Annotated in this window: 35 protein-coding genes, 1 pseudogene and 1 riboswitch; of the genes and pseudogenes, 13 read left to right on the top strand and 23 right to left on the bottom strand. The window is 47.4% G+C overall.

All coding sequences use genetic code 11. From position 1 onward, the window contains the following. The first annotated feature begins 1 nt into the window (after position 1). Genes RDP42_RS03530 through RDP42_RS03520 form a run of 3 tightly spaced genes read left to right on the top strand, consistent with a single transcriptional unit; the run spans position 2 to position 3,968 of the window. Positions 2-1,306 carry a TolC family protein gene (locus RDP42_RS03530; RefSeq protein WP_308762554.1) on the top strand — a complete coding sequence of 435 codons (1,305 nt, stop codon included), beginning with the start codon at positions 2-4 and terminating at the stop codon, positions 1,304-1,306. Between the two features lie 48 nt (positions 1,307-1,354). Then, entirely contained in the window at positions 1,355-2,392 is a 1,038-nt protein-coding gene (locus RDP42_RS03525) for an HlyD family secretion protein (RefSeq protein WP_308762553.1), read from the top strand. 1 nt (position 2,393) lies between these two features. Beyond that, a complete protein-coding gene (locus RDP42_RS03520) occupies positions 2,394-3,968 on the top strand; it encodes a hypothetical protein (RefSeq protein WP_308762552.1) in 1,575 nt (524 codons plus the stop codon). A 124-nt stretch (positions 3,969-4,092) separates the two neighbouring features. Here RDP42_RS03520 and RDP42_RS03515 read toward each other — a convergent pair whose 3' ends face one another. From RDP42_RS03515 to RDP42_RS03505, 3 genes are all read right to left on the bottom strand, one after another. Beyond that, on the bottom strand, positions 4,093-5,667 hold the full coding sequence (locus RDP42_RS03515) for a transglutaminase domain-containing protein (RefSeq protein ID WP_308762551.1): 1,575 nt from the start codon (positions 5,665-5,667) through the stop codon (positions 4,093-4,095). A gap of 82 nt (positions 5,668-5,749) precedes the next feature. Beyond that, positions 5,750-8,095, bottom strand: a complete 2,346-nt coding sequence (locus RDP42_RS03510) for a glycoside hydrolase family 3 C-terminal domain-containing protein (protein ID WP_308762550.1) — start codon at positions 8,093-8,095, stop codon at positions 5,750-5,752. 91 nt (positions 8,096-8,186) lie between these two features. After that, positions 8,187-9,011, bottom strand: a complete 825-nt coding sequence (locus RDP42_RS03505; protein ID WP_308762549.1) for a hypothetical protein — start codon at positions 9,009-9,011, stop codon at positions 8,187-8,189. 457 nt (positions 9,012-9,468) lie between these two features. Between RDP42_RS03505 and RDP42_RS03500 the strand changes: the two genes are divergently transcribed. From RDP42_RS03500 to nrdG, 3 genes are all read left to right on the top strand, one after another. Continuing rightward, positions 9,469-10,899, top strand: coding sequence for an HD domain-containing protein (locus RDP42_RS03500; RefSeq protein WP_308762548.1), 1,431 nt, complete (start codon positions 9,469-9,471; stop codon positions 10,897-10,899). Positions 10,900-11,156: 257 nt separating this feature from the next. Continuing rightward, a riboswitch (cobalamin riboswitch) is annotated at positions 11,157-11,345 on the top strand. 25 nt (positions 11,346-11,370) lie between these two features. Further along, a complete protein-coding gene (locus RDP42_RS03495; protein WP_308762547.1) occupies positions 11,371-13,755 on the top strand; it encodes an anaerobic ribonucleoside triphosphate reductase in 2,385 nt (794 codons plus the stop codon). A 15-nt stretch (positions 13,756-13,770) separates the two neighbouring features. Beyond that, positions 13,771-14,232 (top strand): anaerobic ribonucleoside-triphosphate reductase activating protein, encoded by a 462-nt coding sequence (nrdG, locus tag RDP42_RS03490; protein WP_308762546.1) that lies wholly within the window; start codon positions 13,771-13,773, stop codon positions 14,230-14,232. A gap of 838 nt (positions 14,233-15,070) precedes the next feature. Here the strand turns inward: nrdG and RDP42_RS03485 are convergent. From RDP42_RS03485 to tsaB, 8 genes are all read right to left on the bottom strand, one after another. Next, positions 15,071-17,467, bottom strand: coding sequence for a DPP IV N-terminal domain-containing protein (locus RDP42_RS03485; protein ID WP_308762545.1), 2,397 nt, complete (start codon positions 17,465-17,467; stop codon positions 15,071-15,073). 97 nt (positions 17,468-17,564) lie between these two features. Further along, entirely contained in the window at positions 17,565-18,905 is a 1,341-nt protein-coding gene (gene rseP, locus RDP42_RS03480; protein ID WP_308762544.1) for an RIP metalloprotease RseP, read from the bottom strand. Between the two features lie 40 nt (positions 18,906-18,945). Beyond that, positions 18,946-20,103 carry a 1-deoxy-D-xylulose-5-phosphate reductoisomerase gene (locus RDP42_RS03475; protein WP_308762543.1) on the bottom strand — a complete coding sequence of 386 codons (1,158 nt, stop codon included), beginning with the start codon at positions 20,101-20,103 and terminating at the stop codon, positions 18,946-18,948. Positions 20,104-20,107: 4 nt separating this feature from the next. Continuing rightward, positions 20,108-20,962, bottom strand: a complete 855-nt coding sequence (locus RDP42_RS03470) for a M23 family metallopeptidase (protein WP_308762542.1) — start codon at positions 20,960-20,962, stop codon at positions 20,108-20,110. 16 nt (positions 20,963-20,978) lie between these two features. Beyond that, a complete protein-coding gene (gene rimM / locus RDP42_RS03465; RefSeq protein WP_204478736.1) occupies positions 20,979-21,491 on the bottom strand; it encodes a ribosome maturation factor RimM in 513 nt (170 codons plus the stop codon). Between the two features lie 3 nt (positions 21,492-21,494). After that, positions 21,495-22,802, bottom strand: a complete 1,308-nt coding sequence (gene murA / locus RDP42_RS03460; protein WP_308762541.1) for a UDP-N-acetylglucosamine 1-carboxyvinyltransferase — start codon at positions 22,800-22,802, stop codon at positions 21,495-21,497. A 16-nt stretch (positions 22,803-22,818) separates the two neighbouring features. Then, positions 22,819-23,418 (bottom strand): DUF4290 domain-containing protein, encoded by a 600-nt coding sequence (locus tag RDP42_RS03455; protein WP_308762540.1) that lies wholly within the window; start codon positions 23,416-23,418, stop codon positions 22,819-22,821. Positions 23,419-23,484: 66 nt separating this feature from the next. Beyond that, positions 23,485-24,174 (bottom strand): tRNA (adenosine(37)-N6)-threonylcarbamoyltransferase complex dimerization subunit type 1 TsaB, encoded by a 690-nt coding sequence (gene tsaB, locus RDP42_RS03450; RefSeq protein WP_204475776.1) that lies wholly within the window; start codon positions 24,172-24,174, stop codon positions 23,485-23,487. Between the two features lie 449 nt (positions 24,175-24,623). Between tsaB and RDP42_RS03445 the strand changes: the two genes are divergently transcribed. The 4 genes from RDP42_RS03445 to nadD are packed head-to-tail and all read left to right on the top strand — an operon-like array spanning position 24,624 to position 26,842. After that, positions 24,624-25,499, top strand: coding sequence for a YicC/YloC family endoribonuclease (locus RDP42_RS03445; RefSeq protein WP_308762539.1), 876 nt, complete (start codon positions 24,624-24,626; stop codon positions 25,497-25,499). 6 nt (positions 25,500-25,505) lie between these two features. Further along, on the top strand, positions 25,506-26,072 hold the full coding sequence (gene gmk / locus RDP42_RS03440) for a guanylate kinase (RefSeq protein ID WP_308762538.1): 567 nt from the start codon (positions 25,506-25,508) through the stop codon (positions 26,070-26,072). Positions 26,073-26,084: 12 nt separating this feature from the next. After that, entirely contained in the window at positions 26,085-26,270 is a 186-nt protein-coding gene (locus RDP42_RS03435; RefSeq protein WP_204475773.1) for a hypothetical protein, read from the top strand. After that, a complete protein-coding gene (gene nadD / locus RDP42_RS03430) occupies positions 26,249-26,842 on the top strand; it encodes a nicotinate (nicotinamide) nucleotide adenylyltransferase (RefSeq protein ID WP_308762537.1) in 594 nt (197 codons plus the stop codon). Before RDP42_RS03435 ends, nadD begins: the two co-directional genes overlap by 22 nt. Here the strand turns inward: nadD and RDP42_RS03425 are convergent, their stop codons facing one another. Continuing rightward, positions 26,843-27,682 (bottom strand): metallophosphoesterase, encoded by an 840-nt coding sequence (locus tag RDP42_RS03425; RefSeq protein ID WP_374046907.1) that lies wholly within the window; start codon positions 27,680-27,682, stop codon positions 26,843-26,845. Positions 27,683-27,769: 87 nt separating this feature from the next. On the opposite strand from RDP42_RS03425, the gene menA reads away from it, so the two are divergent. After that, positions 27,770-28,660, top strand: coding sequence for a 1,4-dihydroxy-2-naphthoate octaprenyltransferase (gene menA, locus RDP42_RS03420; RefSeq protein WP_308762536.1), 891 nt, complete (start codon positions 27,770-27,772; stop codon positions 28,658-28,660). Between the two features lie 3 nt (positions 28,661-28,663). Beyond that, positions 28,664-29,146 carry an N-acetyltransferase family protein gene (locus tag RDP42_RS03415; protein WP_308762535.1) on the top strand — a complete coding sequence of 161 codons (483 nt, stop codon included), beginning with the start codon at positions 28,664-28,666 and terminating at the stop codon, positions 29,144-29,146. Between the two features lie 80 nt (positions 29,147-29,226). Here RDP42_RS03415 and xyl3A read toward each other — a convergent pair whose 3' ends face one another. The 11 genes and pseudogenes from xyl3A to RDP42_RS03360 form a co-directional block, all read right to left on the bottom strand. Next, a complete protein-coding gene (gene xyl3A, locus RDP42_RS03410; RefSeq protein ID WP_308762534.1) occupies positions 29,227-31,809 on the bottom strand; it encodes a xylan 1,4-beta-xylosidase in 2,583 nt (860 codons plus the stop codon). A 4-nt stretch (positions 31,810-31,813) separates the two neighbouring features. Then, on the bottom strand, positions 31,814-34,135 hold the full coding sequence (locus tag RDP42_RS03405) for a beta-glucosidase (protein ID WP_374046908.1): 2,322 nt from the start codon (positions 34,133-34,135) through the stop codon (positions 31,814-31,816). Between the two features lie 92 nt (positions 34,136-34,227). Beyond that, positions 34,228-36,426: a glycoside hydrolase family 3 C-terminal domain-containing protein gene (locus RDP42_RS03400; RefSeq protein ID WP_308762577.1), complete on the bottom strand. Its 2,199-nt coding sequence runs from the start codon at positions 36,424-36,426 to the stop codon at positions 34,228-34,230. Positions 36,427-36,483: 57 nt separating this feature from the next. Next, a pseudogene (locus RDP42_RS03395) lies at positions 36,484-37,347 on the bottom strand (glycoside hydrolase family 5 protein); the annotation flags it as partial. Positions 37,348-37,508: 161 nt separating this feature from the next. Continuing rightward, positions 37,509-39,194 (bottom strand): cellulase family glycosylhydrolase, encoded by a 1,686-nt coding sequence (locus RDP42_RS03390; RefSeq protein WP_308762532.1) that lies wholly within the window; start codon positions 39,192-39,194, stop codon positions 37,509-37,511. 8 nt (positions 39,195-39,202) lie between these two features. Continuing rightward, positions 39,203-40,222, bottom strand: a complete 1,020-nt coding sequence (locus tag RDP42_RS03385; RefSeq protein WP_308762531.1) for an IPT/TIG domain-containing protein — start codon at positions 40,220-40,222, stop codon at positions 39,203-39,205. Positions 40,223-40,240: 18 nt separating this feature from the next. Next, positions 40,241-41,929, bottom strand: a complete 1,689-nt coding sequence (locus RDP42_RS03380; protein WP_308762530.1) for a RagB/SusD family nutrient uptake outer membrane protein — start codon at positions 41,927-41,929, stop codon at positions 40,241-40,243. A gap of 18 nt (positions 41,930-41,947) precedes the next feature. Next, positions 41,948-44,770, bottom strand: coding sequence for a SusC/RagA family TonB-linked outer membrane protein (locus RDP42_RS03375; RefSeq protein WP_308762529.1), 2,823 nt, complete (start codon positions 44,768-44,770; stop codon positions 41,948-41,950). Positions 44,771-44,805: 35 nt separating this feature from the next. Next, positions 44,806-46,737, bottom strand: a complete 1,932-nt coding sequence (locus RDP42_RS03370; RefSeq protein WP_308762528.1) for a RagB/SusD family nutrient uptake outer membrane protein — start codon at positions 46,735-46,737, stop codon at positions 44,806-44,808. Positions 46,738-46,743: 6 nt separating this feature from the next. Beyond that, positions 46,744-49,878, bottom strand: a complete 3,135-nt coding sequence (locus RDP42_RS03365) for a TonB-dependent receptor (RefSeq protein WP_308762527.1) — start codon at positions 49,876-49,878, stop codon at positions 46,744-46,746. A gap of 968 nt (positions 49,879-50,846) precedes the next feature. Next, on the bottom strand, positions 50,847-54,806 hold the full coding sequence (locus tag RDP42_RS03360; protein WP_308762526.1) for a response regulator: 3,960 nt from the start codon (positions 54,804-54,806) through the stop codon (positions 50,847-50,849). Positions 54,807-55,181: 375 nt separating this feature from the next. On the opposite strand from RDP42_RS03360, the gene RDP42_RS03355 reads away from it, so the two are divergent. Continuing rightward, the gene (locus RDP42_RS03355; RefSeq protein WP_308762525.1) at positions 55,182-57,506 is read left to right on the top strand and encodes a family 20 glycosylhydrolase; all 2,325 of its coding nucleotides are present in this window, start codon (positions 55,182-55,184) and stop codon (positions 57,504-57,506) included. Positions 57,507-57,671 lie beyond the last annotated feature (165 nt).

The raw sequence follows: 57,671 nt of genomic DNA, 5'->3' as shown, positions 1-57,671 counted from the left end.
TATGATTCACAAACTTTTTATGACAGGATTATTGGGCTGCATCGGCTTTTTGTCGGCATCGGCCCAACCGCGCGTGCTGGGAGTAGAAGAACTCTTCCGCCTGGCCGACGCGCACAGCAAAAGCCTGAAAGTACATAACCTGGCCGTCGACGAAGCAGTACAAGCCATCAAAGTGGCCAAGAACGACCGCTTGCCTTCCATTGAAGCCGGACTCTCGTTCAGCTACATCGGCGACGGATGGATGAGCGACCGAGACTTTTCCAACGGCATGAAGGCCGACATGCCGCATTTTGGCAACAATTTTGCGTTCAAGGCCACACAAGCGGTCTACACAGGTGGGGCGGTTTCTACAGGCATCGAGATGAGCGAACTGCAAAAAGAGATGGCCGAAACGGAACTCGATAACGACCGGCAGAATGTGCGCTTCATGCTGGTGGGACATTACCTCGACCTGTTCCAGTTGCACAACCAGCGGAAGGTGTATGAGAAGAACATTGAACAGACCCGGCTGCTGATTGAGGAAATCCGGTCGGCTTTCGAACAGGGAGCGGCATTACAGAGTGACATCACCCGCTATGAACTCCAATTGAAAAACCTGGAACTGGGACTGACCAACGTGAACAACCGGATTCGGATTCTCAACCGACAGATGGTCACCACCATCGGACTGGATATTCAAACGGAAATTCTGCCGGACACCACCTTGCTTTCAGCCGGTATCGACAAACGAAGTGAACTGCACTGGCAGGACGCACGCTCCCAGGCTCCGGTAATGCGGATGGCCGATTTGGGAGTCCGCATGAGTGAGAAACAACAGGAAATGGCGCGGGCCGGCCGACGTCCGACCATCGGACTGATTGCAGCCAATAACTTCGACGGCCCGATTCTGATTGAAGTGCCACCCATCAACAAGAACTTCAACTACTGGTATGTGGGAGTGAATGTCACCTACAAGTTTGATGCGCTGTTCAAGAACAACAAAAAGGTGAAACAGGCCAAACTGGCTACCCTGAAGGCACAGGAAAACAGACGGCTGGCCGACGAACAGTTGTCGAACGGTATCAATGCGGCCTACATCAATCTGGAAGAGGCTTACACCCGACTGGATACCAAAGAAAAGAACGTACAGCTGGCCCACGAGAACTACGAAATCATCCACAGCCGCTACCTCAACGGCCTGTCGTTGGTGACCGACATGCTGGACGCCAGCAACATCCAGCTGAGCAGCGAACTGGAACTGGCCAATGCACAGATAGGTATCCTCTACCAGTATTTCATGCTGAAGAAAACCATCGGCACTTTGTAACTCAATTCCTCTATATAAAGAACATTCACTTTCAAACGCTTATACATCATGGCTAATATAAAAAGAAACAAACAGATTTCGAATATCATTCTTACCGTCATCATCCTCGCAGGAATTGTATGGGTATGCAGTCATTTCGTCCACTTGGGCAACGTGGAATATACCGACAACGCACAGGTGAAACAACACATCACCCCCATCAACACCCGCGTGCCGGGATTCATCAAGAAAATCTATTTTGAAGAATATCAGAAAGTCCGCAAGGGAGACACCCTGCTGGTAATTGAGGACTCGGAATACCTGCTGCGTCTGGCACAGGCCGAAGCCAACTACCAGAATGCATTGATAGGGAAAGATGCCATGCACACCACCATCAGTACCACACAAAGCAACATCTTAGTGACTGATGCCGGCATCCAGGAAGCAGCCGTCCGCCTGAAAAATGCGGAAGCCGACTACAAACGGTACACAGAGATGATCAAGAAAAATGCCGTCACCGTCCAGCAGTACGACCGGGTGAAAACGGAATACGAAGCGGCCAAGGCACGTTACGAGCAGATGACCCGACAGAAACAGTCCACCTCCTTGGTGAAACATGAGCAGACCCAGCGTCTGGAACAGAATGATGCGGCCATCAAAGTAGCGGCTGCCGAACTGAACCTAGCCAAGCTGAACTTGTCGTACACCGTCATCGTAGCCACGGCCGACGGAATGACCGGCCGTAAGAACATCCACGAAGGACAGCTGGTACAACCGGGACAGACCATGGTGACCCTGATTGACGAGACAGAAAAGTGGGTCATTGCCAACTACAAGGAAACGCAGACCTCCGTCATGCAGAACGGACAGAAAGTCGACATTCAGGTAGATGCCGTACCGGGCGTGAAATTCACGGGCGTGGTTTCTTCCATCTCGGATGCCACCGGTTCTTCCCTGTCCCTGATGCCGCAGGACAATTCCGCCGGCAACTTCGTCAAGGTGGAACAGCGCATCCCCGTACGCATTGAATTTACAGCCGACAACAAGCCAGAAGACCTGGCGCGCCTCCGTGCCGGAATGAATGTAGAATGTAAAGTGAGATACTGATATGGCCGGACCGAATATGCCTACCCGTGTCATGATGTTCCGCGACTTCGTGCCGGACAAGATACGGGTGTTCCTTTGTCTCTTCTTCGCCGTGGCCTTCCAGTTCAGCGGCGGCATCTACTTGTCGTCCGTGTCGCAGATGGTCGGCTCACTGGCTCTGATGCAAGAGGATGTGATGATGGCCGGCTATGCCTCTTTTGTGGGCATGACGATTATCTTCCCCATCCTGTTTCGTCTGAAATTCCGGTTCACCACCCGCAGCATCCTGCTGTTCGTGTGTCCGGCCCTGATTGTGTGCAACCTGATTACGATGCGTACCGACAGCCTCCCGGTGCTGGTCATTGTCTGCTTCTTTGCGGGCATGCTGCGTATGTGGGGTACCTTCGAAGCTCTGTCGAACGTGCAGCTGAGCCTGACACCGACCCGTAACTTCGCCGTGTTCTTCCCCGTGGTGTATATGATTGTACTGGGAAGCATCCAACTTTCGGGCCTGCTCACCGTCTACCTGGGCTACTGGAGCAACTGGCATTCCATGCACTGGTTCATCATGGGACTGCTGTTCGTGCTGTGGGGACTCACGGCGACCCTTACCTGCCACTTCCGGTTCATGAAGCCGCTGCCCCTGTTCGGCATCGACTGGTTAGGAGGCGCCTTGTGGTCCATCTTCCTGCTGTCTGTCATCTTCGTGTTCGAATATGGCAAGTTCTACGACTGGTTCGATTCCATACAGATTCTCCTCGGTACCCTGATTGCCATCCTCTCGCTGGCCCTCAGCATCCACCGGATGATTGTCCGTCGGCATCCGTACATCGCCCTGGAAGCCTTCAAGTACCGTAACCTCACGTCCCTGCTCTTCCTGTTCCTGATGCTCTGCTTCTTCTTGGCGGCCCCGACCGTCCTGCAAAACATTTTCACACACGGCATCCTGCAATACGACGTGTTGAACGACGTCTCGCTGAACTGGTGGAACTTTGGGGGTACGGTATTAGGATGCATCTTTGCCTACCAGTGGCACGTCCGCCTGCACGGAGGATACAAGGTACCTGTTTTCCTGGGATTTGCCCTGATTGTGGGTTACCAGTGCTTTATGTACTTCCTCATCGACCCGAACATGAACATCGAATGGCTCTACGGCCCCACCCTGCTACGCGGAGCCGGTTACATCATCCTGTACATCTCGCTCACGGTGTATGTCACCGGTATTGTCCCCTTCCAGCATTTCTTCCAGGTGCTGTCCATTTTGGGCTTCATCCGCACCGGATTCGGTTCCGTACTGGGAGGCGCCATCTACTGCCGGGTCTGGCAGTACATCCTCCCGGAAAACTTCCAGACCCTCTCCATCGAACTGGACGAGGTGAACACGGCTCTCAATATGCAAACCTTCCACAGCATCTACGGGGAAGCCATGAAACAGGCCACGCTGGTCAGCCTGAAAGAAATGTACGGCTGGGTCTGCATTGTCGGGGTCTTATTCCTGGCCCTCATACTCTTCGAAAAGTTCTTAAATCAGAATGTAGTGGGACGTTTGCCCCGCATCCGACGCATCAAGCACCTCATGAAACGTGAAAATGCTTAATTATCAATGACGATGTGAAGGATAAAAAAAGAGACTGCATTTCCGGCTACTGGAAGCAGTCTCTTTTTCCACAGTCCTCCCTTCAAAATCTCCACTCACTGGAGAACCGCAGTATCAAGTTTTCTCAAAGTCTCACCGAACAAGGCACGCCGTAGGCTTTTCGTTTCTCCCGCATTTCCTTGGCCAACCCATCGGCCTGCGCACCATCCATCGGTTTTTCGAGCAGCTCGTCCGCTTTCTTCACCAATGCCTCCAGTTCCTTGGCCTGGGGTTGCGACAATTCAAAATAATCGTCGTTGCCATGGCAATACAGCAGCCTCAAGCGGGCCAGCATGGTTTCTGCCTTCAAAGCGATAACTCCTTTGCACACCGGAACCGGCGCACTGTCGTCACGCGACAATTTCAGTTTAGGGTTTACCGCGTCGATGTACGAAATCTTTCTCTCCTGCCGGAAATTGTTTCCGTCATAGTCCATCGAACAGATAAAATAGTTATCATTGAAATAGTCAATAAAATAAATCCGGTCGCGGGTATATTGCATCCGGTCCACATCTTCGATAACCGAGGGTATTTGCAACTGCCGGATGACCCGTGCCTGCTGCCCGCAGAAATCGCTCTTCCGGATTTGCTTTTTTCCGTCACAAGACGCCTGGTAATACCAATATCCGTCGACATAGCGGGCCTCGGTCTTAATGACTTCTCCCTTGGCATTGTACCGGCGGACCACGCATTTCTCCGAATCGAACTTGTTTCCAGAAGGTGCATAAATGCGTTCCGGTAAATTCAGATGTGGCTTTGGATGGGCAAAGGCAGTATAAAACAAATTGTCCGAACAAAGAAAATATTTGTTGATGCTTCCCATCCCGAACATCTTATAGGTACTGGCGTCATCAAAAGTCGCGTCGGCATGATACCAGTTCCCGTCCAGATAAATGCGGTTCCACGCATGCCCGGAAGTACCGGCTATGGCTCCCGTCACATAATCAGTCGGAATGCCCAGTCCGTTCATCAGCAACGCATACGACAGACTGTAGCCTTGGCAGACTGCCTTGTGGGTCAGGAAGACGCCCAAAGCCGAAAAGGAAGCATAGGCCAGATTGGGAAAATCCTCGTTTCGTTCTCCATATACCACCTCTTGACAGACTTTCTGATACAGGGTATAGGCAATCTCCGCCGGAGTCATCCGATGGTCCAACAAGGCATAGAAACTTTCCATACTTTCTTCCAGACGCGGATAAATGTCGGGCAGAGCGGTCGGCAAAACGGCATATTGCGGCAGAAAAGCCGCCAGGTATTCGGGATGCTCCAAATCTACCCGGTAACCGATATTCCCACCCACTTTCAGGTGAAACAACAGGGGATGACTGCGCAAGAACGCACGATACACACTGTCCGCCTTGTCGGTAGGAATATGAAACTCCCTGACAGCGATTTCTTTCTCACCCCGCAAGACCCCGTTGGTCAATGCGCGGAATACATCGCTCTCTTTCCCGGGGTCTTCTGCTGTTTCCTCCTGTTCATTGGAGGTGTCTTCCTCTTTTTCCGTTTCCGTATCGGATTCTTTTTTCTCCGGTGTTTCATCGACCGATTCTACAGGGGATTTTTCAGGCGGTGTCTCCACTTTTTCCTTCCGGCAACCGAAAAGAAACAGGCCACATACCACCCACAGCCCCAAGGTCATGGGAAATAATTGCTTCATAAAAATAGCCGTATAGATTGTGTGATTTTTTTCACCTTCGATAACAATCTATACGGCTAAAATGTTTTGGAAACCTAAAAGTTTACCACTCTGCCACCGGCAACATCAGCGGCTGTACGGTTTCCGTGACTTTTTCGGAAAGCTGAATCGGCAGACTCACTTTTACATCCCGACTGTTCTGAGCCACATGTACTTGGTATTGTCCTCCTTCTACTTGCCAACGGCTGTCTTTTTCATTGAAAGAAGCCAGCGCATCCACCGGAATCTGGAACTGAAGTTCCTGGGCTTCACCCGGCTGGAGCAACGGAGTCTTCTGGAAGGCTTTCAGTTCTTTCTTCGGTTTGGCCATATCCTTTCCGGGAGCCGACACATAAATCTGCACGACTTCTTTTCCGGCCACCTTACCCGTGTTCTTGACCTTCAGCGAAACCTTTACCTGATTACCTTCGACCTGTGCCGATGCATCCGCATAATCGAAGGTGGTGTAAGACAAACCAAATCCAAACGGATAAGCCACCGGTACATTTTTCGTATCATAATAACGGTATCCCACAAAGATACCTTCCTCGTACGTGGTCACATCGAAATTCTTTCTATCACCGGAAGTACGGACATCCACAAAGTTTTGAAGCGCCTTGTTCATATCTTCTTCCGAAATGGCATCAAGGTCCGGGAAATTGTCTTTGGAAGGCACATCGGCATACTGCATCGGGAAGGTCATCGGCAGACGGCCCGACGGATTGACCTTGCCTGAAAGAATATCGGCTACGGTATTCCCGCCTTCCTGTCCGCCCATCCAAGCCAACAGGATGGCATCAGGAATTTCGCGCCAGCTGGCGGTCTCAATCACGCCACAGACATTCAAAATCACAATCACTTTCTTGTGCTGGGCATGGAATGCTTCGCACACCTGCTGAATCAGTTCCTTCTCTTCTGCCACCAGGTTAAAATTGGAGCGAATGCTGCGGTCCAAAAATTCACCTGAAGTCTTGCCGATGGTCACAATGGCCACCTGATTTTGTGAAGCGGCCTGCTCTAACTGTTTCTTGTCCATCTGCATTTCTGTGGGGCGCGGACGGTGTCCCCAGAATCCCTTCGACTTATCCAGCAGCTTTTTCTGTTCGGCCAGATAGGTTTCATACAAACCGGTCAAGGTCTTATCCAGTTTAAAGCCGCCTGCCTTCAACCCTTCGGACAAAGACACGGTGTACCGACTGTTCACATCTCCACTACCGGTACCTCCTGCAATGAAGTCGTACGACGTGCAACCGAAAAGAGCAATGCGTTTGGCCGCCTTCTTGTCCAACGGAAGCGTCATACCTTTGTTCTCCAACAGAATCATACCTTCGGAAGCCGAAGCCCGTGTAATCTGGGCATGATGTGGCAAATCAGGGTCGTTCGTAGCCTGGTATCCCTGAAAGCGCGGCGTACGGAGAATGTATTCCAAAATATGACGGACGTTCCGATTGATGATGTCCTGCGACAACACCCCGCTTCTTACGGCCTTGATGAGGTCTTCACACTGGCTTTTCTTTCCCGGCATCAGCAAGTCATTGCCGGCTTCCATCTGCCAGGTGGTGTGCTGTCCGCCAAACCAGTCGGTCATCACCATCCCGTCGAAGCCCCATTCGTGCCGCAAAATATCAGTCAGCAAGTCGGCACGCTCCGAAGCATACGTACCGTTGATTTTATTATAAGAACTCATGATGGTCCACGGTTTCGCCTTCTTCACCGCGATTTCGAACGGCTTGAGATAGATTTCCCGGAAGGTACGTGGAGACACCACCACATCGTTGCTGGTACGGTTTGTTTCCTGGTTGTTCAGGGCAAAATGCTTCAACGAAGTGCCGACTCCGTTCGACTGGACGCCTTCAATCATGGCCGCCGCCATCTCTCCCGCCAGCAAAGGGTCTTCCGAATAATACTCAAAGTTTCGTCCGTTCAGCGGATTCCGGTGGATATTAGTAGCCGGTCCCAGCAAGACATCCACGCCATACCGTTTCGCTTCTTCTCCCATGGCCTCTCCTACCTGCTGTACCAGTTCGGTGTTCCACGTAGAAGCCAGCAAGGTTTCCACCGGGAAATGGGTACAATAAAAAGTCTGGCTCGTATTGTCACGCGTCGGCGAGATACGTACCCCCGCAGGCCCGTCTGCTAACACCGTCGCCGGAATACCCAAGCGAGGAATCGCATTGGTCTCACCCGCAGCACCCGGTACCAACTCACCTTGACTCCCAATGGTAGCAGTCTGGTCACTGTTAAACTTTCCGGCACTGCCGACCAACAAACTTACTTTCTCTTCCAGGGTCATTGCCTGAATGACCTCGTCCAAGGAGGCTTTCCCCAATTGGGGAGCTTCTTGCGCCCCGACATTGGCCACCATCAGGGTGGCAAATGCCGCACATGCAAATACATTTTTGAGTTTCATAATACTAAATTTTCCACAAAAGTAAATGTGCAACAGGCATTGCTTCCTGTTGCACACAAAATCTATACGTAAAAAAGAATTCCCGAGAATTTTATTCTTCCGGATTCTCTTCCATCTTCCGCTTTACAAACTTGATTTTCAGATTGGCTTCCTTCTGTTCTTTCTTGATTTCTTCCATCGCAGAAAGCACACGGGCCAGTTCGCTCAGCTCGGCCACAGCCTTCACATCGTCCGGACGCATCACCGTCTTGTAGTTACGGTCGCCGATAAACTCCAGACGGATGTTCTTCTTGTCGCGGTTAGCCACCAAGAATGCGATGACGCCTCCGTCCTGCCCTAACTTGTAGTCGGCCTTTTCCACCGGACGACCGAGGTCAGTGGTCTCATAGCTGTCGACCGACTGCGGGGTTTCCGCAAACGTATCGTCCACACTCACCTTTACCGCCGTGTGATGGATGCTTCCCCCGGCACAATAAATAGAGGTCAGCGACATCTCGCCTTGCTCGCTCACCTGTGCACGCAGGAACGACCGCCCGATGTTCTTCTCGACCACCTGGGTAGGATAGAAATAATTGCCCACTTCCTGATAAGCAGTATCTTTCTCCAGTACAAACTTCCCTTTAATGGAATCCAAGGCCGCCTGTTTGACCGTCATCATACTGTCCAGATAGGTCAACGTCTTGGTCTGTTCGGCCAGATCAATCTGCTGCATCAGCTTGATGCCGGCTTTCCGCACCTCAAATGCCTTGGGATACAAGGTACGGATACTGTCAATCTGCAACTTGGCCAAACTATACTCACCGGCAGCATATGCCGTTTCCGCACGCTGGAACAACTCTCCGGCACGTTTCTCGTCACTCTGGCATCCACACAGGGCCAAAGCCATTGGAAAAATCAATAATCCAATCTTTTTCATACGTTTATACATGATTCTATAGCGACAAAAATACAACTATTTTCGGAACTCCTCCGCACATTCGTTCTTTTTTCCGTGCATTTTCCACACTTCTCTCGCTTTCCTTTATGCATTTCTCCATACGCTCCGCCATATTCCTCCAAACTCTTCAATATATTCTCTGTTCCACAGTATGGGATTTGTATCCCACAGTGTGAAATATATATCCCACACTGTGGTTTTTGTATTTCACAGTGTGAAACAGAGAATTTGCCGTTTGAATCTGCTTTTTACATAAGGGCATTTGAAAAAATGCCTCCTTCCTATCCGCTTTCTACCAGATTATTATCTGTTCAGCGTACTGAAACAAAGTCCACCACCTGTCCGAAAGGCAACCGCAGAATTTCAAATCAGTGGCAAGAAACGGACAAAGGGATTTTTTTGTACCTTTGCAGGCAAATTGAAAAAGAAACAACGAATGGAATTAAAAGAACACTTCACCGACCGAATTTTCAAACTGATCTCGGAAACAGCCGATGAGCTGGGACTGGAATGTTATGTGGTGGGAGGATACGTGAGAGACCTCTTCCTGCACCGGTCTTCCAAGGACATCGACGTAGTGGTAGTGGGAAGCGGAATTGAAATCGCACAGGCTTTCGGGAAGAAGCTGGGGCGAGGTGCTCATATATCTGTATTCAAGAACTTTGGTACGGCACAAGTTAAATTCAAGGACACGGAAGTGGAGTTCGTGGGGGCACGGAAAGAATCGTACAGCCACGACAGCCGCAAACCCGTGGTGGAAGACGGTACGCTGGAAGACGACCAGAATCGGAGGGACTTTACCATCAATGCCATGGCGGTCTGCCTGAACAAGGCGCGCTATGGAGAACTGGTGGACCCGTTCGGGGGACTGGATGACCTGAAGGAACGGACCATCCGCACGCCGCTCGACCCGGACATCACTTTCAGCGACGACCCGCTGCGCATGATGCGCTGCATCCGTTTTGCTACGCAGCTGAATTTCTACATCGACGACGAGACTTTTGCGGCATTGGAACGCAACAAGGACCGCATCAAGATTATCTCCCGCGAACGCATCGCCGACGAACTGAACAAGATTCTCTTGTCGCCGGTTCCGTCGAAAGGGTTTATCGACCTGGACCGCTGCGGCCTGCTGGAACTGATTTTCCCAGAGCTGGTAGCCCTGCAAGGGGTGGAAGTACGCAACGGACGCGGACACAAGGATAATTTCTACCATACCTTGGAAGTAGTGGACAACATCTCCAAAGTGACCAACGACCTGTGGCTGCGCTGGGCGACCTTGCTCCACGACATCGGCAAACCGAGAACGAAACGCTGGGAACCCAAGGCAGGATGGACTTTCCACAACCATAACTTCATCGGGGAAAAGATGATTCCGGAAATTTTCCGCAAGATGAAACTTCCGATGAACGAGAAGATGAAATACGTGCAGAAGCTCGTGGGACTGCATATGCGTCCCATCGTCATTGCCGACGAGGAAGTGACCGACTCGGCCGTACGCCGCCTGCTGTTTGAGGCCGGCGACGACATCGACGACCTGATGATGCTCTGCGAGGCCGACATCACCTCGAAGAACGAAGCCCGCAAGCAGCGCTTCCTGGACAATTTCAAGCTGGTGCGCCAGAAACTGAAGGACTTGGAAGAGAAAGACCGTATCCGGAACTTCCAGCCGCCGGTGGACGGAGCGGAAATCATGCACGTGTTCAACCTCCAGCCTTGCCGTGAAATCGGCAGCCTGAAAAGCTCCATCAAGGACGCCATCCTCGACGGGGTGATTCCGAACGAACACGATGCGGCCTTCGAGTTTATGCTGAAAAAAGCGGAACAGATGGGCCTGAAACCGGTCAACCTGCCCGAAAAGAAATAATCTGCCGTCTCTCACGATGCCTGTATGCATGCTGCTGCCAGGGGTCGTGAGGGGCTTTTTTCTCCTTTTATCCTCCTCCCTTTCTTAAACTAAGGAATAATCCGTAAGTTTCCAATACTAAAATAGCAGTATAAATTACAGTTTACCAAAATATAGCGCTACAATATATTGTAAGCTGCATTTCAAAGGAAGAAGTTTCCCAAATTTAGAAACTTGTCTAAATTTCCATTTTTTATTTTCCTCCCAAACGTCTATCTTTGTTCCACTTTTCCGAAGGTAACTTAACCGTTTCAAAAGGGAATGCCGTGCAAATCGGCGACAGTACCTGCTGCTGTGATTCTTGTAAAAGCCGTGACATGCGCTGCAAGCCACTGTGAGCCCGCTCATGGGAAGGCGTCTACGGCGAGAGATCAGTCAGAAGACCTGCCCGGGAAAGTCTAATTTTATGTCTCACTCTTTAATTTACAGAAAATGAATCTGACAGAAATCCGTATCATCAAGCGCGACGGAAAGCAGGAGAACTTTTCGGCCGCAAAAATCACCAATGCCATCGGCAAAGCATTCAAGGCAACCGGCATCGACTTCCAGGAGGAGGAAATAGAAGCCATCACCCGGCAGGTGGTGTCGCATTTCACCCAACAGACCATCGGGGTGGAAGATATTCAGGACCTCGTGGAAAACGAACTGATGAAAGTGCAGCCGGAAGTGGCCAAGAAATACATCATCTACCGCCAGTGGCGCAACACCGAACGGGAACGCAAGACGCACATCAAACACATCATGGACGGCATCGTGGCCATCGACAAGAACGATGTGAACCTGAGCAACGCCAACATGTCGAGCCATACACCGGCCGGACAGATGATGACGTTCGCTTCTGAAATCACCAAGGATTATACCTACAAATATTTGCTGCCCAAGCAGTATGCCGAGGCACATCAGTTGGGCGACATCCATATTCACGACTTGGATTATTATCCCACTAAAACGACGACTTGTATCCAGTACGACCTGGACGACTTGTTTGAACGGGGTTTCCATACCAAAAACGGCAGCATCCGTACGCCGCAGTCCATCCAAAGCTATGCTACCTTGGCCACCATCATCTTCCAGACCAACCAGAACGAACAGCATGGGGGACAGGCTATTCCGGCCTTCGACTTTTTCATGGCCAAAGGGGTACTGAAGAGTTTCCAGAAAATCCTGGCTACACACCTCAGCCTGTTGTTCGACCTCAAAGGAATAGAAACCGACGAAAAGGAAATTCTTCAGGGGATACGCACGCATTTCCAGAGCATCGAAGCCGGAGAAGAAACGCGTGCTACTTATCTCCACTTTTTAGCAAACCAAGGACTTATGCTGACACAGGAGGAACTGGCTTACGTGCTGCGCAAGACGCTGGTCCAGACCCGCAAAGACACGCACCAGGCCATGGAAGGCTTCATCCATAACCTGAACACCATGCATTCCCGCGGAGGGAACCAGGTGGTTTTCAGTTCCATCAATTACGGTACCGACACCTCGGCCGAGGGAAGAATGGTCATCCAGGAATTGCTGAAAGCTACCATCGAAGGCTTGGGCAATCACGGAGAAGTACCGGTGTTCCCCATCCAGATTTTCAAGGTCAAAAACGGGGTGACTTACTCGGATGCCGACTACCAGTTGGCCATGCAGGACTTTGAAGCGGCCCTGGAAGGGAAGGTGACTTTCGAATGTCCGAACTTCGACCTCTTCCTGCAAGCTTGCCGTACCACGGCCAAGGCGTTGTTCCCGAACTTCATGTTTCTGGACACCCCGTTCAACACGCACGAGAAATGGCGGGCCGACGACCCAAAACGCTACCGCTACGAGCTGGCGACCATGGGATGCCGTACCCGTGTGTTCGAGAACCTGCACGGAGAAAAAACCTCACTGGGACGAGGAAACCTCTCCTTTACGACCATGAATCTGCCGCGACTGGCCATCGAAGCACATCGCAAAGCGGAAGCTTTTGTGGACGAGACTCCGGAAAACCGCCTGGAAAAAGCAAAGGAGTTCTTCCTCCAATCGGTTCACTCCATGGCGGAATTCATTGCCGAACAATTATACACCCGCTACCAATACCAGCGTACGGCCCTCGCCCGGCAGTTCCCGTTCATGATGGGCAACAACGTATGGAAAGGCGGCGCACAGCGTCATCCGAATGAGGAGGTGGGCGACGTGCTGAACCAGGGTACCTTGGGCATCGGCTTCATCGGAGGGCACAACGCCATGGTGGCACTCTACGGACAAGGGCACGGACATAATCCGAAAGCCTGGGAAACGCTCTATGCGGCCGTAGAAGAAATGAACAAGGTGGCAGAGTCTTATAAACAGAAATACGGTTTGAACTATTCCGTACTGGCTACGCCGGCAGAAGGACTTTCCGGCCGTTTCACCCGGATGGACAAACGGAAATACGGTATCATCGAAGGAGTGAATGACCGCGACTACTACGTCAATTCGTTCCATGTGGACGTGAAAGAGCCGATTACGATTGTGGAGAAAATCAAGCGGGAAGCTCCTTTCCATGCCTTGACCAGAGGCGGACACATCACCTATGTGGAACTGGACGGAGAAGCGCAGAAGAACGTGAAGGCCATCGCCAAGATTGTCAAGGTAATGCACGATGAACAGATTGGCTACGGCTCCATCAATCATCCGGTAGACACCTGCCACGACTGCGGTTACAAGGGGGTTATCTACAGCCGCTGTCCGGTATGCAACGGGGAAAACATCCTGCGCATGCGCCGCATCACGGGTTACCTGACGGGCGACCTCAACAGCTGGAACTCGGCCAAACGGGCGGAAGAGCGTGACCGTGTAAAGCATGCATAACCCCTTTTACGAGTGATGTTACATTATTTATATACATATCCAGAAACCATTGTCGACGGGGAGGGCATCCGGTACTCCATCTACCTGGCCGGATGCAGCCACCGTTGCAAGGGCTGCCACAATCCGGAATCCTGGAACCCCCAAGCTGGGAAACCGCTCACGCCGGAAGTGCTGGAGCAGATGATTCAGGAAATCAATGCCAATCCGTTGCTCGACGGGGTGACTTTCTCAGGAGGCGATCCCTTCTACAACCCGAAAGAGTTTCTCCCGGTACTGAAAACCATCAGTCAGCGTACGGGTATGCACATTTGGTGTTACACGGGCTACACTTATGAACAGCTTCTTCAGGATCCGGAACGAAAAGAACTCCTTCCCTACATCCATGTGCTGGTGGACGGCCCTTTCATCGAGTCGCTCTATTCCCCTTTTTTAGATTTCTGTGGAAGCAGCAACCAACGGATTCTGAAACTCAAATAATGGATTACCTACGTTTTTGACAAATGCCGTACTTTTAGTTCATAAATTCGTAACTAAAAGTACGGCATTCATTCTGTCATTTTCCACCTATTTTAGGCCCGTTATCGTACACAAAATTCACCGTTTTCGCACACGGGGTTTCGTTTCCGCACACAAAGACCCAAATAGAACAACTCTTGATTTATATCATGAAAACAACTATTTAGTAAAAAAACAAGATACTACTTCTTGCAGTCAATGAAAAAAGATTTACCTTTGCAGTGTGGTTGTGAAACCAATAGGTAAAAAGAAAAAGAAATTACTAAGGTATTAGAGAAACGAAAGGTAAAAAGCAATTCATTTAAGGTATTAGCTAGACTATTAAGGTATTAGATTATTTATTAAGTATCAAGGTATTAGATTTTAAAGGTAAAAGTTTTCAGGAATTAGGTTTGAGAAGGTATTGGAATATCTTCTGGTAAAAAGAAAAGGTAGAAAGGATAACAGGACACAAAAATTAAGAAGATGAAAAGAACCCTTAAATGGGGGTTCTTTAGGAAGGCAGCGGAGGTTCTGATGAGCTCTCGCTTTTTTTGTATCTATACGTCAGCTATCGGAAGAATAAACATTCGCTTCCATCCCTCATAGCCACAACGCTTCGCCCTACACTCCCGATTTTCATGATTCAACGTAAAAACCTGAGGGATTCGTTGATTATGCATAAATTTCAGCAAGCCCGAACAAAAAGAAGGCCTTACTCTTTGCTCCATTCACACAAATAAGAAAGTATCCACAAAAAAACAGCGGAATGACTGCCAGAGCCCTCCCGCTGTATAAAGTTATCTCACATAATGAAGAATTATCGCTGGGGAATATCCACCAAATCCTCCTGCTTTCCTTTCAGGTATTTTGAGAAGAAATCCACCATACGCCAGTAGAAATATTCATCCATGTCGCCGAAACCGTGGCGCTGTCCCGGCAGAATCAACATCTCGAAACGCTTGTTGGCCCGAATCAGAGCATTGACTACGCGAATGGTGTTTCCCGGATGCACGTTGTTGTCAATGTCTCCGTGTACCAGCATCAGGTGTCCCTTCAACTGCTTCACGATTTGCGGATTGGTAGCAATCTTATACGCAAAAGTCGTATCTCCCTTCTCTGAGATTTCTTCCTTCACGCCGTGATGAGTCTCGCTCCACCAGCGGTTGTAGATACGGTTATCATGATTACCTGCACATGATACGGCAGCCTTGTAGAAATCCGGATATTGACAGATGGCCGCAGTCGACATGAATCCTCCTCCGGAATGTCCGTGGATACCTACCCGCGTAATATCAATGAAAGGATAACGCGCTGCCAGCTGCTCCACAGCTGCCTTATGGTCAGCCAGCGGATAATCACGCATGTTCCCGTAACCGTAGTTGTGATACCATTTGGAACGGCTAGGGTGACCACCACGCTGCCCCACGGTTATCACGATAAATCCGGCCTGAGCCAAGCGGTCGGTACGTACACTCATCCGACGGAACGGATAATCCACGGCTTCGACCTGCGGACCCGGATAGACATAGTCAATAATCGGATAAACCTTGGTAGAATCGAAATCAAACGGCTTGTACATCACGCCATACAAATCGGTCACTCCATCGGCTGCCTTTACCTTAAACGGTTCCGGGAACTGGTAACCGGCTGCTTTCAAAGAAGAGAAATCACTTTCCTGTATGGTCATCACCTTGTTGCCGTTACGATCCAGCAATTCCGCACAAGGAATGGTGTTGGCCCGTGAATAATTGTCTACGAAGAAACGGGCCTCATCGTCCATCTCTACGGCATGGAAGAATTCTCCGTGAGTCAGCTGTTTCAATCCGCTGCCGTTCACATTGACCTTATAGAAATGTTCGTAATACGGATTCTCGCCTTTCTCACGTCCGTTGGCTACAAAATAGACGGTGCGGGTAGCCTCATCCACTTTCACCACACGCTCTACGTGCCAAGGGCCTTCCGTGATACGGTTCTTCAGATTTCCCTTGTCATCGTATAAATAAAGGTGAGCCCAGCCGTCGCGCTCACTCCACTGGATAAACTCTTTTCCTCCGTTCAACACATGGATAGGACGGGTTTCCTGATAAGTATTCATCCGTTCCTTAACCACCGGCACAATGGAATCTTCTCCCAAAGTATAGGTACATACATCAATGCGGTGTAAGTCACGGCTACTGCGGGTCAGGAAGAAACGCTGGTTATCGCCCTGCCAAATACGCGGAACCAATTCCTTGTCACGCTGTTTCTGTTCCAGCGGTTTTCCCTCCAGGTCAATTGACTGGTTTTTCCAGGCTGCCGTACGGATTTCTTTCCGCGTACCTGCCTGCACATCGAACAAATACAAATGATATTCCGGCATACCGGTCTCTCCCGGCATCTCATACTTATAGGTCTCCAAAGTAGGACGCGGTTCCGCTATAGAATTGATCACCCACAACGGTTTCACATTCCGCTGATCTGCAATGATAGTCGCAAAATACTTGGAGTCGGGTGACCAGTATCCCCATGCGCCCCGACGCTTGCCATTACACAACGTGTCCGTATTCAGCGTACTGTAAGGAATGCCATACCCGAAATCCGGTGTTCCATCGGTTGTCAGACGCACCTCCACAATGGTACTGTCTTTCTCGTTCTTCCGAGCCTTCTGGTAATCGTCAATGCTCATGTAATACAAATCACAATCCTTGGCATAAATCACCCGCTGTCCGTCCGGCGAAACGGACGCCCAGTCCACTTCCTCCGGTTCTTTCTTCTTGTCCTTCAGGTATGTCAGCTTCTGAGTGGGATAGTCGTACGAGAAATAGAACGTAGAGTCAGCTTTTGACACCACCTTGAACGTAAAGGTACGTCCGTCTTCTCCCGCCTTCAAATCGGCAATAGGCAACTGATGTGCCTCAAACGGGTCCTGCACAATCTCCGTCAATTGCGAAGCCAGACGGTCCCGGTCGAACAACAAGTCCTTGCGTTTGGCGGTAGGATTGACTACATACCAGAACTTTCCTTCGCTGGTCTTATACTCAAACCAAAAGTTCGTTCCCTGCTGGAACCAGTGCGGGTCGACCATGGTCGAAAACAACATCTTGTCGAGTTTACTCTTGGTAAACTTCTCCGCCTGCAGATAACCGGGCAAACGCTCTTCCGCGTCCCCTCCAGAAATTGCCGTCAGGCAAAAACCGCCACACAAGATAGCGGCCAATAGGATTTTCTTCCTCATTCCTTTTATTCAATTAGATGGATTATACAAAAAAGACACAAAGTACAGAGAAACACTTCTCTGTGTCCTTGTGTCTTTATTTCATTTGATAGTTTCGCTAAAACAAGAACCTCAACACATCGTTGAAGTTCGCCCAGATGAGCAAGCCGAACAGCAGGACCATTCCCACCATCTGCGCATACTCCAAAAACTTGTCGCTCGGCTTCCGACGGGCAATAATCTCGTACAACAGGAACAAGACATGACCACCGTCGAGTGCCGGTATCGGCAGAATGTTCATGAAGGCCAGGATGATAGACAAGAAGGCCGTCATTTCCCAAAAACGCTGCCAGTCCCATACTTTGGGGAAGATACTACCAATGGTAGCAAAACCTCCCACACTCTTGGCGCCTTCTTTCGTGAACACATATTTCATGTCGTTCACATACCCCTTCAGAGTATTCACTCCTAAGGCAATTCCAGCCGGGAAAGATTCAAAGAAACCGTAGGTCAGTGTTCGCTGCTTGTAGTCCACCATACCTCCTATGGCCGCTACCTTAAACTGGTCGTCTGTCGTGACCTGGACCGTATCCCGTACTCCCGCACGCGAATACACCAGTGTAAACTCACCCGATGTCTTTTTATCCAGTTCAGCTTTGGCCTTCAAAGCCGCCATATTATCCAGGAACTCGTTCCAGGAAGTCATCGGTTTCCCGTCGAATGCCAGCAAGGAGTCTCCTTTCTGCACCCCCGCCTTGGCGAAACCTCCGCCCGCCAATACTGAATCGACCACATTCGGATAGAACACGTCCACGAACATCGGGTCCTCCTTCGCTACATCCAGCAAGCTCAATTCCGGCAACAGAATCTTCTTTTCCTGTCCCTCCCGCAATACGGTGACCTCACGGGCCTCCACGATACTGCGAATCATGTCCATGTTGAAACGGGTCAGTTCCTTGCCGTCGGCACTCTTCAGGATATCCCCGTCGCGGAATCCGATTTCCTGTGCATGCTCGTTGAACTTCATACCCATGGTCATGTCACTCAACGCCGTATAACGGTCGCCCCAAGTGAAGAGAATCATGGAATAGATGAACAAAGCCAGCAGGAAGTTCATCAAGACCCCTCCAATCATGACCAGCAGACGCTGCCAGGCCGGTTTGGAACGGAATTCCCACGGCTGGGCAGGCTGTTTCATCTGTTCGGTATCCATCGACTCGTCAATCATTCCCGAAATCTTGCAATATCCGCCTAACGGCAGCCATCCTACTCCATATTCCGTGTCACTGTTCTTCGGTTTGTATTTGAACAGCGAGAACCAAGGGTCAAAGAATATATAAAACTTCTCCACCCGAATCTTGAACAGACGGGCGAAGAAAAAATGTCCCCCCTCATGAATAATCACCAGCAACGACAAGCTGAGAATCAACTGAAGGGCACGAATCAAAAATGTTTCCATTTCTACTTAACTTCTTTCTTTATTTATATGATTACACTTCTTATTTCATTCCGTTAATCACCAGTTCTGCCGCAATACGACGGGTCTCTGCATCCGTGGCTACATAATCACCATAGGTAGGTGTCTGGATGAAAGGTACGCGGGTCATCGCCTTTTCAATCACGTCACTCATTCCCAAGAATGAAATCTGGTCTTTCAAGAAGGCCGCCACCACCACCTCATTGGCCGCATTCACGATGCAAGGCATGTTTCCTCCCTGGTGTAAGGCTTCGTAGGCCAATGCCAGGTTACGGAAACGCTGCGTGTCCGGCTTTTCGAAAGTCAACGTATTGTATTTGGCGAAATCCAGCCGTTCGCCCGAAAGATGCTCCCGCTTCGGATACGAAAACGCATACTGGATGGGCAGACGCATATCGGGTACCCCCAGCTGGGCTTTTACTGCCCCGTCTTCAAATTCCACCATGGAATGAATCACCGACTGCGGATGTACCACCACCTCAATCTGTACAGGAGTCACTCCAAACAACCATTTGGCTTCAATCACCTCAAAGCCTTTGTTCATCATCGACGCAGAATCAATCGTGATTTTCGCGCCCATCGACCAGTTGGGATGCTTCAGGGCCTGCTCCTTGGTCACCGTCTGCAACTGTTCCATGGTAAACGTACGGAACGGACCTCCCGAAGCCGTCAGAATCACCTTGTGTACGGGATTGTTAATTTCCAAACACTGGAAAATGGCCGAATGTTCAGAATCCACCGGCAAAATCGGCGTCTTATATTGCTGCGCCAACCCGGTAATCAGTTCGCCGGCAACCACCAACGTTTCCTTGTTGGCCAACGCAATCGTTTTTCCAGCCTTGATGGCATTGATGGTCGGTTTCAATCCCGCATATCCCACCATGGCCGTCAAGACGATGTCGATAGGCTGCGACTCGACCACCTGACACAACGCCTCGGCTCCGGCATACACCTTCACCGGCTCGTCAGCCAATGCTTCCTTCAACGCCGCATACTTATCCTCATTCGCAATAACCACCACTTCCGGATGGAACTTGCGTGCCTGTTCAGCCAGCAATTCCACCTTGTTGTTGGCTGTAAGTGCATACACCTCATACAAATCCGGATGCTCCCCAATGACCTGAAGAGCCTGCGTTCCGATGGACCCGGTAGAACCTAATATGGCAATCTGTTTTTTCATAACTTTAAAATACAACATATTTCGCCGGATCAATCGGAGTCCCCTCGTGCCACAGTTCAAAATGCACGTATGACACATGTTTGCCTTCATCCTCCGTTCCGGCCAATGCGATAACTTCTCCTCCTTTTACGCGGTCGCCTTCCTTCTTCCTCGGAGTGCCGCAATGCTTATAAATGGAAATAAAATTCTGCTCATGCTGAATCTGAATCAGGAAACCTTTGTCGGCCGTCTGCACCACCGTCATCACCTTGCCGTCCATAGCCGCCACGATGCTTTCATCCATCGCAGCCGCCATATCCACACCGTAATGCCGGCGCGACGGTGCAAAATCCTTCATCACGATGCCCTTTGTGGGACGGAAGAACAACAAATCGGGCAACTTATGATCTTCTTCGGCAGCCGATTCAGCTTTCTGCCGCGCCTCGTATTTCCGACGGAAATCATCTTCCTCCTTCGAACGGTTCATCAGCTCATTCGTGCGGATGGTAGTCAGCGAGTCGATAGACTGTACCGTATCCACACTGACTTTTCCACTGAAGATATCCTGTATGTTCATGATGTACCGGTTCTGACGGTCGAGCGCCTCCACCAGCGAATCTGCCTTCAAGGCATTGGTCACGACCTGCGAACGAACCTCACTGTTCATGTATCCCGGCAGGTAGTTCCGCAAAGGGGTAAACACAAGGATAATAGCTGCCAGCAGGAAAATTACCGTACAGGCCGCCAGCAATACAGAAAAGCCGTTCAGTTTCGACACATGGATACCCACCACCTCCTCCAAGGTGTTTTCGTTGATAATCGTCAGTTTATACTTAAACTTGATGTTCTTCCAAAATGCCTTACGACCTTTCTTTCTCATACTCTCACTGTGTTAGTTAGTCCAACAATCCGTCGGGAATATCCACGGTCATCACTTTCTGTACCCTGTCTATATCCAGAATAAATTCCTCATGCGCCGGAAGAAGCAGTTCCTCCCCTTCCTTCTCGATGACGAACAGCACATTCATCGTCGTATCGTCCACATCCACCACTTCGCCCAAATCGCCGTGATGCACATCGTGCACCTTGAAGCCGACGAAGAAATTCCACGACGTGATTTCCTCCTGCTCGTCCATATACTTTACCGGAAAATACACTTCCACATTGGTAAAGCTACGGGCCTTTTCCGCTGTATCCACGCCCTCAAATTTCACCAGGGCCACGTTATCGGAGCGGAAACGATACTCCTCGATGAAGAACGGAACCAGGATTCCGTCCAACAACAAAATCAAGTAGTCACAATCCACACGGTCGAAGATGTCGTCGGTAAACGTAAACGAGACTTCACCTTTCACCCCATGCGGCTTGTTGATGATTCCGATCTTAAAAACTTCTTCTTTTCTGATCATACCTTATTCTATACGGGTGATACGTGCTCCCAGCGCACTCAGTCGCTGTTCGATATGCTGGTACCCCCGGTCAATCTGCTCAATGTTGTGAATGTGACTGATGCCTTTCGCACCCAGTGCGGCTATCAGCAAGGCAATACCGGCACGGATATCCGGAGAAGTCATGTTGCCTCCCCGCAGACAGAAGTTACGGTCGTGCCCGATGACTACGGCCCGGTGCGGGTCGCACAAGATGATCTGCGCTCCCATGTCAATCAGCTTGTCCACGAAGAACAAACGGCTTTCAAACATCTTCTGATGAATCAGCACACTCCCCTTGGCCTGCGTAGCCACCACCAGCATCACACTCAGCAAGTCGGGAGTCAGTCCCGGCCACGGTGCGTCGGCAATCGTCATAATAGAACCGTCCAGGAAGGAATCAATCTGATAGTGCTCCTGGGCCGGTATATAAATGTCGTCGCCCCGTTGTTCCAGGTGAATACCCAACCGACGGAAGCTGTCGGGAATAATACCCAAGTTCTCATACGACACATTCTTGATGGTAATTTCACTGGCCGTCATAGCCGCCATACCGATGAAACTTCCCACCTCAATCATGTCCGGCAATACCGTATGCGTGCAACCTTTCAGGCTCTTCACTCCTTCGATGGTCAGCAAGTTGGAAGCGATGCCCGAAATCTTGGCCCCCATCCGGTTCAACATCCGGCACAGCTGCTGCACATAAGGCTCACAGGCTGCATTGTAGATGGTAGTCACTCCTTCAGCCAGTACTGCCGCCATGATAATGTTGGCCGTACCCGTCACAGAAGCCTCATCCAGCAACATGTACGTACCTTTCAGCTTGTCGGCGGTAATGCAGAACCGTCCTTTTACGGCATCATAATCGAACGAAGCCCCTAATTTCTGGATACCCAGGAAATGCGTGTCCAACCGACGGCGGCCAATCTTGTCACCTCCCGGTTTGGAAATCATGGCCTTGCCGAAACGGGAAATCAGCGGTCCCACCAGCATGACAGACCCCCGCAGTTTGGAGCAGCGGCCCAGAAATTCGTCACTTTCCAGATAAGCCAAATTCACGCTGTCGGCCTGGAAAGAAAACGTGTCACTTCCCGTCTTGGCCACCTTTACCCCCATATCCCGGAGCAACTGAATCAGATTATTGACATCCAGGATGTTCGGAATGTTCGAGATGGTCACTTCCTCGTCGGTCAGCAAAGTGGCACAAAGCACCTGCAACACCTCGTTTTTAGCACCTTGAGGCACAATCTCCCCCTGCAGCTTGTGTCCTCCTTCGATTACAAATGAAGCCATAGTATCCGGTTTTTAGTTAATATTTCTTCTTCTGCTGGTTGTTGTTCATCTGACGGCGACGCGGACCGAAAGAACGCTGTTCTACCAAATGTAAGTCATCGGCCGACAACTTGATGCGTCCGTCGGACAATTCGCACAAATCATCCAGAATCTTCTGGTCTTCCACCCCATCCTTGTTGAAGTTGATGTAGTCCTTCTTCATGTGGTTGGCGATGTACTTGATCAACTGGTTTTTCTCCTCACCTTCGGGATAATCCACCGCAATCTTGATCAAATCCTGAATAAACCGCCCATAATGACGGTAACGGATGACATTCGGCGAATAAGGAATCCGGTCCGGCTTCACTTCCAGACTTTCCTTCTTGACAATCTCCACCGGATAGTCAATATCCAGTTTAAAGTCGGACATGATGGCCAGATGGTCCCACAGCTTATGGCGGAAGTCCTCCACGTCGCGCAACTGGGGGAACATCCCTCCCATAATGTTCACGATGGTATTGGCACACCGCTGACGCTCTGCACGGTCTTCGATGGTCAACGCATAGTCCACCATGTTCTGCACACTTCTTCCATATTCCGGAAGCGGTAATTTTCGTTGCTGGGTATTATACTCCATATAAAACTTATTATTCAATCATTCAATTTCTACTTTTCGCTGCATCCAGCCCTACGAATCCTTGGCTTACAGCAGCTTCTTCGGTTTGGAGGCTACAAATTCCTTCAGATAGAAAGGTTCGAAATAGGCCACATCCTTGAAATCCTGCGTAGCCATTGCTTTTTCGGCCAGCGGGAACATCCATTTGGCCAACGGATGCACGTTGTCCAGGAAATGGGCATTGGGATGCGTCAGTTTCTCCTTGCATTTGTCCGCTCCGTTGCCAAAGAAATACACCGGATGTTTTTCCAAAAACTCCGCATACGAGTTTTCGTCCACAATGTCCGCACTGATTTCACGCTGCACCTTCAATGCACGGTTGTACACCGCCGCATACACTTCCATCCGGCGGGCATCAATCATCGGGCAGAGCAAGGCATCTTCCGGCAGGTCATGCGCCAGCAATACCGGCACACACATTACCTCCAGCGTAGGAAGCCCGATCAACGGAATGTTCCGTCCGTAGCAAATTCCCTTCGCCATGGATACCCCGATACGCAGTCCCGTATAGGAACCCGGGCCACAGCTCACCGCTACCGCATCCACCGGAATGGCATGACTGTCGGCAAACGACAAAGCTTCATCCACAAACACACCCAGCACCGTCGCATGTGAGGGGCCGTTAAAATCTTCTTTCGAGAAAATGGAAGCTCCGTCCTGGCTCACTGCCACAGAGCAGACTTCCGTCGACGTTTCAATATGTAAAATGCACGACATAATTAAATTCAATACAATTATATTAGTCTGCAAATATACACTTTTCTTCTCACTCTCTCACGAAAAAAGGCGCAGAAAGTGACGAACCCTCTCCCGAAAGGCAAACCAGCCTGGCAAATTTCCTCCTCCCGATCTGTAAAATGTTATTTCCCTAAGAGATTTCTTCCAAACCCCAAGGAATATTCTCTGTTTCACACTGCAGGATTTGTATTCCACAGTGTGAAATATATATCCCACAGTGTGGTTTTTGTATCCCACACTGTGGGACAGAGAATATACAAGCCATTTTAGGAAAAGGCACGAGCAGAAAAACACTTTTACAAAAGAAGCTACAGGGTTTTATCTGCATGCAAAACAGGGATTTTCATACGTTTTTTACACAGCCGCTTACGCTTTATACAGATTTTTCCTACCTTTGCATTCATAATGATTAAAAAACAAAAGGAGTTATGATACAGTCAATGACCGGATACGGCAAAGCAACCACCGCCTTCGGAGACAAAAAAATCAACGTAGAAATCAAATCGTTGAACAGCAAAGCAATGGACTTGTCCACACGCATCGCTCCATTGTATCGTGAAAAAGAAATGGAAATCCGCAACCTGATTACCCAGACCTTGGAACGCGGAAAAGTGGATTTCTGTATATGGGTGGAAAAAGACGCCGCCGAATCGGCCACTCCCATCAATACCGCTCTCGTAGAAAACTATTACAACCAGATAAAGACCATTTCTGAAACTTGCCATATTCCGTTGCCGGAAGACTGGTTTGCTACCCTGCTGCGCATGCCCGACGTGCTGACGCGCGTAGACGTACAGGAACTGTCGGACGAAGAATGGGCCGTGGCCAAACAGACCATTGAAGAGGCCTTGCAGCACTTGGTGGATTTCCGCAAACAGGAAGGTGCCGCCCTCGAAAAGAAGTTCACGGAAAAGCTGGACAACATCGAACGGTTGCTCAAATCCATTGAACCTTACGAAAAGGAACGTGTGAGCAAAATCCGGGAACGCATCACCGACGCGCTGGAAAAGACCTTGAGCATTGACTACGACAAGAACCGTCTGGAACAGGAACTGATTTACTACATCGAGAAACTGGACATCAACGAAGAAAAGCAGCGTCTGGCCAACCACCTGAAATATTTCCGCGAAACCATGGCGGGCGGACACGGACAGGGCAAGAAGTTAGGCTTCATCGCACAGGAAATGGGCCGCGAAATCAATACTACCGGCAGCAAGTCGAACCATGCCGAGATGCAGAACCTCGTGGTACAGATGAAAGACGAACTGGAACAAATCAAGGAACAAGTGTTGAACGTAATGTAAAAACATATGGCAGGCAAACTTATCATATTTTCAGCCCCTTCCGGCTCCGGCAAGTCTACCATCATCAATTACTTGCTGACACAGAACCTGAACTTGGCATTCTCTATCTCTGCCACCAGCCGCGCTCCCCGTGGCACGGAACAGAACGGCGTGGAATATTTCTTCCTGACTCCGGAAGAATTCAAGCAGCGCATTGCCAATAACGAGTTTCTGGAATACGAAGAAGTATACAAGGACCGTTTCTACGGTACCCTGAAAGCACAGGTAGAAAAACAGCTCGCCGCCGGACAGAACGTGATTTTCGACGTCGATGTGGTAGGCGGATGCAACATCAAAAAATTCTATGGCGACCGGGCCCTGTCGGTCTTCATCCAACCCCCTTCTATCGAAGAGCTCCGCAAGCGACTGACGGGTCGGGGAACCGATGCCCCCGAAGTCATCGAGAGCCGTCTGGCAAAAGCCTCCTTCGAACTGGGGTATGCCGATAAATTCGACGTAGTGATTGTCAACGACGACCTGGAAAAGGCCAAAACGGAAGCCTTGCAGACCATCCGCAATTTTCTCCAACACTAAATCCGTCCGACTATGCCAAAAAACCCTAAAAAAATCTTGCGCTGGATGACGCTGCTCTGCATCGTCATCGGACTGGCTGCCATTGCCGTAGGCGTAGTAGCCGTAGCCAAAGAAGAATACATCATTGCCGTCGCCATGTTACTGGTGGCTGTATGGCAGATTCTCAACTACATCCAATGGAAGAAAAGTCTCAGATAAAAACCGGACTTTTCGGAGGCTCCTTCAACCCGATTCACATGGGGCACCTGGCACTGGCCAATTACCTGTGTGAATACGGAGGACTGGAGGAAGTGTGGTTCCTGGTCACCCCTCAAAATCCGTTCAAGCAGAACGAGGCGCTGCTCGACGACCATCTCCGACTGGAAATGGTAGAGGCTGCCGTGGCCGGATACCCCCGTTTCCGAGCTTCCGATTTTGAATTCCAGCTTCCACGTCCTTCCTACACCATCCATACCCTTGACAAACTGGCCGAGAGCTATCCCGACCGGGAATTTCACCTGATTATCGGAGCCGACAACTGGCAGGCCTTCGACCGCTGGCGCTCGCCCGAGGAAATCATCCGTCGTCACCACATCCTGGTCTATCCGCGTCGGGGATATCCATTAGAGGAGGGCACTCCTCTACCCCCTCATGTCCGGGTCGTACAGACTCCCCTCATCGAAATCAGTTCCACTTTCATCCGCCAAGGTATCCGCGAAGGTAAAGACCTGCGCTACTTCCTGCATCCGGAAGTGTTCAGGATCATTCAGGAAAAAGGACTCTACCGCTAATCATTTCTTTTTGTGCAACACTACCAGCACGACCTCGCTTGGAGTAAAGAGACGCACATCTCTACGTGACGTACCTAATCCGTTGGTAATAATCACCGGAATGCCCGCACTGTTGTGCTTCAGTCCCGTCAGGAAGCGGTTGCCGTATTTGGAGAAATGTGCCGGTGTCCACCGGTGAAACAGGCTGACCTGCCCTCCGTGCGTATGTCCCGCCAACGCCAAATCGGTGTGTGACACATCCACATCCTCCACATAATCAGGCGTATGTACCAGCATCAACACAAAATCTTCTTCCCGCAAGGCCAAGGTAGGCGACACCCCGTTCTGCTTCAAATCGAACGGATTGCGGATGCCGCACAGCAAGATATATTCCTTTCCCCGCCACAGGGTATCCACTTTGTGTTCCAACAAATGTACGCCTGTTTCCCGCATGGCCTGTCGTGCCAGCGAATCAGCTTCACCCCGTTCGTGGTTACCCATCACGGCATACGTCCCACAGGGTGTCTCCACGGTCTTCAAGGCCTGGAAAAGCTGGTCCACATCTCCTCCGTTCCGTCCTCGGTAATCTCCACCCAAGAGCAATACATCGGCATCCAGCGACCGGAGAGCGCGGCACATACCCGGCAACCGACGGGCGGTAAAGCGGCTTTCGTAATGAAAGTCGGAGGCAAAAGCTACCCGGAAACCGTCGAAAGAATCGGGCAACTGGGCACTATAAAAATCATACTGTTTGACACGCCCTACTCCTTTGTATTTGGAAAAGGAGGCCGTGGCACAAGAAGAAAGCAGAAGGCTCATCAGCAGCAAGCCACCTGCCAGCAAGTTCAGTCGTTTCATCATTTTGAGCTACATATAACTATCCAGTCGTGACAAAGGTCGTAAAAAAATGCCTAACTTTGCCGAACGAAAACTAAAATTCCCAATTTCATGACACACGTCAAAACCAATTCCATAAAAGCATGGCTGCTGGCTGCCCGTCCGAAGACCTTGACCGGAGCGGCCATTCCTGTCATGCTGGGCTGTGCCCTGGCTTTTATTTACGGGCACTTTCAAACCGTACCTGCCGTACTGTGCTTTCTGTTTGCCTTCCTGATGCAGATTGACGCCAACTTCATCAACGACTTGTTCGATTTCCTAAAAGGCAGCGACCGCGAGGACCGGCTGGGTCCAGAACGTGCCTGCGCTCAAGGATGGATCAGCCCGAAGGCCATGAAGGCCGGCATTGCCTGCACCACTGTACTGGCTGGACTCGTCGGGCTCTGCTTGTTGTATTACGGAGGACTGGAAATGATTCCAGTGGGACTCGCCTGCATGATTTTTGCCTTCCTCTATACCGCCGGACCGTATCCGCTGGCTTACCACGGATGGGGCGACCTGATGGTACTCGTGTTCTTCGGCTTTGTGCCCGTGGGATGTACCTACTATGTCATGGCACACGACTGGAACACGGCCGTCACACTCACCTCACTGGCTTGCGGACTGGTCATCGACACCCTGCTGATGATCAACAATTTCCGCGACCGGGAACAGGATGCCCTCAGCGGCAAGAAAACCATCGTGGTACGAATCGGTGCGAAAGCCGGACTGGTGCTTTACTTTCTGTTAGGACTGGCAGCCTGCTGGTGCTGCTTCTATTTCCTGAGTTTAGGAAAGATTTACGCCGTGCTGCTCCCGCAGCTGTACCTCATTCCGCACATCCTGACCACCTTCCACATGGCCCGTATCTACCGTGGGAAAGCCTTGAACGGCATTTTAGGAGAGACTTCACGCAACATGTTCATTTTTGGATTATTACTTACACTTGGATTGATTCTTTAATTTATGATTCGGAAAGTACGCAAAGAAGATGCTCCGGCCATTACCGCCATCTACAACCATTACATTACGCACACCACCATCACCTTTGAACTGGAACCGGTGAGCGAAGAAGAGATGTGGAACCGCATCCAGAACATCAGTAGCAAATATCCGTATTTCGTATACGAAACAGAAGGGCAGATTGCCGGTTACTGCTATGTACACGGATGGAAAGAGAAGGCGGCTTACAACCAAAGTGTGGAGACCACCATTTACCTGGCACCTTCCTCTACGGGAAAGGGACTGGGTACCGAATTGATGCAACACCTGATAGAAGAATGCCGCCGCTGCGGACTACATGCCTTGATTGCCTGCATCACCGAAGGCAACGAGGCCAGCTACGCCCTACACGAAAAGCTGGGCTTTGAAAAGGTATCCAGCTTCCGCGAGGTGGGCCGCAAATTCGGCAAATGGCTGGGAATCGTAGACTACGAACTGATTCTCTGAGCCTTTCGTTCTGCCAAAAAGAAACAGGGCGGTATCCGGCAAACCGGACACCGCCCTGCATTGTATTGATCGGGAATTCCTCACTTCAACGTAATCGCATACTTGCTCAGGTCCTTTTCATCGGAACTGCCTCCAATCCATACCTGATATTTTCCCGGACAGAACTGGATGCTGTGAGTGGTTTCATTCCACCACTCCAGGTCTTTCTTTGACAAGGTAATACGTACATTTGCAGTCTTCCCAGCCGGGACAAACACCCGCTTAAAGGCTTTTAAGGTCTTGACCGGACCTCCTTCGTCGCCCACCTTATTCAGATAAACCTGTACCACTTCTTCTCCATCGCGACTACCAACATTTGAAACCGGTACGGTTACCGTCAAATTGTCGTCACTGCCTATCGTCTGTGCATTGAAAGCAGCTGTACCATACTTAAAGGTAGTATAGCTCAACCCATACCCAAAGGGGAAGAGCGGCTTTTCGGTCATGAAACGATAGGTACGTCCCTTCATATTGTAGTCCTCAAAATCGGGCAACTGCTCCGTATTCCGGTAGAAAGTGACCGGCAAGCGTCCGGCCGGATTGTAATCGCCAAACAAGACCTCAGCCACGGCCTTACCGCCCTGCTGCCCCGGATACCAAGCCTGCAAGATCGCCTCACAGGTTTCCGTTTCCGGTACCAGACCGATAGGAGAACCGGAGCAGTTCACCAAAATGACCTTCTTTCCAGCCCGATGCAGCGCAGCCAGCAATTCCCGCTGTACTTCCGGCAATTCAATGCTGGTACGGTCACCTTTCTTGAATCCCGGCAAATCTACGCCCATCTCTTCTCCTTCCAGACTCGGAGAAATACCTCCCACAAAGACTACCACATCGGCATTCCGCACGGCCTGTACCGACCGAACCACATCGACTTTCTGCTTAAAGCCCAGGTCGAAATTCAACTGTGCGTCACTCTGCAGATATTCAAACTGCAATTCGATGTCGTATTTCTTTCCGGCTTCTACCGGCAAAGCACAAGACTGCTTGTTCCCTCCGTGTACATTATGATACTTCATCACCTCTTTCTGATTGACCAGCAATCTTCCCTTGCCATAACTATACACATCCAGCACAATCTCTCCTGATGCCTTGGGCACATACGTGGCATTGTACGTAGCCGAAAAATCCGTCAGGTTTACCCCTGGTGCAAACACCGTAGCTCCCGACGTACAGAAATTGAACGGTGTCATCACCCGTGTTTCTACGTCCACTTTGCCCTCGTGGTTCACATTGTTCCAATAACGGGCCGTGAAGCCTGGTCGGCCTTCCGACTTACATTCACTGAACACACTTTCCAACACTTCATCGCCTACCCACGGACAACCCTGTTCATAAATCAGCTTATCGTCCTTTCCAAGTGCCGACCGGATTCCCTCCAGAATAGTCACCGTATGGGAAGGTACTCCATTATAGTTTCCCCACATCATGACCGAGTCTTTGGCATTGGGACCCATGACAGCGACGGTCAATCCACCGCGCTTCAACGGAAGTACCTGGTTCTTGTTCATCAAGAGCGTCATGGACTCCCGAGCCATCCGCAGCGCCAAGGAATCGTGTGCTGCAGAAGCCACGACCGAGAAAGGAATCTTAGTCCAGGACACTTTATCCGGATCGTCCATCTCGCCCAAGTCGAAACGGGCCTTCAGCAACCGCTTAACCGACTTATCAATCACCTTCTCATCGATTTGTTTCTTCCGGGCGGCTTCTACCAGTGATTCATACGTAGAACCACATTCCAAATCCGTACCACTCAGTACCGCAGCCGATGCAGCCGAAGGCGCATCCTTATGCGTGCGGTGTCCTTTTTCATCAAAAAAGTCATTGATGGCCCAGCAGTCGCTCAAGATGATGCCATCGAATCCCCATTCCTTCCGTAGAATCTGCGTCAGCAGCCGGTTGCTGCCGCAGCAAGGTTCTCCTTCAAAACGGTTGTAGGCACACATCACCTCTTTCACCCCGGCATCCTGTACCAGGGCCTTGAAAGCCGGCAAATAAGTCTCATACAAATCCCGAAGCGGCAAGTTTTCCACATCAAAAGAATGACGGTTCCACTCCGGTCCGGAATGTACTGCAAAATGTTTGGCACAAGCATACAGCTTGTCATACTTGCCGTCACTTTCTCCTTGCAAACCTTTGACCACCATCACGCCCATCTTACTTGTCAGATAAGGGTCTTCACCGTAGGTTTCAATACCTCTTCCCCAGCGCGGATCACGGTAAATGTTTACCGTCGGCGTCCACATGGTCAGTCCCTGGTATCTCTTGTAACTGTCATGTTGCACGTAATAGGTATTTTTTGCCCGCGCCTCATCCGACACGGCCGTAAACACCTTGTATACCAACGAATCATCAAAAGAGGCTGCCATGCCTATCGGCTGAGGGAACACCGTAGCCAGTCCGGCACGAGCCACCCCATGCAGCGCTTCATTCCACCAGTTATACGGTTTAATACCCAACCGCTCCACCGGCTTCGACACATCCATCATTAAAGAGACTTTTTCTTCCAAAGTCAGCTCCTGCAAAAGCAAGTCGGCACGCTGATCTGAAGATAAAGACGAATCCCGAAAATCGGGACGGGCACAGCCTAAAAAAGCTAAACCCAATAACCAAACACCATACCTCATAGATTTATTTATTAGCAGTTTCCCATAGCTTTGTTTCAGCACATTTAATATCTGCCCACAAGTTACCACATTTTAGCTTAAAATCACCTTTTTCAAGACGCCATTTTCCATCGTAACCCACAAAAGCCAAGTCACTGCCTTTTATTTTCATCGTCACTGTCTTGGTCTCGCCCGGATTCAACGATACTTTTTCAAAATTGCGCAAGCGGAGGTTATCCGGAGTGCTGCTGGCTACCAAATCCTTGGAGAACAACAACACAGCTTCTTTACCAGCTACCTTGCCGGAGTTCGTGACATCGACTGAAACCGTCAGCTCATCGTCTGCCGTAAAGGAAACCTTATCTACCTTCAGATTGCTGTACGTATAAGTTGTATAACTCAATCCAAAGCCAAACGGCCATTGTACATCCATCACGGAATCATAATTATAGTTTCCGCCCATCTGCCCCATGTTCTCACAAGGTTTATAGTCGTAAGTAGCAATGGCATTGATATATTTCGGATAAGTGAAAGGCATCTTTGCACTGAAGTTGGCATCGCCCGCCATCAAGTTAGCCAGGGCATCGCCTCCATAGTTGCTCGGCAGCAGCACGTCAATCACGCCCTGTGCCAAAGGTTCGATGTCACTGAGGATACGAGGACGTCCTTCATTCAATACCAGCACAATCGGTTTGCCGGTCTTGGCCAGCGCTTTTACCAAGTCGCGCTGATTAGCCGAAAGCGTCAAATCCGTCAGGTTACCTGGAGTCTCGCAATAAGAATTCTCGCCGATGCAAGCCACAATGACATCCACATTGGCAGCTGCCGCTACGGCTTTCTCAATCTCCGGTTTGTTCTCTGCCCACCAGTTGTCGTTCTGATTCGTCACGGCATTTGGATCTGAGCTTGCATAAGTGACTCCCGGCTCATATACCACATTTGACTTTCCATATTTATTGCACAAAGCCTCATAAATGGTATTATACGCTCCGGCACACTCATCGGCTTTATTACCTTGCCAGCTGTATGACCAACCTCCATTCAGACAACGCATGGAATTGGCATTAGGACCTGTCAACAGAATCTTCTTACCGACTTTGACAGGCAATACATTCTGTTCATTTTTCAACAAGACTTCCGATTCTTCTGCAGCCTGAAGCGCCACCTTGGCAAATTCGGCAGAGCCAAACTTATCGTATTTCTTGATATCCCAGTAAGGATTGTCAAACAAGCCCAAACGGTATTTCAAACGCAGTACACGAGCCACCGCATCATTGATTCGGCTCATCGGAACTTCTCCTTCTTCCACCAGTTCTTTCAAATAGGTACAGAAGCTCACTTCATAAGGCACCATTGACATATCAATACCGGCATTGATGGCAATCTTGATGGCTTCCTTCTTGGTAGCCGCAATGTGGTCACGGGTACAAAGATTATTGATGTCGGCCCAGTCGGTTACAATCATACCATCCCAGTTCAATCCTTCTTTCAACCACTCGGTCAGCAGTTCACGGTTGGCATGGAAAGGCATTCCATTGTCCACGCTCGAATTGACCATCACGCTCAACGCCCCATTGCGGATAGCAGCAAGGAACGGAGCAAAATGCTTTTCACGCAGATCGCTGCGAGAAATAGAAGAAGGCGTACGGTCTTTTCCGGATACCGGTACTCCATAACCCATGTAATGCTTCAGGCAGGCAGCCACATGATACTCGCCGATGTGGTTCGGGTCTGTTCCCTGAAATCCTTCTACAGCAGCCTTTCCCATTTCGGCATTCACATAGCAGTCTTCTCCGTAATTTTCCCACATTCTGGGCCAGCGAGGATCACGTCCCAAATCGACTACCGGCGCATACGTCCAAGGAATACATCCAGCTTTTGTTTCGTATGCGGAAATCTCTGCTCCCCGCTTCGTCAGTTCCCGATTGAAGGAAGCTCCCATGTTGATTCCCTGAGGAAACATGGTGCCGTCGAGGGTATACGTCGTACCATGAATCTGATCGACTCCATAAATACAAGGAATACCGATTTCTTTCATGGAAACTTCCTGTATGCGTTTGATCATCTTCGCCCAGGTCTCTTTTTTCTGTGCTACGCTCAGAGGCACATTCAAAATAGATCCGACCTTGTATTTGCCTATCACCGTATCCAGCTGTGCCTCACTGAGTGTAAAGCCATTTTTCTGGCTTGCCTTAAAATCAGTTACCACGTCCACGGTAAGCTCACACATCTGACCAATCTTTTCTTCCAGGGTCATCTTGTCCAACCATTTCTGGATATTGGCTTCAATGGTTTTGTCTGCCGGAATGGCCGGCTTTATGCTGTGTACGTTGTCTGCCATACACATCCCAGTGCCAATCACTGAGGCTAAAATCACATTTCTTATTAAATTCATGGTATCTATAATTTTGGTTTCTTTTCTTTCAAAAGGTCTTTGCCTTAGTTCAATTCAAACTCTACCACTCCCCTGATGTCTTGGGAAGAACTTCCGATATAAGCCTTGAACTTACCCGGTTCGGCCACCCAGTCATGGAGTTGGTCATCGAAGAATGTCAAATCCTCTTTATCGACGGTAAATACAATCTCTCTTTCCTCACCGGGCTGAAGAGCGACTTTATAGAAGTCTTTCAATTCTTTTACCGGACGCAACACACGACATTTTTCATCGCCGATGTACAACTGTACGGTTTCCTTTCCAGCGACATCCCCTACGTTCTTCACGCTACATCTAATTTCCAACACGTCATCGTCTTTCATCTCACAAGCTGAAATGACAGGTTTGCCATATTCAAACTGCGTATAACTCAATCCATAACCAAATGGGAACAGCGGTTGGATATGTTTCGTATCATACCAGCGATAGCCCACCAGGATGTCTTCCTTGTATTCCTGACGGATACTGTCGCCCGGATAACTGAGTTCTCCATAATAATGTGCCGGACAATCTTCCAGCTTGGCCGGATAAGAGAACGGCAGCTTTCCACTCGGAGTCACCTCGCCCAACAGCACATCGGCAAGTGCCTTGCCCCCAATAGAGCCCAGATACCAAGACTGTACCAATGAGGGTACCTCCTTCAACCAAGGCATGGCTACTGCATTTCCGCTGGTCAATACCACTACGAGCTTCTTGTTGGCTTTCAACAGCCCTTCAATCAAACGATCTTGTCCATAAGGCAATTCGTAGGCGCGACGGTCTTCTCCTTCACAATCCTGCTGGTAGTTCTTGTTTAGACCTCCCATAAAGATGACCAAATCGGCTTTACGAGCTTCTTCAATGGCGGCATTGTAAAGCGAATCTGCAACCGACTGAGAAATGACATCTGCCCGATCGAACATCGGTCGGCTTGCCATGTATCCTTGAGAGAAAGTCACGCAATCGCTGCCAAGCTTGTCAACCAAGGCTTCCAGTGGAGTAATCACCATCTTCGGTTTCAATTCTGAAGAACCACCTCCTGCCATCAAGTTACGGACAGCGTTGTCGCCGACCACCAAGATGTGTTTATACTGACCCTGCTTCAAAGGTAATAAAGATTCTCCTTTAAATGCGGCTTTATTCTTCAATAATACGATGCCTTCTGTAGCTATCTCATAAGCGGTTTCATAGTGAGAGTCATTTGACATGGCGCCAAATTTACCGTCTTCATTCATAGCCGTACGGAAAATCAGTCGCAACACCCGAGAAGCCTTATCATCGACTACACTCATAGGCACCTTACCCTCTTTCACCATGTTCAAGTAAGCGCTACCCAGATAATAACTATCATATCCCTGGTTGGAATTGGAAGTCAAACCATTGGTATAGGTACCCAGTTCCAGATCCAGTCCGTTCATGGCTGCCTCATACGTATCGTGCGCAGCTCCCCAATCGGTCACGACACATCCGTCGAAATTCCATTCTCCTTTCAGAATATCGTTGTTCAACAACTTGTTATGTGCCGCATGTGTACCTCTTACTTTATTATAGGCTCCCATGATGCTCCAAACTTTTCCTTCAGTCACCGCAGCCTTAAAAGCCGGAAGATAAATCTCATACAAGGCCCGGTCGCTGACCTGTACGTCAATGTGATTCCGCCAGTGTTCCTGATTGTTCAAGGCATAATGTTTCACGCAGGCTGCTACCCCGTTTTCCTGTACTCCCTGGATATAAGGTACACACATCCGGGATGCCAAATAAGGATCTTCACCCATGTATTCAAAGTTTCGTCCGTTCAGCGGAGTCCGGTAAATATTCACACCCGGACCCAGCAACACATTTTTATGACGAAAGCGGGCTTCTTCTCCGATAGCCAATCCATATTTCTTCGACAAAGAAGGATTCCAAGTAGAAGCCAGACAAGTCAGCGCCGGAAAAGCGGTACAGCTGTCGTTGGTCCAGCCGGCATAATCCCAGCTGTTCCAACAAATTTCCGCACGTACTCCATGAGGACCGTCGGAGTACATCAGTCCCGGAATGCCCAAACGGGCACATCCCGGTGTACTGAACCGTCCGTCGGCGTAACTCAAACGGGTCTTTTCTTCCAAAGTCATTCGGCTCAAAGCATCTTTCACACGAAGTTCCAACGGTTTCCGGGCATCCAGATACACCGGAGTCTCTCCTACTACCACTTTCTTGCCACTACCCGACATCAAAGTATGCATCAACTCTTTCTTAGGAAGTCCCTGCGGAGTGAACGCACCAAAACTATCTTTGTAATCCCACATAGACCACGCGATATGCAGACTGTCAAATACGGAAATCACATCCTTGAACCATCTCAAAGCATCGGCCTTGGGCGCTTTCTCATACACCCCGAATTCACCGCAATACAGATTGAGTCCTTTTTCATCGGCCACCTGCTTTGCCTTTGACAGGTAAGCAGCCAGCATCGCCTTGTCCCAGACCATTCCACGGAAACGTTTCGTTACTTTCTGGTCAGCTTCAGACAACGCATCAAATTCTTGCTTGGTAACCAGTTCACCCGGATAATGCACGGTGCCCTGGTAGTTGCCAAATTCCGTCCAACTGGCCCGATAATGGGTCAACAAGAACGGCTCATAAAAATGGCAGCTCAGCAAAATATATTCATCACCCTCGGGTACTTTCAAGAACGGGAAAGTATACACTCCCTGCCACATGTTGGAACCGATGACAATGACTCTTTCTTTTTCCACTTTTCGGATTACCTGATAAGTCTTCTCCACCAGTTTGTTCCAGTCCTCATGCTTGGGAGCGGTAGGTTCATTCATAATTTCATAAGCCACGTCGGAAGTAGGATATCCTTTCAACTCCTGCACCAGTTCTACCCAAAGCTGAAGGAAATGTTTCTGGGCTTCCGCACTTTCCCACAACATATTCTTCTTGCCATCATGACCGGCATTGAAATAATGCGAACGTACAATATGCAAGTCTACAATCACCTTCAAATCGTTCTGCAACGCCCATTGAATACCTTTGTGCAGATAGGAGAAAGCCTCTTTATTCTTTTCACCGTTTTCGTACCACAGCACCTCTTCATCAATCGGCAAGCGCACATGATCAAATCCCGCCCGGGCAATCCGGTTAAAATCTGTCTCATTCATTCCCTCCTGTATGGAAGGGCCGTTCGGAATCCGCTGCGACAACCAGTGGCTCAGGTTGATGCCTCGCTTAATCTCAAAAGCCTTCTGCGAAGAGGCATAACCTCCTACAGAGAATACGACCAGCAATATCAAAATCAATAACTTTTTCATACACTCAATCTTTAAAATGGATACTCTGTCTTTGCCCCTTCCATGATGCCTTCAACGATAGGTTCTGAATAATTATTCAGCTGCATCTGGTACCATCTGTTGAACAAGCCGAAATATTCTTTTCCTTCCACAAACGGTCCGTCGTACAAAGGATTATAGAAAGTACCATTGTCCCACACAATCGGAACAATTCCGTTTCTTTTCGCCGCGGAAGTGACATAAGTCATATAATACCGCTTTGTATCGGCCAAATCGTTTACATTTCCATCCGATTTATCTTTCGGAGGCGTAACTACACCATATTCACCCATTACTACCGGATAACCTTTATCAACCCATTCCTGTTTGATCTTACCAAACAACCAATCTACATAATCTTCCTGCTCATTTGAGGCCCCCGTATTATACTGGATATAATCTTTTCCCCAATAGTACACCGTCTCTGTATAATCCGCAAAATCCATATAAGAGAAACCAGCCGGACGATAAAAATGGAATTCGATGGCAATTCTGTTTTCCACTACATCGGTTGGGAAAGTCAAATGACCGTTTGCATAATCAGAGAAGGCATAATCCGGATTGGTGGCATACGTTTGAATAATCAAATTACGGTAATAGTTTTTTCCACCCGTAGAACGAACAGCATCTACAAAGCACTGGTTGAAATTATTCTGTGCCTGCAAGTTGTCGGCCGTAGGAGCCTGCCAGTTTATTTCTACCTCATTGGTACCAGAAAATATCAGGTGTTCGTCATAATCTTTAAAGAAAGTGGCAATGGCATGCCACAGATTTCTTTCTTTCATCAATACCGTTTCTGCTTCTTCTACCAGCGGATGGCTTTCCAGCCAGTCTTCATGATGGGTATTCAAAATCACATACATGCCGTTGTCGATGCAGTAATCTACTACTTGTTTGACACGATCCAGCCATTCGGTCTTGACTTCGGCCATGGTATTCTGATCGGTCACATGCGGATACCATCTGACAGGAATGCGCACGGCATTGAATCCGGCATTTTTCACCGCATCAATCATATCTTTCGTCACTGCCGGATTTCCCCATGAGGTTTCTGCATCCATGTGGTTGGCCATTCCTTCGTTATAACTTTCCAGTGAGTTTCCTAAGTTCCATCCCACCTTGATTTTCTTGAACAAAGCAAAGGCATCACTCTCCATACCTGTCTGATCGGGTTGACTACCGTCTATCAAGGCAGCCGTAGTGAAACTAATCTTCACCTCACCCACCGCATTGTTATAGTGATCGACCAAAGCTCCCTGCGGAATAGTCAACGTATATTGTGTATTCCACTGCAATTTCGGAACGGCCACTTTGAGCGTTCTGACCGTTGCAGAGACATGAGTAATCTGGGTAGCTGGCTCCAAAGTAAACTTATCCCAATTTGAAGCCAGGGATACCGCTTTATCAAATGTGAATGTAATGGTAGATAATTCCGGATCTACCTCCGTGGCCCCATCGACCGGATCACTCTCTATCACCTTTGCTGAAGAAACACCACCAGCTTCATTTTCAGAATCTGTACATCCATACAGGCTCCCCAGCAATAATATCAAACTCAGAAATAAAAATTTACACTTCATATTCTTACAATAGAAAAACAGGATGTGCAGGAATGTACCCAGATACTGACACAGCATTTCAATCATCTTTCCATTCTGCACATCCATCTTATCATTCAAACTCTATGTTATTTTTCAACCCACACACTATGAGTCCAAGTGACTCTATCCAAAGCTACACCGGTACCTGTGACAATCATGGCATCTCCACTGTCTTTATTAAACCAAGGTAAATAATCAGACTTAATATCGAAAGTGAGTTCCGTCAAGCCTGCCACGTCTCTTGCAGCATTTGTATCTCCACTTCCACTGACATCATTGATATCAAGGATAGAAGACCAGTTACTATCATAGACCTTAATCATATTACCGTCAGCACTATCCAAGAGATGGAAATAGAAAGTCATCTTATCGCCCACCTGCATTTCGCTGGTGAACCACTCTGCCTTCAGATTCAGTCCACCTCCCCAAGTCAGAGTTACTGGGGAATCACCGCCATCCCATACAGTAGTTTCTTCTTCAACCCATTCACCAGCCGGCTTCTCCTTGAAGCTCATAACAGGTGAAGTCAGGTTTTGCCCGCCTGTGGTTACCAGTGTCAAAGCTTCTGAACAAGTAGGTACTTCTTCAGGTACATTGACACGCAATACATTGTCAGACTTCCGGATGAAGTCAATTGCTTTCACGACATGATTACCCGGGAAAATGATTGAACTAATACGGTCTAAATATGTACCGCTCAGTTCCAGTTCTTCGCCTGCCTGCACTTCCGCAGGAGTATATGCTTCAATCGTAGGGATGACAATCACCATATCCAAACCGGCAGTCACAGTCTGGCCTTCGGCCTCTACAGTCACCTTACCGGTAGATTCTCCCAGCGTAGCCGGCAGTTTTACCTGTATCTGGTTCTCATTGGTTACCTGAATATCCGTCACCCGGTTTTCACCCAAAAACGTCACAGCCTCTACCTTGTCCAAACCGGTGCCCACAATAGTCACGGTTTCTCCAGGGACCGCATGCGTAGGACTAAATACGACTACTGAAAGGCTTTCACCCCCTTCTTCCTTGGCCTCATCAGAGCAGGCAAACAAGCCCACTGCCATGATTCCTCCTATAATTAAACTTAGATAACGATTTACTTTCTTCATAATACAATCATTTTATATTTACCATCCCGGATTTTGAGTTAACTTAGGATTCTTCTGAATTTCAGACTGTGGAATCGGGAACAAATAATACTTATCATCCCATCCACGTGCGATGGTTTTTCTGGAAAGCATCACATCGCCATTCACCAGTTTCAGGTCTGCTCCCTGTACGGAGGCAAATGCGGAATTACCAATCTTCCACCGACGTACATCCCAGAAACGATGATCCTCAAATGCCAGTTCCACCATTCTTTCTCTACGGTAGCGCTCCATAAATCCAGCAGAACCTGTAAATTCAGGCATCTGAATATCTGAACGGTTTCTCAATACATTGATGGCCTCATTGGCACTCATACCCAGATCGCCTTTTGCATCTGCATCGCCATAATAATTATACATGGCTTCTGCATAATCCAGATACATTTCAGCCAAGCGGAATACAATCCAAGTATGTCTCTGTGTAGACGGGTTGTTGTAAGTAGTCACGCAGTTGCCATCTACATACTTACGCAAATAATATCCCGTAGTGGTGGCATTATATTTAGGTGCACCATTAAATCCGCCCTCATACGTCTCGATGGTAATCTTCTGTGCACTGTTGGTAGGCCATTGGTCGCCATTTTTCACAATCGTCATGGCAAAACGCGGATCCAGTCCCTCATAAGGATTCTCTTTTGTGACATTGATATCTCCAGGATGACGTTGCCCAAAGGTCTCTCCATTGTCCTTATACTCATAAACATCTACCAATGATTGGGTTGGACAGTTACCTGAACTTCCGTTTTCCACGCCTACCGGATAATTGTTTCTCTCAAACGTATTCGACTCACCTCGGTTGATACCTAATATCAGTTCTGAGTTCGTATTTGCATTATGTCCCCACAACGTGGAATAACTGCTCAACGTAATTCCCCATTCGCCTGCACGATCCAGCAAATCCCTACATGCCACAGCAGCTTCATGCCACAATTCCTGATTGTTATCTTTGTTAAACAAAGGAGAAGCAGCATACAACAAGGTTCTGGCTTTCAAAGCCATGGCAGCCCCACGAGTAGCACGGCCAATCTCTGCACCCGGTTCATTCCGATAGCTAATCGGCAAATATTCTGCAATTTCATCACACTCTTTTACAATAAACTTGAAAACATCCTGTACCGGAGTTCGGGTCACATTATTCGCTTCTTCGTTCGTCAAAGATTTAAGAACCAATGGCACATCGCCATAAGCTCTGGCAAGCTCGAAATAGTAATAAGCCCGTAAGAAACGAAGTTCGTAAGGGTAAAGGCCGAACTGTAAAACCATGTTCGGATAGTTACTATCGTATTCGTAATCGCTTAAATCAACTTTATCGATTTTTTCCAGATATATATGCACTTCTGCAATGGCTCTGTACGCCCGCTGCCAGGTTGTTGAGAAAGGATTGGCAGCACTCCAACCTCCGTTATAGAATTTATGTATATCGGAAAGAGAGTTGGCAAAATCAGCCTCATCAGTAGCTGAAGCCTTAATTGCTCCTCCATAGATTGAATCAAAATCATTGAACATCTGTGCATAGACATCAGAAACCATTCGTTTCACCCCGTCCGTTGGATTTTCATATACCCAATCTTCACCAGTAACCGTAGCTTCATTATAGTTCAAATCCACGCAACCGGCCAGACTCATTGCGCCTGCGAGGCCTATTAAAAATAATCCTTTGAATTTCATTATCATGATGTTTTTAAATTAAAATGTAACAGATAAGCCCACATTCACTGATTTCAGAATCGGGTATCTCGTAGAAAGAACTTCCGCATCCATTGCTCCCACATTATCAAATGTAAGCAGGTTCTCACCTTGCAGGAAAAGCTTTGCACCCGCAATATGCGCATGCTGCAACCACTGATTCGGCAACTTGTAGTACAACTCACAATATCTCATTTTCAGATAGCTGACATTTTTATACCACACCGTGCTATTCTGTACGTTGTTCTGTGTTTCCTGAGAAGCCAATCGAGGATAGATTGCCTGGTCTCCAACCACATCCCAGCAATGATTGTAGTACTCCGTTGACAGGTTGTTATTATCAGCAAGCACCTTCCATACACCATCCACTCCTTTGAGGTCTTTAATCTGGTTGTTTGATCCCTGGAAAGTGAAGTTCAATCCGAAACCTTGGTATTCCAGTCCAAAATTAAATGAATAGTTCATGGCCGGAACTGAATAACCTTTTCCCAAGCCCACCATATCAAACTCATTAATCACATTGTCGCCATTCTGATCTTTATATTTGATATCACCAGGTTTTACACTTGAGAATTCCTGTTTGGGACTTGCATCAATGTCGTTCTGGTCTTTGAAAAAGCCGATACTTTCCAATCCCCAGGCCTCATCTACGCCATGTCCGATTTTTGAAAGATTCGGATAAGCCGGATTCTCAATCACATTGGCTATCTCATTATGAGAAAGAGTGAAGAAGGCACCTGCATTCAAACAGAACTTGTCGGACAGTTTTTTCGCATAGCGCGCCCCTACTTCCAAACCATAGCTGGTCACTTTACCTACATCATCGTAAGCAGACTGAATACCTGCTACCCATGAGTTCTGGTCCTGAGCAGAAACCAAGATGTGACTACGCTGCTGATAATAGAGGTCTAACGTAAAGTCAAGGGCATTGAAGAAACGCATATCAGTTCCGACATTCAGTTTGGCGGCAGTTTCCTGTGAGAAGTTCGTAGTAGGGAAAGAAGTCATAAACATACCCCAGCTCTCTGCATTTGCTTCACCATAGAAGAAATTACCGTTGTTCGTACTCCAGTTTTCCAACCAAAGACCAATGCCCGGTACATAATCGTAATGCTGGATACCCGCAGAAGCACGTACCTTACCTACGTTCAGCACCTTTGCTTTTGAATCATTGGCAAAGATGTATCCTAAACCTAAAGTCGGTGAGAACGCCCATTTGGCAGGGTAGCTACGGTTTGAACCGTTGGCAGCCAAAGTCAGGTCGAACAAATATTTATTGTCTAAATCGTAGTGTGCCGTACCGGTCCAGTTGGTACGATAAAACGTATTGCCTTGCCCATCTGAAATATCACTGCTCGCATCATAGATGACCGCAGCAGAGAAATGATCATTATCAAGGAAAGAATTCTGATAGTAAAGTCCCAATGAAGCTTTTCCTCTACGCCACTGGCTGTCTACCCAGTGTGAGAAAGTCAGGTTGTTTTCCTTGTTACCCATCACGACTTCCTGCACATGGTCTTTATCACCGATTGCTCCGGTATAGTATTCATATGCATATTGGTGACCTTTGTATCTGGACTCTTTCGTAATAGACGAATTGTCATATCCGATACTGGCTCTGAAACTCAATCCTTTCACCCAGAAATCCAAATCCTGTACCAAAGTCGCATCAGCCCACAACTGGCGCTGATGAGATTTAAGGAAACCAGACTCCTGAATCTTGGCTGCAATGTTACCGTCACCATAGGCTTCATTACCTCCCCAATAACCGGAAGAGGTACGGAGCGGGAACGCACTCATCGGAGTACGATACACATACCATGTAGCTCCGTTTGCATCCACGTCGTTAGGCTGGGAGGTTTCAATAAAAATTCCCAGCACATTGGCAGAAATGCGGGTAGTTGGCGATAAGGTAAAATCCACATTGGCACGAATGTTAGCCTTTGAATATTTTAATTGAGATGAATACTCTGCCTGTTTGGTATTTTTCAACAAACCCTTATTCTGAGTATAATCCATCATCGTGTAATACTTCACCTTATCACTACCTCCTGATATAGACAGGTTAGCCCGGTCTTCTGAGCCTCTGTTCTTGAAAGCTTCATTCTTCCAGTTTACATTCGGATAAAAATAAGGATCGGTACCATTCTTAATCAGTTCCAGTTCCTGGTCTGAATACGTAGGAGTCAATCCGTCATTCAGACGTCCCTGGTTCAAGGCGGAAGCATATCCGTATCCGTCCATCATCTCAGCGAATTCCGGGTCAAAGGTAAATTTATGGCTATACCCTACCTTTATCTGCGTTTTTCCTTCCATTCCTCTTTTCGTCTTTACCAAGATGGCTCCATTGACACCTTTATGTCCCAATAAAGCTACTGCAGCCGCATCCTTCAACACCGTCACACTTTCCACCTCTTCTACAGTCAGACGATTAATCGGACGTTCATATCCATCCACCAAAATCAAAATACGGTTTTTATCACCCAATAAATTGCTCGTATCATCGTTGTAAGTCTGTACGCCTCGGATATTAAAAATCGCTCCAAAATCTTCATCTCCGGCAAAACCTCCATTGTTGATTGTAGTAAGTCCCAGCAATTTACCATACAAGGCTTCGGCCAGACTTACGGCGGAAGTCTGTTGCAATTCCTCTGCCGTAATTGTCATTGTGGATGCCGTACTCAATAATTCGCTATGCTGGATACCATAGCCAAGATCCACTTTCTGTTTATCTAGATCCGGCAATTGTACCTGTGCCTGCGCAGAAATTCCCCCTGCCATCAAAAGCAACATGAGGCCTGACTTCATTATATATTTATTCATAATCTACGTATTTATTATTTATTATCTTATATACATTACCAACCGGGATTTTGGAACAATCCATATCCTTTGTTTATCTCAGTTCTTGGGAATGGAGATAAGAACCACTTATTTGTCCAGAAACCAGGTTCCCACCATCTACGTGCTCCAACAGTAATGACTTGCTTGTCATAAATGAAGTTAGGATAAGGCTCACCAGCTTTCAAGGTTGTATCATCACGCGTATCTTTCTGTCCATCTGCAGTTTTACGCCAGATAACCAGTTCATGCAACGGAGAAGTAAATTTATCAACGCATTTTCTACGGATGATATCGTACAGACGTTCATCTTCCAAACCAAATTCACATGCACGTTCACGCAAGATTTCCTGAATCAGGTTATCCTTGTTTGTCGTAAGATGCAACTCCGGATTCATAACCTCAATTTTCCCCAATCCGACACGGTCACGTACGATATTGACCTGATCGCAGGCTTTCTGCAAGTTGCCGGTTTCAGCCAAAGCTTCTGCATAAATCAAATACATATCTGCCATACGCATATAAGCGTAGTTGGCTGGAAGGTTTGTCATTTTCCAGAAGTCACGTACCCATTTAAACAGAGCCATACCACTGGCAAAACGGATACGCCATTCGTTCAGGGTTGTATTCTGGTCAATGTCTCCTCCTTGCCATATACCTACAGACGACAATCCCTGATAGTCCTCACGCAACTTCGGACGGTTCACCAACATAGTCTCGTACAAACGAGGATCACGGTCAGCGAAAATGTCTATATTATTAGGATTATTCGTATTGTAGACCCCTTCTTTATACGGGTAATTACGTCCGTCGGCCATCGGGAACATTTCCATATATTCCAATGTAGGATTCAAGTGTCCCTGATGAGCCACATTACCGATACCATACGTCTGGTCACCCCATTCTTCCATCAAATACGTACTGTGGATTTCCAACAATTTTTCCTTGTTTCCACGATTCCAGTAACCGGCACGATAAGCTTCCGAATAACCCTGTTCATCTCGTGTAGCAGGTTCAATCAGTCCATAATAATTGCCATTTTCCTGATTTACTCTAAAGAAATCTTCACAAGCCTTCAGGCAAGTTTCCCACAAATCCTGACGTTTGCCACCATACCACACAGCCAAGATATCCTGCCGGTCTTCTTTACGGGTGAACTGCATATAAGGCTCATCATCATTGAACAACGGAGAAGCCGCATAAAGATAAAGTTTGGCACGCAACGCCATGGCGGCAGCCTTGGTGATTCGACCAGCTTCATTGTTCACATCCTCCAGAACCCACGGGAAGCCCGGTTCATCAATCGCCTTCAACAGCAAGCTGTCAATAAAATTCACTGTCTGTTCTACGGTAGCACGGCCGCCATCATACGATTCACCAGTCTGATAAGCATGGTCTATCAAAGGCAGTCCTCCGAAGTTCTTCAATCCATCCAAGTAGCGAGTAGCCATGATGACGTAAGTTTCACCTCTTAACCGGCTTTTCTCTTCATCCGACATATCCGGCACACGGTCTATGTTCTCAATAATCTGCCAGCCCTTACGAATAGCTTCATAAATTGAGCGTTTATTATCGCTACCTGAGTTAAAGGCAAATTTATCTTTAATCTGTCCATCCTGATAACCTTCTGTGGCATTACCTGGATAATACCACAAATAAGCCCCCGACCATGAGCTGTATGCATGGAAGATATCAGACAATGTTTCATTCGGACTAGACTGCAGCTGATCCTTTACAAAAAACGGACAACTCATGTGGTTATACAGATTCCAAAGGAAATAGCGTGTATACTCCGCTTTACTGAAGATAGTATCCAAAGATACATCTACGCCCGGCGCTTTCTCCAAAAAGGAGTTTCCTACATTGAAATCATCCACGCATGATACCAAAGTATTACCTCCTAAGGTAAATCCTACTAAACCTATAATAAAATATCTAAGTTTTTTCATGGTATATTAAATATTAAGTTTTACACCAAAGTTAATAATACGTGTCATCGGGTATTTGATGAATGTACCATATTCACCACCGGCACTTTCCGGGTCATTTCCTTTAAACGGAGTGAATGTCAACAGGTTATATCCTGACACATAAACTCTGACACTGGAAATACGCGGCAAGAACGGAATGTTACGGATGTTATAACCGATTTCAATGTTCTTCAATCTCAGGAAAGAAGTATCTACCAACCAGACTCTGGAATCAAGCGTATTGTGTGCCTGATTGGAGAATGTCAGTCTCGGCAATATGGCATCCCGGTTATCTTCGCGCCAGCTGTTATCATACACCCATTGCAGAAGTCCACAGTTGTTGGTATCACCAAACTGAGGACGATAATACCAGTAAAGCTGACGGTTTACGTGAGTGGCACCTGTCCACAACATAGAAATATCAAAGTTCTTATAAGTCAAACTCATGTTGACAGAAGCATTGTATTCAGGGATATCTGTATAACCAATGGCATGCATATCATCAGAATCAATTAAGCCATCGCCTGTCAAGTCGACATACACGCAGTCACCTGCTTTCAAAGCTGCATTCTGATTCGGCATATCTACCCCATATTGTGCTTTATAGCGTGCTTCCGTTTCACCCGGTACATAGAATTCAAAGAATTCGTATCCGAAAGGCTGGCCAACCGGATGCCCAGTACGGTACAAATGAGGATAATTCTGTTTTACTTCAGCCTGTTCTATAATCTTATTACGAGCGAAAGTCAATGACGGAGAGATTGAGTAAGTCACTTCACCCACTCTGTCAGTCCAGTTCAAAGTAAGCTCATAACCATGATTCTTTACACGACCATAGTTGATAGAACTGGCATTCATACCCAATACAGAAGGCAACATGGCTGAGTTGCTCACCAAAATGTTCTTTCGGTCTTCAAAGAAGAAATCCAATCCCAAGCTCAAACGGTCATTAAAGAATTTTGCATCAAGACCAATATTTTTCTTTACAGCTGTTTCCCAAGTTACATCCGGATTTCCGACAGAGGTCTCAAATGCCCCAGGCATCCAAGTACTGTTATTGGTACCAAAGTTTGCAGAACCCCATCCTGCTCCATTAGGATATCCATCAAAGATTTTATAACTGCCCGGCAGATAGAGGAAACGTGAAGTTCCAATCTTATCGTTACCTACCGTACCGATAGAAGCACGTATCTTCAAATAGGAAATCACATTCTTCAACGGTTCCCAGAATTTTTCAGCTGAAGGAATCCATCCGACAGATGCAGAAGGGAAGAATCCGTAACGTTTTCCAGGAGCAAAGTTCTCAGAACCGTTATATCCCATGTTCACATCAACCATGTATTTGGAAGCATAGTTATAAGTGATACGTCCCACCAAACCTACATATCCAGACGGGATAGATACATAAAGGTCTCCAGAAACATCCTGATTAGGATAATAGCTCTTTGACTGGTTGTAAAGCAGCAATGCACCTACATCGTGATTTCCAAAAGAACGAGAGTAGTTCAAACTGGCTTCTGCATACCAGTCACGGTCACCCCACTTATTTTCAGCATAAGGCAAAATATAGGTGGTTCCACTTTTCACCAGTACCGGCTGCTGAACACCGTTTTCATCTTCACGCAAAGTAACTTTATACGTAACGCCCGTACCAAAATCATTCTTACGGTCTTTCTGCTGCGTATATTCTGAGTTATATGATCCTTTAATCTTAAAAGACAAACCCTTGGTAATGAAATCCAGGTTCAAATTGTACTGCAAGTCCAGGTTGAGCACGTTCTTGCTCTCCTTCACATATCCCAAATCATAGAAACGAGCCAAACCATCGCTGTTGTTTGTCAGTTCACCACCTACAATGGCCGGGTCTGCCACCAATCGACGTCCCTCTTCGTCAATACCATATCCAGCCATTGGAAGAGCGTCATGCAAGTAACGGAACAAATCGCTTTCTCCGTCACCAATCGTGTTACGGTTTTCCAGACGTCCACCGATATTAATAGCCAATGAACTATATTTAGAGAGTTCCAAATCCAAGTTTGCACGATAATTATAACGTTTATATTTAAAGTTCTCTTCCGGGTCGGCATTAAAGGTTTTGAAAAGTCCGTCCTGGTCAAATGCACCTATTGAAATAAAATATTTTGCTTTTTTTGATCCACCTGAGATTGACACGTTATATTGTGTCTGCCAGGCACTGTTTTTCATGATGTAATCCAGCCAGTTGGTGTCTGGATAAACTTTCAGCATGTCTCTATCCTTAAAATGCTGAATGGCGGTCTGACTGTAACGCACAGCGTCAGGACTGATGCCATCTCCCAGCTGAGCATTATTATAAGCCGTGGCATAAGTATAAGAATTTGTCATGTCCAAAAACTGAGTTATCTGCTGCAGACCAGCGGATGCAGAAACTGAGATAGAAGCCTTACCTTCTTCTCCACGTTTAGTAGTCACCAGAATCACACCATTTGCACCACGTACACCATACACTGCAGTAGCAGATGCATCCTTCAAAATTGAAATATCCTGCACCTCATTAGGGTCCAACTGACTAAACGGACGTTCTACACCATCCACCAGCACCAACGGTTCCGCACTGTTCAAGGAGCCTACGCCTCGTACACGGATTACAGGATCATCACCACCCGGGATACCTGAATATTGAACGGACTGCACACCCGGCAACTTACCAGCCAATGCATTACCCAAGGAAGCTGACGGGGATTTCAACAACTCCTTACTGTTGACGTTGGATACTGCTCCCGTCACCGTCACCTTTTTCTGTACGCCATAAGCCACAACGACAACTTCATCCAAACTCTGCGTATCCGACGTCATTGTCACTTGCATATTAGCTTTCGGTTTCAGTTCCAAGGTCTTATACCCCACATAAGAAAACACAAGAACTGCATCAGGCGAAACAGACGACAAGACAAACTGCCCGTCAAGGTCTGTAATCGTACCGGTGCCTGTTCCTTTAACCTGTACAGATACTCCAATCAAGGTTTCCCCCGATTCATCTTCTACGACACCTTTCACATTAATCGCTTGTGCGAAAGACATCACTGGTATATAGCATAGAAATGCCAATATATACCAAAATTTTAAGACTACATGTTTCATAATATCAGTTATTTATTGTGCAACTATTAGTTTTCTTTTTTACTTCCATCACTACATTGAGCATATCCCTACCGAGCATTCTCTACTTGATGATACCGAAGCCTTGATTCAAACTTGTCAGCCACCGTTACAGACGGTGAATCGAAATCGTCCGCCAAAACCACATTACCTGGATAATGTACGACTCCTGCATATTCTCCTCCTGCAGTCCAACTTGCCAGACGATAAGTAAGTAAAAATGGATGGTAATAATGAAAACTTTTAATAAGGTTCTTGTCATACTCAGATAAATGCAAATCTTTTACGGCCCGATAATTTTGCCACAGATTTGAACAACCACCAAAGTCCAGACAGAATTCCATTCACGAAGTATGTTCTTCATGTTTTTCATTAAGATTTATTGTTTACAATCAGGTTACTTACATTCATGCAGATTAAGTTTCGTTGACAATACTCCCTTTTTCTGCACTGGCAAAAATAAATACATATATAATAAGGCATGTTTGAAAACTAACAAAAGGATGTTTGATTTCTATCATTTTACACATACAACTGATTATCAGTATTATACAAATTGTAAACAAGAAGAAAAGGGAATGAATTCAAACCTCCTTTTTCTTTGTACCGATGAAGAAAGACAGCTAAAATTTAAGCTACAAGTCCCTTCTTTGCAGTTTAAAAATATGTTAGCAAACCATGTGTACTCAAAATAAAATTAAAATCCATACCCTGAAGACATTTCCCGTCGGGGCTGTAAGACGCCTCTCCAGCCGAAGGCCAGAATATCAACAAATCTCCCCAAAAGCTTTCCTCAAACCTTAACCTGCAGCACAGAAAGAAAACCGCTGGAAGACACCTCGGAGAAAAAAGAATGTATGTTTGAAAATTAACAGAAGGATGTTGGATTTCTATCGGAACGAACCATCCTTTCTGACTTCTTTCACTGATTAAGAAGCAGTTACAAAACACTATTTATCCTGCTCTCCTTTATTGTTTCCCGTAATGACTTTGCTCGGTGAAACCCCATAATATTTCTTAAATACAGTGCTGAAATAACGTACGTCGGGGTAACCACACTGAATGGCTACCGCAGTAACAGAAAGACAACCTCCCTCCAACAATGATTTAGCTTGTTTCATTCGCATTTCCCTTATCAAATCATTGGGAGCCATACCCAATAGTTTACGGGTCTTTTCATAAAGCAAAGTTCTGCTCAAGGCTACCGCATTGCATAAGTCATTGACAGTAAACTCTGAATTAGAGATATTTCCCTGAATTACCTGTGTAATCTTTTGCAAAAACAAGGTATCAATGTCGCCCTGCAAAGCCTTTGTGTCCATATGGGGAATGCTTTCCAGCTTCTTCATACTCATCTTCGACAAATAATAAGAATGCAGTTTACGACGGTTGACAAAGACGTTACGTATCTTCAGTTCCAAAATCTCCATGTCAAAAGGCTTCGTAATATAGTCGTCAGCTCCCACACTCAATCCCAAAGTTTGTGTTTCCTTGTCGGTATTGGCGGTCAGCAGAATCACAGGTATGTGTGAGGTCTCTATATGATTCTTAAGCTGCTTGCAAAATGTATCTCCCCGCATTCCGGGCATCATGACATCACTGATAACCAAATCGACACTCTGCTTCTGCAATATTTCCATGCCCTCTTCTGCCGAACCTGCCCCCACTACATTATAAGATGCAGACAGGGCATGAAACAAATATTCACGCAGTTCCTGAGTATCCTCTACCACCAAAATAGTTTCCTTATTCGATGAATAAGAAGCAGACCTCAAAGGCATTCCCGGTTGTTTTTCCCCGAATTCCACAGAAGATTCATCCGACTGCCGGCCTTTCTTTACCAAAGGCAAGGAAAGATAAAACGTGGAACCTACATTCAACGTACTCTTAAAAGAAAGCTTCCCACCTATTTTCTTTACCAGACTATATGTAAAAAATAATCCGACACCGCTACCCGGTATGCTCTTGTCTATCGCATTCGCCCCGCGGTGGAAAAACCGAAAAATCTTTTTGGCAGACACAGGAGAAATGCCGATACCCGTATCCTCTACTTCTATGACCGCATAGTTCCCCGCCAGCCGCAAAGTAACGGTCACGCCTCCTTCAAAAGTATATTTCAACGCATTCGACAGCAAATTGTCCAAAATCCGATTCAACAATCCGGGCTCCACATTAACCAGACAACTTTCAGGACAATTGTTCACCTTAAAATAAAGTCCCTTTTCTTCTGCCAGCTGATGATAATCATAATCCAACAAACCTACATATTGCTTCAAGTCAACAATATTCGGTTTGAACAAATCATCTTTCTGCACATTCAGCTTATTCAAATCCATCAATTGGTTGACAATATTCCAAAGATGTCTCACACTGTTTCGGGCCGTAGCCAACAAATATACCTGTTCATCCCTTTCATCCGGCTTGTCTATCAACTTGCTGAGTTTGTCCAAAGGTGCCGCCACCAAAGTCAACGGCGTTTTAATGTCATGCGCCACGTTAATGAAGAAATTAATTTTTTCTTCAAAATGCAGTCTCTCCACATAACTCTTATAAGTCATAATCCCCCAATAAATAAACCCACAAAGTACCAATGCATACACAAGCAACATATACCAACGTAACCATACCACTTGCTCCACCACAATCCGGACGCTACGTTCTATAGTCGTACCCGACTCTGGGTCCTCTCCTTTTATCTGAAGCGTATAGGTTCCTGGCGCAAGATTTGTCAAACGAATGGCATGTCGTGGATCCAAGAAATTCCATTCCTCTGAACTACCCACCAAACGCCAACGAAATTGAGAGGCATATTGATTATACAAGTCATCCGTACTAATCGATAAAGCAAACGAACGGGTCTTATATGGAATTCGCAACTCTTTCACTTGATTCAAAGGAACGTCTAGAATATCCGGATGGGAAACCATGGTAACCTCTTCCGAACCAACCTTCAAGTCTGTAAAACAGATTTTACGAATCACGGAATGCAGAGAGGCCGACAAAGGAGAAAAGACAAGCGCTCCATAATATCCGCCGAACGCAAAACTCCCGTTAAGGAGCAAACACGAAGCCCCTGGAAAGAACTCATTGAAGAACAATCCCTCATGGCGTCTTAAGGAGGAAACCATTTTATCTGATTTTGTATCAAACACAAACAATCCGGCATTTTCCGTAGAGACCCACAAACGCTGCAGGCTATCTGCCTGTATGGCCATAATATAATTCGACGGCAATCCTTCACGAGTAGTATAGGGCACAAGATTCTTACCTGCCAACTGATAGCACAGCAATCCTCCTCCGTCGGTACCAATCCATATTTCTTTTTGCCGGGCTACATAAGCCACACAATTTATATAGGTAGAACCTCTCCATTGCGCAAAAGAAGAAGCAGAACTAAATATAGGTTCAACAGCTTCTGTTTTTATGTTCATCAGATAAACGCCATCTACCGTCCCAACCAGCAAACTATCCGTGGCAATGGGAAGTAAGGCGGTTACTTTATTCAGCTTGTAAAAATGCTTTTCAAACTTCTCCCCCTGTATCGTCAACTTGGTCAAATTAAAGTTCATACCCCCCAGCCAGATATTTCCCAATGAATCTTTACAAGAAGCAAACACACAATCTTTCTCTTCATTTCCCGACAAAGAAGGAAAGAAATCAAAATGTCCTGTCCGAGGATTCAAACGGTAAACGCCCGAATTATATCCTCCACACCACACAAATCCTTCATCGTCCAATGCTACAGAAAGAAAACCGGCCTGCTTGTCTAAAAATTTCCGGAACGTATTATCCAGATAATTATAACATCCAATGTAGAAATTGAAAGCCATCCAGATATCTCCATTCTTCCCGGCACAAACCCCATGAACAAAGTTTGCGGAACTTACCTTTTCTTCCTCATCCTTCACCAACACAAAATTCGAACCTTTCCGCAAGAGGGTCACTCCTCCCAAATAACTCGTCACCCATATATTACCTTCATCCACCAGAATATCATACACACTGGAAGTACGCAACGACAAGGTACCCGCCGGCACCACATCGGAAGCAAACAACTGATACTCTTTTTGAGCCATACCGACTTTATAAACCCCCATTCCATCACAACCTATCAGCATGTATTTGTCATCCAATTTCCGGATGGATCGTACAATGGCACTTTGAAACGGACCTTGCACCTGTGACAAGTGACCTCGCTCATAAAACCACAGTCCGCTTCCTTCACAGCCCATCCATACACAATCCTTCGAAGCGTCCATATATAAGGTTTCTACAGTCTGCTTATCCATCCCTGGAATGTGTTTGGAAATTTTCAGGTCATGAGTCAAGGTAAAAACGCCTCCTACTCCCCCCACCAGCAAAAAATTATTGCCACAAGATTGCCCACACCTGATTTCAAAACCATCCAGTCCTTTGCATAATATACGCTTGGTTTTCATATCAATGCACAATATTCCATTGGAAGTGCAGGCATACAATTTAGTACCTATTTGCAAAAGTGCATTCAGGGTCGGATAGATATGATAATCTGACAACGATACAAACAATTGAAAGCAATCACTCTCCGTATTATACAAATACATCTGGCCACTGTCTGTATAAGCCCACAAATGACCTGCCCCATCTGTATACACCGATATTTTCTGCCCGTCGCCCAGGGCGCGTATGTCATCATGAAAAAGGTTATAATGTTTGAAGGAATAGCCATTATACATATCTATTCCTTGCCGGGTAGACATCCAGATAAAATCTCCCCATTTCAATATCTTGAATACCGTATTGCTGGACAAGCCTTCTGAAGAATCAAAACCATACGAATAATATTTAGAGATTGCAACAGCCTTCACAAAGCCTGCATGCATCAATAAAAAAGCTAAAACTACGAAATTACAATAAATGTATCTCTTCATGTTCTCCATAAGCCATAAAAAGGAATTCCACCTCTACAATCAAGTATTAGATAATTATGTACTTCATGTAAATAAACCCAAAGGGCTTCCATCTTAAGCCGTTCAAAGCCTTGCAAATATAACAAAAATTAAAATAACTGATTCACTTTTTCTCTTTTTCAATTTAGGGACATCTATCTAGGAAACAAACTGATTCTCACACCGGCATTTTTCTATCTATTCCACATTCTTTATCCAGCCACACAAATTCATAAGAATATTTTATTTGTAAGCACCAGATTTAAAATCTTATGCAAAAAGGCTCACTACTTAATCAAAAAAATAATTACATTTGCACAATAGAAGCATAAAAAAGAAACCTAAAATTAATATGCTATGAGAAAAAATCTAGTAAAAGTATGGACAATCTGCCTGCTAACAGCAGGATGGATGATGGCCTGTGCGCCACAAGAAACCCAGACGGGTGACCTGAATGTCATTCCACTTCCACAAGAAGTGACGGAAAATCCGTCATCAGCGCCTTTCGTGATTAAATCTTCCACCACCATCGTCTACGACGAAGGCAATGAAAAGCTGGCAAGCACCGCCCGACTTTTGGCTAATTATATCAAAGAGGTAACCGGAACAGAAGTCAAAACAGGTACAAAAGCTGGGAAAAACTGTATCATACTGAAAATCGACCCCTCCATCATTCAGAAAGAAGGATATAAGCTGAAAGTGACGAGTGATGCCGTCACCGTAATCGGGGCTACCGAGGCTGGAGTATTCTACGGATGCCAGACCATCCATAAAGCACTTCCCATCACAAAAGGCAAGGCATTAGCCTCACTGCCGGCAGGGGAGGTAAATGACTATCCACTATATAACTATCGTGGATTCATGATTGATGTAGGACGTCATTTTTTCCCGAAAGAATATCTGAAAGAACTGATTGATGTCATGGCCATGCACAACATCAACTATTTCCATTGGCACCTGACTGAGGACCAAGGCTGGCGCATTGAAATCAAGAAATATCCCAAACTCACGGAAATAGGTTCGTACCGTAAAGAAACGATTACTGCCCCCGGTTCCGGTCAGTTCGACGGAACTCCGGTAAGCGGTTTCTACACACAGGAAGATGCCAAAGAAATCGTGGCCTACGCAGCTGAACGCTTCATCACAGTTATCCCCGAGATAGATATGCCGGGACACATGTTGGCCGCATTGGCTTCGTATCCGGAACTGGGATGTACCGGTGGCCCGTATGAAACAGCTACCAAGTTCGGAGTGTTCAAGGAAGTACTTTGCGGAGGAAATCCTCGTACATTGCAATTTGCCAAAGATGTGGTGAACGAACTGATGGATATCTTCCCGGACGCTCCTTATATCCATATCGGAGGAGACGAATGTCCAAAAGCAGAATGGGAAAAATGTCCAAAATGTCAGGCCAAAATCAAAGAACTGGGACTGCGCGACACGAAAGAGCACAGCAAGGAAAACCAGCTCCAAGTGTATTTCATGAACGAAGTGGAAAAGGAAATTGCCAAACGGGGCAAGAAAATGCTGGCATGGAACGAGATTTTAGAAGGCAATCCGAATCCGGAAACAACTACCGTCATGGCATGGACGGGTGTAAAGGCTTCCATCAAAGCCGCACAGCTGGGACATCCAACCATTGTCTGCCCCATCAGCCACTTGTACTTCAGCAATCCTGGATATAACCGTCTAAAAGGTATCAGCAGTGTGGCACGGGTATACAACTTTGAACCGGCATCCGACGAATTGACTCCGGAAGAAAAGAAAAACATTATCGGCGTACAGGGATGTATCTGGACCGAATGGACCAAAGACAGCGTAAAGATGGAATGGCAGATGATGCCACGCATCGCCGCATTGAGCGAATTACAATGGAGCAATCCGGCAAAGAAAGACCTGAATGGATTCCTGAAACGACTCCGCCACCAGCTGGATTTGTACCAATTGTACGGATATAATTATAAAAAGGATATCGAGGATGTCACCATCGATGTTGAACCGAAAGGAGAAGGCGGAGCAGCTTCTATCCAACTGAAAACATTCGACAATGCACCGGTTTACTACACATTGGACGGTTCCGACCCTTCGGCTACTTCACAACAGTATACTCAGCCATTTACGGTAGACCAGACAACAACCATCAAGGCAAAGGCTATCCGTAACGGTCGTGAAAGTGATGTAACAGCAGAAAACCTCACGTATAACTTGGCTACCATGCATCCTATTACCCTGAAATGTACACCCGACGAAAAGTTCACTTACAAGGGTGCCAACTTACTGGTTGATGGTATGCAAGGAGACGACAATTATCGTTCGGGACGCTATATCGGTATTTATGGACAGGATTTTGATGCCACCATCGACTTGCAGGAACCGAAAGAAATATCTTCTGTCTCAGTCGGTACCTACCTGGTTCCGGGTGACTATATCTTCGGACTGACAGGATTGGAAGTGTATGGTTCTGAAGATGGAAAGACTTACACCAAGATAGGTTCGATATCCATTCCGACACTGGAAAAAGGCAGTAAGAACAATGTACTGAAACGCGATACCGTCAGCTTCAACAAGACAAAAGCACGCTATGTGCACATTATCGGAAAGAATACTCCGGTACTCCCGAAATGGCATCCGGGGGCAGGCAAGCAAACTTACTTGTTCCTCGATGAAATCGCCATCAATTAGTTGAATCAGACAGCTCAGAAAACGCCTTTGCGTTCTCTCCAAAACGTAAGTACGTTTCAAGTAAAACGCAAGTACATTTTGGAACAAACGCAAAGGCGTTTAACTTCAAATGAGGTGTACTGAAAATAGTTGTCAGTTTTAAGATTAATTCCTGACTAAGTTGAC

Source organism: uncultured Bacteroides sp., from assembly GCF_902472605.1.
Taxonomy (GTDB): Bacteria; Bacteroidota; Bacteroidia; order Bacteroidales; family Bacteroidaceae; genus Phocaeicola.
The sequence above is the reverse complement of the archived record's forward strand: the minus strand, read 5'-3'. Positions and strand labels throughout refer to the sequence as shown.

What these genes read in the sequence shown, in the direction of transcription:
- RDP42_RS03400 (WP_308762577.1), bottom strand. Translation starts at nt 36,426, where the DNA reads ATGCATACTTTGATGTCGGGTAGTGGCAAGAAAGTGGTAGTAGGAGAG.
- RDP42_RS03500 (WP_308762548.1), top strand. Translation starts at nt 9,469, where the DNA reads ATGGAATTAAAAGAACACTTCACCGACCGAATTTTCAAACTGATCTCG.
- nadD (WP_308762537.1), top strand. Translation starts at nt 26,249, where the DNA reads ATGGAAGAAAAGTCTCAGATAAAAACCGGACTTTTCGGAGGCTCCTTC.
- RDP42_RS03505 (WP_308762549.1), bottom strand. Translation starts at nt 9,011, where the DNA reads ATGAAAAAGATTGGATTATTGATTTTTCCAATGGCTTTGGCCCTGTGT.
- xyl3A (WP_308762534.1), bottom strand. Translation starts at nt 31,809, where the DNA reads ATGAGGTATGGTGTTTGGTTATTGGGTTTAGCTTTTTTAGGCTGTGCC.
- RDP42_RS03380 (WP_308762530.1), bottom strand. Translation starts at nt 41,929, where the DNA reads ATGAAATTCAAAGGATTATTTTTAATAGGCCTCGCAGGCGCAATGAGT.
- RDP42_RS03525 (WP_308762553.1), top strand. Translation starts at nt 1,355, where the DNA reads ATGGCTAATATAAAAAGAAACAAACAGATTTCGAATATCATTCTTACC.
- nrdG (WP_308762546.1), top strand. Translation starts at nt 13,771, where the DNA reads ATGTTACATTATTTATATACATATCCAGAAACCATTGTCGACGGGGAG.
- RDP42_RS03375 (WP_308762529.1), bottom strand. Translation starts at nt 44,770, where the DNA reads ATGAATAAATATATAATGAAGTCAGGCCTCATGTTGCTTTTGATGGCA.
- RDP42_RS03510 (WP_308762550.1), bottom strand. Translation starts at nt 8,095, where the DNA reads ATGAAACTCAAAAATGTATTTGCATGTGCGGCATTTGCCACCCTGATG.
- tsaB (WP_204475776.1), bottom strand. Translation starts at nt 24,174, where the DNA reads ATGTCGTGCATTTTACATATTGAAACGTCGACGGAAGTCTGCTCTGTG.
- RDP42_RS03435 (WP_204475773.1), top strand. Translation starts at nt 26,085, where the DNA reads ATGCCAAAAAACCCTAAAAAAATCTTGCGCTGGATGACGCTGCTCTGC.
- RDP42_RS03360 (WP_308762526.1), bottom strand. Translation starts at nt 54,806, where the DNA reads ATGAAGAGATACATTTATTGTAATTTCGTAGTTTTAGCTTTTTTATTG.
- RDP42_RS03520 (WP_308762552.1), top strand. Translation starts at nt 2,394, where the DNA reads ATGGCCGGACCGAATATGCCTACCCGTGTCATGATGTTCCGCGACTTC.
- RDP42_RS03425 (WP_374046907.1), bottom strand. Translation starts at nt 27,682, where the DNA reads ATGATGAAACGACTGAACTTGCTGGCAGGTGGCTTGCTGCTGATGAGC.
- RDP42_RS03445 (WP_308762539.1), top strand. Translation starts at nt 24,624, where the DNA reads ATGATACAGTCAATGACCGGATACGGCAAAGCAACCACCGCCTTCGGA.
- RDP42_RS03515 (WP_308762551.1), bottom strand. Translation starts at nt 5,667, where the DNA reads ATGAAGCAATTATTTCCCATGACCTTGGGGCTGTGGGTGGTATGTGGC.
- RDP42_RS03485 (WP_308762545.1), bottom strand. Translation starts at nt 17,467, where the DNA reads ATGAGGAAGAAAATCCTATTGGCCGCTATCTTGTGTGGCGGTTTTTGC.
- murA (WP_308762541.1), bottom strand. Translation starts at nt 22,802, where the DNA reads ATGGCTTCATTTGTAATCGAAGGAGGACACAAGCTGCAGGGGGAGATT.
- RDP42_RS03495 (WP_308762547.1), top strand. Translation starts at nt 11,371, where the DNA reads ATGAATCTGACAGAAATCCGTATCATCAAGCGCGACGGAAAGCAGGAG.
- menA (WP_308762536.1), top strand. Translation starts at nt 27,770, where the DNA reads ATGACACACGTCAAAACCAATTCCATAAAAGCATGGCTGCTGGCTGCC.
- RDP42_RS03530 (WP_308762554.1), top strand. Translation starts at nt 2, where the DNA reads ATGATTCACAAACTTTTTATGACAGGATTATTGGGCTGCATCGGCTTT.
- RDP42_RS03365 (WP_308762527.1), bottom strand. Translation starts at nt 49,878, where the DNA reads ATGAAACATGTAGTCTTAAAATTTTGGTATATATTGGCATTTCTATGC.
- RDP42_RS03415 (WP_308762535.1), top strand. Translation starts at nt 28,664, where the DNA reads ATGATTCGGAAAGTACGCAAAGAAGATGCTCCGGCCATTACCGCCATC.
- rseP (WP_308762544.1), bottom strand. Translation starts at nt 18,905, where the DNA reads ATGGAAACATTTTTGATTCGTGCCCTTCAGTTGATTCTCAGCTTGTCG.
- RDP42_RS03475 (WP_308762543.1), bottom strand. Translation starts at nt 20,103, where the DNA reads ATGAAAAAACAGATTGCCATATTAGGTTCTACCGGGTCCATCGGAACG.
- rimM (WP_204478736.1), bottom strand. Translation starts at nt 21,491, where the DNA reads ATGATCAGAAAAGAAGAAGTTTTTAAGATCGGAATCATCAACAAGCCG.
- RDP42_RS03455 (WP_308762540.1), bottom strand. Translation starts at nt 23,418, where the DNA reads ATGGAGTATAATACCCAGCAACGAAAATTACCGCTTCCGGAATATGGA.
- RDP42_RS03405 (WP_374046908.1), bottom strand. Translation starts at nt 34,135, where the DNA reads ATGTGTATGGCAGACAACGTACACAGCATAAAGCCGGCCATTCCGGCA.
- RDP42_RS03470 (WP_308762542.1), bottom strand. Translation starts at nt 20,962, where the DNA reads ATGAGAAAGAAAGGTCGTAAGGCATTTTGGAAGAACATCAAGTTTAAG.
- RDP42_RS03370 (WP_308762528.1), bottom strand. Translation starts at nt 46,737, where the DNA reads ATGAAAAAACTTAGATATTTTATTATAGGTTTAGTAGGATTTACCTTA.
- gmk (WP_308762538.1), top strand. Translation starts at nt 25,506, where the DNA reads ATGGCAGGCAAACTTATCATATTTTCAGCCCCTTCCGGCTCCGGCAAG.
- RDP42_RS03385 (WP_308762531.1), bottom strand. Translation starts at nt 40,222, where the DNA reads ATGAAGAAAGTAAATCGTTATCTAAGTTTAATTATAGGAGGAATCATG.
- RDP42_RS03355 (WP_308762525.1), top strand. Translation starts at nt 55,182, where the DNA reads ATGAGAAAAAATCTAGTAAAAGTATGGACAATCTGCCTGCTAACAGCA.